Here is a 57,671-nt window from a genome sequence, read left to right as displayed (position 1 = left end):
TACCTTTTTATGGCGCCCAGCCTGCGCTTATTGATGTGCCTAAAATAAATGCGCCATTGATGTTGCATTATGCATCACTGGATACCAGGATCACGGCAGGCTGGCCAGCTTACGAAGCTGCTTTAAAAGCAAATGGCAAGAAATACGAGGGATTTATTTACGAAGGTGTGAATCATGGTTTTCACAACGACACTACGCCTAGATATGATAAAGCAGCAGCCGAACTGGCCTGGAAGCGGACAATTGATTTTTTTGCTCAGAAATTGGCATAAAAGATGTAAATTAGGGGCATTCTAAATAAAATTCATGATTAAGTTATTTGTAGTGGGATATCCACTGGACATTCAGGATTCTGACCTGATTGAAATGTTCGCCATTCAGGGCATGGTTCATAGTGTGCAATTGATAACCGATAAGTTCACGCGTAAGCATAAAGGATTTGGTTTTGTAGAAATGGTAGATCAACAAGGAGCAGAACGCGCAATTGAAGCATTAAACGGACGGGTAATAGGTGGAAGAAAAATTACGGTTAAATTTGCCGACGAGAAAAGAGAAGAGAAACCACGTTCATTTAAGGATAATCGTTTTCCCGCAGATGGTACCCGGTCTACTTCAGGTGCTACAGAACAGTTCAAAAGCAAACGGCCAAGGAAACTCTTGTCTGACCGTTAATTTATTGAGGATTAGTGGGTTTATGTTTTAATGTGGAAGTTTGTTTTTTAGAATTCCATATAAATAGGTGCCAACTACTGCACCAAGAACCACAACCAACATCGATAAATATCCGTAACCGATGTTTACAAACATTGGGCCCGGACAAGAGCCTGTTAATGCCCAGCCTAAGCCAAAAACTGATCCGCCGATGAGGTATTTCCGCCAGGACATCTCTTTGCTCTGGAGTGTAATTGCTTGTCCTGATACATCCTTTATCTTTAATTTCTTAATGAGATAAACGGCTATAACCCCCAATACCAGAGCGGTGCCGATGATGCCATACATGTGAAAAGACTGAAAACGGAACATTTCCTGGATTCTGTACCAGGAAATGGCTTCGGATTTAGCCATTACAATTCCAAAAAATATGCCTGTGAATATAAATTTTAATCCTTTCATGTTTTAGAAGATCAGGGGTAGTAAAAAATGGGTCATGATCAACCCGCCAATAAAGAAGCCAATGACAGCAATGAGCGAGGGCAGTTGTAAGTTTGATAAACCGCTAATGGCATGACCTGAAGTACAGCCACCTGCATAACGCGAGCCAAAACCAACCAGCAATCCCCCAACCAGCAAAATAAGCAAGCCTTTTGGAGAACTGAAAACTTCCAGACCAAAAAGCTGATCAGGATTCATTTTTCCGTCAAATTTAATGTTGAGTTTTGAGATGTCGTCTATAGTGGATTGCGATAGGACTAAAGGCACATCATTTTTAAGTAGGGTTGATGCAATAACCCCACCTATTACAGAACCGATGAGAAACAGTAAATTCCATTTTTGCGTTCTCCAGTCAAAATCAAAAAAGCTGATCCGTTTTCCAGCACCTGCAAGGGTACATAAAGTTCTTAAGTTGGAGGAGAATCCGAAGGATTTTCCGAAACTAAGTAATAAGACCATAATTAATGCAATGGCTGCACCTGAAGTATACCAGGGCCAGGGTTGTCGAAGTAAAGCTAACATGCTGTTTTAATCAGGTGCTTATGAGTTATGTTTGGTGGATATTTTCTTTCTGTTGCTTGCCTTTTTAACAGTAGGCTTGGCTGTTGTGGGGTTGAGTTTCCTGATGTAAATGTGTTTGCCGTTTCCTTTTCCACTTTCCCGCTCATCCACTTCAAATCGGTTAATGCTTTTAATTAATGGCAGTAATTTAGAAAAGCCATAGTTTCTGGAGTCAAAGTCCGGCTTTTTTTTCATCATCAAACTGCCCAGGTCGCCAAGATAAGCCCAGCCATCTTCATCAGCCAAATCACTGATACTGTCAGAGAATAACCTGATGATTGCTGGATCAACTTTATTCAAGGGTTGGTTTTCCTGAGTTTTGGTGCTGGTATTTGTCTGTATTGCGTTGTTATCTTCCATAGGCTGTGTTTTTGGCTTCAGGATTTCGATGTAAATGAATTTGTCGCAGGCTGTAATGAAGGGTGGAAGTGTTTTCTTTTCTCCAATACCGATTACTTTCATTCCGGCTTCCCGAAGTCGGGTGGCCAGCCGGGTAAAATCACTGTCGCTGGACACAATACAAAATCCATCTACTTTGCCAGTATATAAGATGTCCATTGCATCAATAATCAAAGCACTATCGCTCGCATTTTTACCACTGGTGTAACTATACTGTTGAATCGGGGTAATGGCATTTTCAAGTAGTACTTTTTTCCAGCCGGATACGGTTGGCTTTGTCCAGTCTGCATAAATTCTTTTGAACGTCGGCGTGCCATATTTGGCTATTTCTTCAAACATCTCTTTGACATTTGCATATGGAACATTGTCTGCGTCAATCAGTACAGCCAGTTTAAGGTCCTTTTCATTTTTCATCGGTATATAATTTATTCATGTGCCATGAGCAAATGATTTTGTTAAAGATAAGGAAACGTTTACCTTTAATTTCTAATCGTAACAAAACTATGCCACATATTGTCATCATATCATCCAGCATACGAAAAGGTAGAAATAGCCACAGAACCGCTTTGTATTTTAAAAATTTTATAGAAAATAAGGCGCTTGCTTCAGTTGAACTATTGGATTTGAAGGCGTATAACTTTCCTTTATTTGAAGAACGCCTGCGCTTTTTTGATCAACCAACAGCCTTAATGTTGGAATTTGCAGAAAAAATTAAAAATGCTGACGGGGTGCTTATCGTTACTCCAGAATATAATGGAGGTTATCCTTCCAGTTTAAAAAACGTTATTGATTTACTTTATGATGAATGGAAGAGAAAACCTGTTGCCATCTCGACCAATTCGGGCGGACCTTTCGGTGGCACACAAGTAATTACCTCATTGCAGTTCTCGTTGTGGAAAATTGGTGCCTGGACAGTTCCTGCCATGTTTCCGGTCCCAAAAGTTCAGGATGCGTTTGATGAAGAGGGCATACCTTCAGATCAGGCTGGGACAGATAAAAGGGCTAAAGCGTTTATTGACGAACTTTTGTGGTGCATCAATGCTAAAAGTAAGATGCCATAAAGGGCATCTTACTTTATATGAGTTATTACGCCGTTAAGTAATTTTACTTTTGTCAATTGCTTAAAACAAAATTCCGATTTGAGGGTTATGCTATAAACACTTAAAAAATGGAATATCAATTAATCATTATAGGTGCTGGTCTGTTGCTCATACAGCTTCGCATACCAATGACAAGTAAAAAGTAATTAGTCTACTATCTCGTCGGTAATGTCCAGTTTGAAATGGTAGAGTAATCCTGCCAGGTTGTATGCTGAGAATTTAGCTTGCTTTACTTTATTCAATGCGGGGTCGAAATTAAAGTTTCTGGAGGTTCTAAAATCAGTTTTTTCTAAGATGGTACGATTAAAAGTAGCTCCGGATAAGTCGCAGTTTTGAAACACACCAGCTGTCAAATCTGCTTCTTCAAAGTCTGTTTCTTTTAATGAACAAGCGATAAATTTTGTTTTTCTAAGTTTTGTGCCATAGAATGTGGAGTAGTCAAGTTGGCTGTTTTCAAAATGAAAGGAAAACATGAATTTGTTACACTTTGAAAAGTCAATACCCAATACTTTACAACCCGTAAAGCTGACGTCCCTGAAACCCGCGCCTGTTACTACTGTTAATGAAAGATTACATTGTTTAAAATGACAGTCTACAAAGTCGTTGTAGCTTAAATCACTTTTGGAAAAGTCGCAACTTACAAATTCACAATTGACAAATTCACGGTTTTTTAGTTGCTTTTCTGCGTAATTGATACTGGTGAAAGTTTTATTCTGGTGAACTATAGTTTCGTCTGAACTGCTCATAGTTGAATTTGAAGGATTTAGGAGGAAATCGGCTCAAGCTTAGTTTAAATTTGATGTGCGAGAGGGTAAAGCTTATGCTGGGCTATCTCTAGCAGTTCTGAATAAGTTTGTTTATGGTCGGCTTTAATCTCATGGATCAAGTTTACAGCCTGTTCTTTTTTAAGCTCTTTAGCAGTCAAGTAAAGGGATTCAAGACGGATTATTTTACTTTGCAGGATCTGTTGTGCACAGTGTAACAGCTGAATGTCCTTCAGTATGGATTTTTGTTTTGCAAAACCACAACAATCCATGGCTTCAGTATACAGCTGGTCATCCAGAACCTGGGTAATACGTGAGGTTTTAAGCCCTTGTAAATCGATTAGTAGGCTCAGTTTACTCATGTGGCTTTCCAGATTGGTTTGTTCCGGGGAAAGTGTATGGCTCAATTCAGCTGACATGGCCGTTTTTGCTATTGTCTCATAGCATTTAAGGTATTTTTTGTCTGCTGCATATAAACCCGCAACTGTACTGTTAAATAATTCAATGAGATTTAATGGCGGAGTTTTCATGAGTATTGTAAGGAGATTTGCTGCGAAATTAACATTTCAAATCCATTCTCCCTAATCAGAAGACAATTATCCCATGGGTGCTTGATTTTATTAAATTGATTTAGATCAATACTGAATTACCTAAAAATGAAGCATGAAGATCGAAGGCTGTGTATCTTTATCAAGACGATTACCAAATATCTGATTCTTATTTATGCCTGAGTTACCCGATTTAGAAATTTTTGCTGAAAACCTGGACAAACGATTTAGGAATAAAGTACTGGAGCAGGTTGAAATTAAATTAGCAAAATCTTTAAATGTTGCTTTGGCTGAACTGAAAGTGAATTTGGAAGGGCAGGAGTTAAAGAGTTTGACGCGAAATGGTTTAGCGATTTCACTTCAGTTTAAAAATCATGCAGTTTTAACGGTAGACCTCATGTCTTCTGGAAAAATAAATGTACTGAGAAGTAGCGATGTCACAGCGGTCAACCTGATCAATTTGTATTTTAAAGGTGGCGATGTGCTTGCTGTAACAGATCCTAAAGATCTGTCGGTATTTAAGTTGAATCCAATACAGGCGACTGTTCCGGACGCCTTGAGTAAAGAAATGACTTTTGAATATTTAAGCAGTATGCTTCTGGATAACAAAAAACAGATTAAAAAGGTATTGCTGGATCAAAAAATAATCCGTGGCATTGGTCATGCTTATGCAGATGAAATTCTTTGGTATGCCGAGATTTCACCTTTTTCAATTGCCGGTAAAATCCCGGCAAACCAAATCAAGAAATTACAAAAAACAATTAAATATGTGTTATTAGACGCCATCAAGCAAATTAAAAAGCTGAGTACTGAGCAAGTTGCTGCTGAAATGCATGATTTTCTTCTGATTCATAATCCGGGAAAGGAGAAGAGTCCAACTGGCCGCGTCATCAAAACCAGATCCAAAGCCGGGATGATGACCTATTATACCGACGAACAAGTTTTATGGAGCTAAAAAAGCACCGCAAAATGGTGAAAGCTTAAAATTATATGCGACATTGGCTAAGTTTGTAATACTCAATGTGCATTCATGGATGGTAAAATATTAAGATTTATTTTTTTTGGAAATTACTTTGTTGGCCTGCTTGCAGTAGCGCTTACTTTGGAATCGACCAAACAGTTGAGATTGCCTTATAATTCAATTGACTACTATTTGTTGTTGTTTCTCGCTCCGATCATTTATTATACTTACGCTTACCATCAAATTTTGGGAAAGCCGCTGGCAAATAATCCCAGAAGTACCTGGTATTATCAGCATAGGCATTTTATAAAGGTAAGCCAGATTGTACTCCTAGTATTGTGTATTGGACTAGCATTGAAACTGCTCTATCATAATTTCGAACGGATTTTACAGCTTTCTATCACAGAATGGCTTGCAATTTTCATTTTTGTAGTGGCGGGAGCCTTATATTATGGTTTGTTGCCTAAGTCGTTAAAAGGACTCAATTTAAGAAATATTGGTTGGTTAAAGCCGATCCTTATTGGTTTTGTATGGGCTTGTTGTGCCAACATTTTGCCCTTGATTATGCTTAAGATAGAGGGTGTTGTTGTGCATTATGATGAATTGATGTGGTCCTGGCTGTTTGTCAAGAACTGGATGTTTTGTACCGTTAACGCCATTATTTTTGATATTAAAGATTATCCTACCGATGCAAATAAACACTTAAAAACATTTGTTGTGAGATTGGGCTTAAGAAAAACAATCTTTTACTTGCTGATTCCATTATTGCTGGTTGGCATGGTATCACTATATATATTTGTGAGTTATAAAGGCTTCGGTACGATTCCTTTTTTAATAAACCTGTTGCCATTCATACTGACCATTTACTTGGCTTATTCCATGCGACGGCGTAAAAAAATTCTTTATTATCTGGTGGTTATTGACGGTTTAATTTTGTTTAAAGCCATTTGTGGCATCACCGCCATGCAATTCATAGCCTGATCTCAAATGCTGAATAACTACGATAACATAGCGAAATATTACGATTTTTTAAGTCGTGCGGTGTTTTTTAAGTCGCAGGTAAACGCACAAACCTACGCGCTAAAGCGCATTGCTAAACATAGTCATATACTCATTGTTGGTGGTGGAACGGGCTGGATATTGGAAGAGATCACAAAAATACATTCCAGTGGTTTAAGTATTGTTTATTTGGAGATCTCATTAAAAATGATTGAATTATCCATGGCGAGGGATTGTGGTGCCAATGAGGTTGTGTTCGTAAACGAAGGTATTGAAGATTTCAGCGCATTGGAGCGATTTGATATCATTTGCACACCCTTCCTTTTTGATAACTTTTCGCAACAACGTGCAGATTTGATTTGGGTTAAACTAAATGGAATGTTAAGAACATCGGGCTTATGGTTGTTTACAGATTTTAACCTGGAGCGGCAGGGTGGGAAATGGTGGAAACAGTTCCTTCTCAAGTCCATGTATGCTTTCTTTAAATTACTTAAAATTGTGGAAGCTTCTGCGCTACCAGATACCAAATCTAATTTTGAGCAATTTAATTATTTGAAGCTGGAAGAACGACATTTTTACGGAAGTTTTATCCAAAGCGCGATATATCAAAAGTACCTGTAAATAGACGTGATTAAAGTTCAGTAACTCATTATGCAAGGATTTTGTTAGCTTTACCGCAGAATTATTTTTTTAGATCGTAAGTAATGAAGGCAGGCAATTTTAAGATGAATTACGAAGGCGAAAGTTTGTCGGCAGGGATAACGGTACGCGCCTCATTGGCTTCAAAAATTCTATTGTATGCATTAAATATTTTGTTAGTGGCTATCATCGTTTTGTTTACCTTAGGTGGCATCGGTGTAATTGTATTGTTTATTGTAGCTTTTGAATTTCTGTTTTTAAGGTATACTTTATGGAACCTTCATGGTTCTGAGACTTTTACACTTAGAAAAAAGACTTTAAGTTATCAATTGTCATATGGCCTTATTAAATTGCCCGTAAGAACACTTCCCATTTATCGATCCATCCGCGTAATTCCCTTTCATGAAAATTTTCAGAAAGGAAGCAATGCTATGAAACTGATTTTCGAATCATTTGACGAACGCGGTGAAGCAGTAAATCTTTATCAAACTGCATTGCTTATTACTCAGGAAGACTATGAAGTGTTTATGCAATCCTTTATCCGCTTTAATGAAGGTGTGAATGTATAAAAAAGGCAGCAACAGAATTCCTACATAATTTAGCCTTAGATTCGTCATAAATTTACTACGATGAAGCTATCATTCACATTTATGGCGATCTGTTGGTCACTATGTAATCCTTTTTTTTGTCTTGCACAGCAGCAAGACAGCCTAAGTAATACAAGTCAGGAACTATTCAAGAAAAATATGGTTCTCAATAGCGATACGGATTATCATCCGAAGTTTAAAGCTTTTATTGTTCCTGCTGTATTTGTCGGTTATGGTATAGTCTCTCTAGGCGACAATTTAGTTCGAAACCTGGATTTTACGACACGCAATGAATTACAGGAAGATCATCCTGCATTTGCTGCCCATTTGGATAACTATACTCAATTTGCACCCGCAGCGGCGGTATATGCCCTCCATTTGGCTGGTTTAAAAGGCAAACACTCGCTCGCAGATGCTACTGGTTTGTTGGTGCTATCCGAAGTGATCATGAGCGGAACAGTATTTTCGATTAAGCATGCTGTAGGACGGGAACGTCCAGATCAGGCTGACTTCAAGTCTTTCCCGTCCGGACATACGGCCAATGCTTTTGCTACAGCCGAGTTTCTAAATCAGGAGTATAAGGATGTTTCTCCGTGGATCGGTTATGCAGGTTATACTGTTGCCACTGCAACGGGTGTTTTGAGAATGTATAACAATAAGCACTGGGTAAGTGATGTTGTCGCTGGTGCTGGTTTTGGGATACTCTCCACGAAATTGGCTTATGTGCTTTACCCTAAACTAAAACGCTTGCTGTCAGGTAAAGGAGGACAAAATTATAGCCTATTGCCTTCTTATCAGCAACACGCCATCGGATTGTCTTTTAGCGGGAGTTTTTAGTGGTATAAATTGAATAAACAGATTCAAAAAGGAAAGGATAAGTTATTTTTAAACGAGACTGATATCCTGAACACCTTAAGAATCAAGAAAGAAATCGACGGCAATAGGTTTCTTCCAAACAGTATAAATTTAAAACGGCTGTTCTTATCTACCGTGTTTCGTAGAAGTCCTGATGGATGTCGAATTGTGCTTTATAAGTAAATTGGGCCTTCTCCAAGACTTTTTTTGCAGCAGTATTATGCCGGTTCACTATTGCCCCGATACTGGATATGCCCTGTGCCAGGATCCGGTCTACAATAGGCGGTAAAATCTCGGTCATGATGTAGCAACCCGTAGCCCGACCACTTAAATAGAATTCAATAAAGAAAGGATAATGATCCATATGATAATGTTCGCGCGCTACTTCCGGAGAAATCAGGTCGATGATGCCAACTACTTTGTTTAATTGCTTATCACTTATAAAATGAATATAATTGCGGCCAGAATGATAATTTACGATCATGGTCTGTAAAAATAATTCGGCTTCTTCGAGGTTGTGTAATCTTTTTCCTGGAATGAATCTTAATGTGCGGTTGTCGGATAGAATGGCATAAATATCATTAGTTAGCTGTTCAAATCTTTGCAGGTCATCTGGACGGAAGGGGTGAATCAGTAATTGTTCGTTCTCAAAAAAAACAGGTTTCAGCATCTAATTTACTTGTGTTTGTTTCTTGGTAGGTGAATGCCAAACTTAGGAAAAAATAGTCATTTTACTGGTATGAAGACCTGTTTAAAGTCGATTTGAAAACCTGGTTTTTACCTGTGGATTACTAAAGTATCGATTGCTATTCGTCATTCAGCGGCTCCGTTCAATTTAATGAACAATTTGAACAGGCTTTGTTCAGCGATATTTTCTTTAGTTAGTATTCAAATATTTATTAAACCTAAGCGCTTCATCTTATGAACTTTTTAATTCTTGGTAATGAGAATCCGGATTACAACCATCCGATCTTAGAAAAACACAATGTTCCTGAAATTTGCGGATCTCAACTAACGAAGGAGGAACGCTTGCTGAAAACTGTAGAAATTTTACAGTCAACTGCTTATGCTGCTGATATCGAAAAACTACGCATATTTTATAAAGAGAAAGTGACCAATCTTAAACTGATATTCGATAAGTACCTGAAAAAATATGGGGAGTTTCACATGCCTTCTGCCGGATTAGGGGCATGGATAAAGTTACACGAAGAAAAAGAATTGTCAAGGGCTTTACCAGAATTGGAAGCCCTGGGGATCTATGTGGCCCATGACAATCCGCAATTGAATCCCAAAGAAAGGATTGTAGGTATCAGAGTTGGTTTTGGTTTACCCGATCTTGAGGTTTACGAAAAGACCTTTGAATGTCTGGCTACTCATTTCAGTTAGATTGGCCAATAGAAGAAGGGAATAGGTTCAAGATCAACCTGGCTTATAAAAGAACACCCAGAAGTGCTAAAAGCATTCCTGGGTGTTAGTATGGAATCAATATGTAATGTATCGAAATTAATCAGCGTGTGTTCAATGATTTGAAGCTTAAACACATGCTTAACCAAACATTCTGCAAATGTACAAAAATTAAGTGGGTAAAGCTAGAAAATTCGGTAATTAAGTTTGGAATTTCGATGTGTTTGTTTTAAGTTCTTAGAGACCAGGTTGAAATGTTAAAAGCTAGCATAAAAAATGATTCTTTTAAAAGCGTAAAGGGCGGGCATTTTTTTAAATTTCAAAGCTATTCTGTGTTTAAATACCAGGGCTAATTGATTTTTGGTTTCAGTATCCAATCTTTCCAAATAGGGCACAAGTGCCGAACCTGATATGAATTCATAAAGTTCATCTGTTGTATTGGCTATAATGGGGTAGACTTTCATAAATATATTGATGTCCTGACCACCGTTTTCAAATAGAATCTGAGCATATTCATCCATACTAAGCAGGGGTGATACTCTCTTCCATCCATTTAATGCGCTATAGAAAGGCTCTTCTTGTACCAGATCCAATAAAATCTGGTTGAGGAGGTTATCGTCCTGTACAGGCATTTGCACCAGCAGCTGGCCACCCTTATTCAAATTAGTGATTATTTTTGGTAATAATGTCTGGTGATTATCTACCCATTGGATCGCTGCATTAGAAAAAATAAGATCCCAGCGTTCAGCGTTATCAACCTGCTCTTCAATGGTCTTATGCTCAAAAGTAATGTTTTTAAATGGCGCAGCTTTCTCTAACATTTCCTTTGAGGAATCTATACCTTTTACGGTGGGGGTTTGGAGTCTTTCTGCTAGCATATTGGTAAGCTCTCCCGTACCGCAGCCCAGATCAAGCGTTTTCATATTAGACTTGTCTCGGATTAGTTCAACCAGGTCAAAAAAAGGTTTAAACCGCACCAATTTGAATTCATCGTATTTTTCAGGATTCCATGCCATAATGTAATATCAGAGCAATTTTCAGGCCATGCATGTATTGAATAGAAACGGGGCCATCTCGCGATGAACCCCATTTAAACGCTCTCGGAAAGCAAAGTAATAAGATTTGCCGGTTTCAAAGATATTCAGTTTGTTCTTTTGATATTTTTCCGTTCATTTTTTATAGAAAGAACAGGCTTGTTTTTTTAAGTGCCATAAAAATGTTCAATGGCCAAACATTCATTTCAGATCTGGTGTTAATCTTATTAGAACTTAGCTAATATATTGCCTATGCCATCTCAATCCTTTGCCGGTCTTTATAAATTAATCACTTCAGTAATTCTGTATGTTTTTGGAATGGTTGTCCTGTTGTGGTTCCTGTACAAAATTATTAGTGTAGTGATGCTGTTGATTTTTGCGATTGTGCTTGGCTTAATCATCAATGCACCAGTAAGCAAACTTGAGAAAAAAGGAATGAAACGCTGGAAAGCATCTTTAATCGTTTTTCTATTGATATTTCTTGTTACTGGTGGACTTGGCTTTCTGGTAGTTCCTCACATCAGTCAACAGATAGATACTTTAGTAGGAAACCTACCTCAATACTATCATAGTTTATCCGAAAATGTTACTCAGCTTTTTAGAAAATATCCTGAGTTGAATAAGGAATTACAGGAGGGAGGACTTTCATTAACCGATGCTATGCCATCTTTGGGTAAGACCATGGTTGGACTAAGCAATTTCTCCATTTCGATTTTAGGGGGAATATTTGTTTTTATTGTTTTCATCTCTATTGTTGTATTCTTTGTCAGCAATCCTAGACCGATTGTTGAACTTTACTTGTCCATTTTTAAACCTGAAAGGAGAGATAAGGCCGAAAGGGCCTTAGAGCATACTTCAGTGATGCTGGTGGGCTGGATGAAATCTAATTTAATTGGAGGTTTGGTGCAAGCCGTACTGGTTTACGTCTTCTTAACCCTGATGAGTGTCCCTGGTGCTTTGGTATGGGCAGCGCTAGCATTTTTCTCAGAATTGATTCCTAAAATAGGATTTTACATTATGGCTATTCCACCTGTATTGGTTGCTTTATCCGTTAGTCCGGCTACTGCATTCTGGTGTTTGGTTTTCTTTTTACTCATGAATGAACTCGTAGCTGATTTCATGATGCCTAAACTTCGTTCTGCAACCATGAATATCCATCCGGTATCTTTATTGTTTTTGCTCCTTGCTATGGCAGCAGCTTTCGGATTAATGGGCGCTTTGCTGGCTACTCCTATGGCGGCTATTATTAAAGCTTATTATGAAGAATTTTATTTGAGCAGATTTAAAGATGATCCGAAAATGTCAGCGCGTATAGATCGGATTGTATATTCATAAGCCAATATTTGGAGAGCGATTATCATATTTATGTCAAACAGAAAATAAAATATTGACGATGGTAGGAGGTGATTGAAAAAGTTGTACATTTGTATCGAGAGCGTTAATTTAAACGGGAGTAGTCTTCGGATTATTCCCGTTTTCTTTTATTAGTACCTTTGCTTTTCTAACTCTACTTTCAATTCATCTTTCAAGTTTTTTGCCTTTTCCACCCATTCAGGTGCCTTTTCTTTGATGTCATCCACAACAGATTTTCCATTTGCATCTTTTTTCGTTACATATTTAACGATGCCGTACACTGCAGCACCAATCAAAGCCGTTCTTAATAATCCCATGTTCGTTTTTTTTATTTTAATGTCAACAAATAAAACCTGAAATGGTTTGAAATCAAAGTTTTAATTTGTTATAAAGGTATTTCGAATAGACTGAATGAGCCATCTTTGTAATGCGCAGGCAAATCTCCGATATCGCTTAAGGTAACAACGCCCAAATACGTGAAACCGCAGTTCTGATAATAATTGTTTAACTTTTCGTTTCCACTTCCGGTATCTAACCTGATAAATTTTTTATGATGCTTAGCGGCATATTGTTTCACCCATTTTACTATTTCCTTAACAAAGTGCTTACCCCTGAAATTGGGATTTGTAGCGATTCGATGGATATAAACTGAAGGATCTTTATCTTTTTCCTGCCAGATGAGCGGATCATGGTCTGTGATTAAAAATACACAGGCAATTTCATCCTCGATTATAATTTTGTATTGGCGCTGTTCTTCAATTTCCCTGACTACCATACTACGCTCAAAGCCTTGCCATGATTTTATGCCAACCTTTTTTTGATAGGCAGTTGCAGCATCATACAATTGAAATAAATGATCCAGATCTTCGGGTTTGCTAAGTACAATTTTCATATTTATATTTCTAATGAGCGAAGCTACCTGATTTTATAAATTTAGAACAGATACAGAATTTTTATATTTAAAGGGTACAGATTGTTATTTATTAATCCGGTTTTAAATAGATATTTGCCAGGTCGCTGACCTCAATTTCAACTTTACCTTTGAATAATTGCGGCGTACCTGATATAAATATTTTTTTGTCCTTCCAGTCAGCCGGATTGATCTGCAGATCTCGCACAGCTACTGTTAAAATCTGGTTGGGGTAGTGTCCACCAATATTGAGTAATGTCAGGTTTTTATTCACTACTTTGTAGTCATACATGACGCCAGTAAGGCTAACCGGTTTTCCCACATAATTTGCGACTTCAGTAGTGTTTTGCAATGCAATGGGTACCTCAACAAGGTTTATTGCCGGACTGCCGGAAGAAGGCTGATAATTTTTGAAAATCTGGTTTAACAATCCTGCTAATCTGATTCCTCCCTGTGCAATGCGTAGCTGTACTTCGCTAATGTGTTTATTATAGTAATCTTCGCCAATTTTATTTCCTTTTTCAATTTCTGCATAAAGATTATTACTCAGCAGATAACTTTCGTAGATCCATTTAATTGCGGGATCTTTTTGCCATTGTAAAATCTGTACAGGACTCGCGTTATCCCAAATTTTGCATAGTTCTTCGGAACTCTTCCCTGTACGGGAAATGAGTTTGCCATCCCAGAGTGCATGTAAATTTGTTCCCTGACCATCAAATTGCACTTGTATCGTATTGCCGCCTTTATCTTCGGCGCGACTGATGTGCATGGGCTGATGAGCATCTCCTACCAGATGTACTACGAATTTAAGAGCTTCAGCCCTTTTTTGTTTAGATACATCTGGATCCGCAAGGATATTTTCATATTTAATCAAGGCCTGATATAAATTGTCATTTTTAAGTGTTTTGATAGCACTTGAGAATTGATTGTAATCCAGGCCAGTGGGTAAATTCACAAAATGATATGGCCCTGTATGACTGTAATCTGGATCTGATTTAATCTGGTCAGCCCAGCTACTGATTCCTGCCAGGGTTTCATTCCCCAATAAATCCCTCACTGCCAGTTGAGCTTCTGTGCTCAAATGATTTTCAGCAATCCTGGCAACAGTCTGATGACCTACGGCACCCCAGGAAGCCAATAAAACTATTACTGGAAATAACAGGCAGATAATAATATTCTTTTTCATACGGAAGCAAAAATACGACCGTAATGTCAATAAATTAGTAGATCATTGTAAATATTGTGATTGTATGCAAAATATTGCTTTATAATACAGCGGCTAAAACTTACAATTTGAAGATGGCAAAATAGCTTCTTTATCTTTGGTCATCACAGCCCTTCCTTTTGAGTAAGTTACAATTCGAATGCTGTCAAAATCTGAGTCAGGCCATTCGGTATTCCCTGAAATCACCCCAAGTTTTTCAATGATGGACCGGATGTTGTTGTGTTCCCAGACAATAATCACTGTTCCCGACTCCTTCAGTAAAGCTTTGGCAAGATTTTTATCGTCATCCGCCTCATAGCTTGAGTTGATCTTTAAATTGTATTTGATTGCAAAAGGGCTAATCGTTTGAAACATGCGTGCGTGTTTGGTTCGCGCTGAAGATTTGACGCTGGGTACATATAGTAACCCAGGTTTACCAAACTTTCTGTAAAGCACGGCTGGAAGTGATAAAGATCGGTTTAGACCTTTGCAGCTTAAATTATCGCCATTTTCCGGCCGTTCTGCATGTCTGATGAATACAAGTTTCAGCTCGCTTTTTTGTGCATGGGCTGAAAGTGTAATTAGCGTAATTGCAAATAGACAAAGCAGATGTAAACAATAAGTTTTTTTCATGATGAAGCTAAAATACAAATAGATCAGATGCAGTTCATGTGCTTAAGAAAAATTTTATGTTTACATTGGTTGCTGATGCGTATTTTGTGTTTTCGCTGAATCGGACTGTTCATCTTTTACAGTTTCTTTCAATTTCGTGTCAAGGTCCATAGTATTTATATTTCTGTGAATCTCTCTTTTTACACCCTCGGAGGCATCTTTAAATTCTCTGATGCCTTTACCTAAGCCACGGGCCAGCTCCGGTAATTTTTTGCCGCCAAACATTAACAATACCACCGCAAGAATTAACATCATTTCCGCGCCACCAATATTCAGGAATTCCAATAACATAATTGTCTTTATTTATTTTAGGGTAAATGTATAGGCAAGAAATTAAACTGGGATTAAAAGCGGATTAAAATGTATCCATTTAGGTGTAGTTTACATTCTTATGATATCGTCAAAACTTCAAGCTGTTTTATTGGCTTAATTTATGCAGCAAACAAGCTTTACAACCTTTAATCAGCTATGAATATCACTACCTTCAATGCATTTAAAAGTCGCAATTACAGGCTGTATTTTAGCGGACAGTCTATTTCTTTAATTGGCACATGGATGCAGAAAACAGCGGTTAGCTGGGTAATTTATTCAGAGACACATTCTAAATTTATGCTGGGTCTGACGCTTTTTGCAAGCTTATTTCCATCATTTATATTTTCTTTTTTGGGTGGGGTAGTGTCCGATCGGTATAACAGGTATAAGGTGTTGCTGGTGACGCAGATTGCCGCTATGATTCAGGCTGTACTGATGACACTCCTGATCTTTTTCAGGCATTACTCTGTTTGGGAAATTATAGCATTAAGTGCTTTGTTAGGTTTAATTAATGCTTTTGACGTGCCTGCGAGGCAATCGCTAGTCTACGAAATGGTAGATGATAAAGCAGTATTGCCCAATGCTCTGGCCTTAAATTCTTCTATGGTTAATCTATCCAGATTGATTGGGCCTGGACTGGCCGGATTGGCATTAGAAAGGTTTGGAGAAGATATTTGTTTCGGATTAAATGCCATTAGCTTTATTGCCGTAATCGGTTCCTTATTGCTTATGCGTTTACCCGCATTTGTCGAGAAGAAGCATACTAAAAACGTAATGGGAGAGTTAAAAGAAGGATTTCAATACATCAAAAGAACACCATCTATTCTCTTCATCTTGATTATGCTTGCCTTAATTAGTTTATTGGTATTGCCCTATAGTACACTGATTCCAGTATATGCGAAAGACATTTTTAAAGGAACTGCTTCTACTTTTGGCGTCATTGACAGTGTGATCGGATTGGGTGCTTTTTGTGGAGCCATATTTTTGGCTTCTTTAAAACCCGGTAGAAATTTGAGGAAGATTTTAGCCATCAATACCATTATTTTTGGAATTGGCCTGGTCTTGTTTTCTCACAGCACTTACTATCCATTAGCCTTAATCTTTGCCACGCTTACTGGTTTCGGAATGATGTCCCAGATTACGATCAGCAATACACTGATTCAAACAACGGTTGATCCAAATATGCGAGGACGTGTGATTAGCTTTTATGCCATGGCCTTTTTTGGTATGCAGCCATTGGGCGGGTTATTAATCGGGAGTGTGTCACAATGGATTGGAACACCGGATACTGTACTGATACAAGGCTTTATCACTTTAATTATTGGTATTTTATTGCTTAGTTTTTTGTATAAAAACAAAACTGAACCAGTAACACAGGTAAATCCGGCCAGTTCTGAAATATAATTTTAAAGTCTTTATGGAAAGCTTGGGATAGCAGCATCAGTATATCAAACAAGAAACAATTAACTGATATTAACTATTAATCCTTAAAGCTATGTTAGGTTCAAAAATCGATTTATTTGGCAATGAATGGCTCGATGTCGTATTCGATGCCAAAAATAAAAATTACGGAGCTTATACGCTTCGAAGAGATAGTTCATCAAACACAGCTAAAGCCCTGTTGCTTGCAGGTACAGCTTTTATTTTGTTGTTCTTATCTCCAAAAATTATTCAATTGGTAAGGGGAAGTCAAGACATAGAAGATGCAGTGTCTACACAGAGCGTGGTAACCGTACAGTCGCCGCCAGCGGTTAATCCCGAAACGCCACCACCTGCTGCTGTAGAACCGCCACCATCTAAACAAAACATCACTAAGTTTTTACCACCGGTTGTTGTCGAAAATCCAAGAGATCCGGAACCTGTATCTATTAAAGAGTTGGAAAATTCAAATCCTGGAGCGAAAACTGTCGAAGGTACCGATGACGGGCAGATTGTGATTGAGGGGCCTACCGGTAAAGGACCAGTTGGTGCACGCGCAACTGAAGATTCGCATGTTTACGATGTATTCAGTGCATTGGAAGTGCAACCTACATTTCCGGGAGGAATGGATAAGTTTTATGCTTATCTTTCTAAATCCATCAGATACCCCGCTGCTGCCCAGGAAATTAATATACAAGGCAAAGTTTTCGTATCGTTCATTATCGAAAGAAATGGAAAGCTGAGTGACATCAAAGTTGAAAGAAAGCTTGGCTATGGTACAGATGAAGAAGCAATTAGGGTATTGAATGCCAGTCCACGCTGGATTCCAGGTATTCAAAACGGAATAGCGGTACGTGTGAAATATAACATCCCGATTAGTTTCTCTTTAGCACAATGATATCCTGAGACGCGATAACATCCTGATTTATAAAACGCAAGAAACTGCCTGCTATCGGCGGTTTCCTGCGTTTTTAAGACTTGTATCAGACTGTTAATTCCAACGGTGTTTCCTGTTTAATAAATATTTTATTCAAGTGCGCTTTATAACGTTTCAGGTCATTGACCACATCAGCATTTTTTTCTACGTCATGGAAATGGATTCCTTCCAAGGGTTTCATACCTGTAAAGGCATTCATCCGGTGAAAGCCAAACATCACACCTTCATCCACACTTTTTTGGTTGAAAAATTCTCCTGGTATAGTAAAGGCTTCTTTAGGAGCATTCCAGGAAGTCGTCAGCATGTATTTTTTTCCATGCAACATTCCGCCTGTACCATAATTAATGCCTGGATTATCTGAGGATCTGCCATCACTTTTGTATATTCCATTGTTATGTCCCGCGGTAAAAACAACATCTATGAATTTCTTAAAATCATGTGGCAATTGAAACCACCATACCGGTGTATGGTAAATGACAACGTCCGCCCAGTTGTAATTTGTTACCTGCTCTTGAATATCATATGGATTATTAATATCTGTTACCCGAACCTCGAATCCTGGTTGTTCACTGAAAAATTTATGCGTTTCTTCAGTTATACTTTGATTAAACTTACCTCCGGAATGGCCAAATACCTGTCCGCCATTAATTACAAATATGTTTTTCATTATCTTTATACTTAGTTTATACAGTATGTATTTCTTAATACACCACAAAATTAGCGTCTTATTTTTCATTAATAAAATAGTATAAATCATATCTTTGTATCATAATTATAATACATATGGTAAATCTGGAATGGTATAGAACATTTAAAGCGATTTATGAAACAGGCACGCTTACCGGGGCGGCAGAAGCACTATACATTTCGCAACCTGGGGTAAGTTTACATTTAAGCTCACTGGAATCTTATGTTGGCTATAAGTTATTTGACCGAACTTCCCGCAGAATGGTTTCCACCGAACGCGGTAAAACCCTTTACAACTTCATTCTTGAAGCGCTATTAAAACTGGAAGAAGCAGAACACCATTTCCATAGAAGTACGGAGAAAGATACTCCAACCATTAGCATTGGGATGTGTTTTGAAACCTTTCAAATTACACTAGAGCCATATTTACCTGAATTGCCGTTTAACGTAATCATTAAATTTGGTGAATATCCGCAAATGATAGCAGATCTGGACAATGGAATTCTTGATCTCATTATTACACCACAAAAGGATGGCAATAAAAATCTTGAATACCGTGCATTTTCTAAAGAAGTTATTGTTCTGGTAGCAGGCAAGGATACTGATATCAGTGGCTTTCAAGAATTTCACGGTGCAGATCCGAAACTGATGGAAACATGGTTGAAACAACAAAGATGGTATGGAACAACTGGTGACATGGAACATTTGATCCGTTTCTGGCATGCGAATTTTAACAAACGCCCTGATTTTAAGCCAAACTATATTGTTCCAAATCTTAGCTCTATTGTGCGTTGCCTAAGCTCTGGCGGAGGCTTGGCTATTGTTCCTGATTTTCTATGTAAAAGAGAAATGGAAAGGGGGGAGGTTAAAATGGTTTGGGAAGGAAATCCCAAAATAGAAAACACCCTCTATTTTGCTTGCCGTAAAGGCACCATTTATGGTAAGGAGATTGAGTTGATTAAAACGGTTTTTGAAAAGGAAATGGCTTAGCCGAAAAACAGGTAAGCAAGGCCAATCGCTGTACATACACCTACCAAATCAGCAAGTAGCATCGCACCTATGGCGTAGCGTGTATTTTTGATACTTACCGATCCGAAATAAACGGCTATCACATAGAAAGTCGTGTCTGAGGCACCCTGGAAAATTCCAGATAACCTGCTTGCGAAGGAATCCGGTCCGTAAGTCTCCATGGTACTTACCATCATTCCACGTGCGGCACCACCACTTAATGGTCGGATTAGTGCAGTTGGTAAGCCTTCTACAAATCTGGTGTCAGCGCCAAGATAAGCAAAGCAGTTTTTAATACCAGTAATTACCACGTCAAACGTGCCGCTGGTACGTAGTAATGATATTGCGACAAGCATACCAACGAGGTAAGGAATAATTTTAATGGCAGTCTCATATCCATTTTTTGCGCCAGATACAAAGGCATCGAAAACGTCTATTTTTTTATAAAGACCACCCAGAACGATCAAAAGGATAACCAGAAGGATCAAACCGTTGCTGAGTAAGCCGGAAAAAGATTTGATGCCATCCGCATTTAAAGATGTGATATATAATACCAGGAGTGCAATAATAAAGGAAATGCTCAATACCCAGATGACAATGACTGGTTGTAAAACATTGATTTTCTGTTTAAACGAAACAATAAGCATAGCCGTTATTGTACCTACAAAAGTAACAATCAGGCAAGGGATAAATATATCGGTTGGGTTAGACGCATTTTGTGAAGCACGGATAGCAATTACACTGACAGGTATCAGGTTTAATCCTGCTGCATGTAAACAGAGAAACATGATCTGAGCATTTGACGCTACATCTTTATTTGGATTAATCTCCTGAAGGCTTTCCATAGCTTTTAGTCCGAATGGTGTTGCTGCATTATCTAACCCAAGTAAATTGGCCGAAAAGTTCATGATCATATGACCCATTGATGGGTGCCCTTTTGGGATGTCCGGGAATAATTTTGAAAAGAAAGGTCCTACGATCCTGGAGAGCAGTCGGATACCACCAGCATTTTCGGCGATACTCATTAAGCCCATAAACAGGGCTAAAATACCAATGAGTTTTAAGCAGAGTTCTACTGATACCCAGCAGGTTTGTATAATCCCATCCAATTTTAACGGGTTAGCTGCATCGTCTGCTTTACCAATAACCATCCAGTTAAAGATGTCGGTTTGTCCAAAAAAGAAACATTTAACTCCAGCTACTACAATTGCCACGATGATAAATGCCGACCAGATTCTGCTTAATGCCATTAAAAGAAATTTAGTTTGTGTGTTAAATTTAAAGTTTTGATGCTAATATCCCATTTTTAAAAGATAAAATTGTCTTTTTCGAATCCAGTAAATCAAAATTAGCATTTTCGTTGAATTTGATGGTTCCAATGACGGTCCATTCATCGGATTGATAGACATCATAAGCGTAAAGCTTATCCAGATCACCTATGTCCTGAATGCTATATGTTTTGAGCGTAGCTGAACCATCCTGTGCAGGAGTTTCCTCATAATTTAAGCCGATGCTGACCGATATGCCCTCAAGTATGATCCCATGGATCAGGATGTGAAAGATTTTCTTGTCATTTTTGGGAATGTTAATATAGTCTTTTAAAGAAAACTCCTGGTACTCAGCCGTTGCGATGGCATCTAAACCGGCCAGGATAGATAAGAAGTAATATTTTCTGATTTCCTGTTTTTCTTCATCATTTCTAAAACCTCCAGCCTCGATGAGTATAGTTGATGTCCCCGCCATTTGAAAATTATCACCAAAGGCTCTTTCTTCATATTCATCGTCAAACAAACCGATTTGTCCGGGTAATAGCGGATTAAGCACTTTAAACATTTCGGCAATGACCAACATCGCATTTTTTCTTATGCTATTGGTAGACAATTGCTTGTCGTACGCAGGTGCCAGGTAGGAAAGCGTGGCTGGTTTATTTGTACCACAAACACTCCATAAAGTATTCTGATCGTGAAGGTTAAATCCAAAATCAGGTTTAATTGCAGCATGAATCTTCTTCAATGCTTGTGTTTCGGGAGCTACAACCTTTACAAAATCTCTGTTGATGTCAATTTGCTGTGCATTTCTTCTGGTAAAACGTTCTGCACCATCCGGGTTAACCATGGGCATGATATACAAAGAACAGCGTTTGCGCAGCAATTCAATTTGCTCAGTGTAGATATCTAGTGACAAGAAATTGATGAGGTCAAATAAAGCCATTGTTCCTGTAGCCTCATCACCGTGCATCTGACTCCATAAAAAAACCTTGACAGGTCCATCTCCCCATGTTATCAGGTTCAGGCTTCTGTGTTCAGCAGAATACCCTGCTATTGAAGTTTTAAAAGAAGCAGGCAAATGCGCTATTAATTTCTCAAGATCTGCATGTTTGTAGAACCGGTTTCTTATGGCCGGTTCTGCAAATGCTGCATAGTTTTCCAGTAAGCTAGTTGTATTAAGGTTTTTCATCTGTCAGTTCAAATCCCCATGTTTTACCTTTTTCTATGGCTGGAATACCTTTGGTCATCCAGGCCGGAGCTTTTGCCCCTTTTAAGTAATAGTCAAAAAACTGTTGTTCCCGTATTTGAATGTCTTTTCTGTTCTGACGCTGCATTAAATTATGTGCTTCGTTATTGTAATTTAACAACCAGGCTGGTTTGCCCAATCTTTTCAATCCACTAAACATTTCTATGCCCTGATACCATGGTACAGCACCATCGGCATCATTTGACATGATAACCACCGGTGTAGAAACGGCAGGTAGTTTGAATAAGGGTGAGTTTTCGATGTAGAGTTCAGGCTTTTCCCAAAGCGTTGCGCCAATACGGCTCTGGGTTTTTTCATATTGAAACTGCCTGTTCATACCGCTTTCCCAACGTATTCCGCCATAAGCAGAAGTCATGTTGACTACCGGGGCTCCAGCCCAGGCGGCGGCGTACATATTGGTCCGGGTAATTAAGTGGGCCACCTGATAACCACCCCAGCTTTGTCCCTGAATGCCAATTTTACTTCCATCAACCCAAGGGTTTTGCTTTAAAAATTCAACACCTGAATTGATAAACTCTTCTGCAGAACGACCTGGATATCCTGTTTCATAGGCGATATCTGGCGTAAACACCAGGTACCCATTGCTTACAAAAAACGGAATATTTAACCTGGAAGGCGTCGGCACCGGTGCATCATACCCGTATAGTCCATCAGCAAGCTTTTCATAAAAATAAACAATCATCGGATACTTTTTATTCGGATCAAAATCTTCAGGCTTATATATAATTCCCTCAGAATTAAAGCCTTTGGGTGTGGTCCAATGAATGAGTTCCGCTGTCATCCAGTTGTATTCGGCTTGCTGCGGGTTGGTGTTGCTTAATTTAACCTGGTTTTTCATATCTACCGCTACATACACATCAGGGGAGTTTTTGTAATCGCAACGGTCAAAAATAAAGCGATGCGCGTCTTTTGCCTTGGTCAATGCCGAGTATTTGGCTTTATCCATGATCACCAGCTGCGGATTCTTATTGTCACCAATATTTTTGGTATAAAAGCCATTTTCCTTAGTTTGATTATTGAAAGCACTTAACCAAATCGTTTCTTTTTTCAGAAATTTGCTTTCCGGATCTAATTTTTGATAACGGAAAGTGATTTTATTTTGCCTGCCAAAACCATTCGTCAGATTTTTAGGTAAACTATTTCCATCCGGAGCAAACTCCCAGATATCATAGCGGTCATAAATCAATACGGATTTGTCATCAGCAGTCCATGCTGCAAGTCCGTACATCGAAGGGTCATCAGGTACATCGTTATCTTCATCTGCAAATTTCTCCTTCAAACTGCTGTTCAATGCAGTGGTTTTTGACGTAGAAATGTTATACGTGAACCAGTTTGAAGTTTTCTTATCGTAGTATAAAATGTATTTTCCGGCAGGAGAGGAATAGGCTGCACCAGATAAGCCTTCAATGATTTTTTTTCTTGAACCAGTTTTAGTATCTACCAGGTAATAATCGCGAATCGAAGAGGCAGTCCATTGTGATTGTATCCTATTACCATAATCTGTAGATGCCAAAACAAAATCGGCATCTCCTTCTGTAACTGGCATGGCATCTGGAAGCCGCTCATCTGTGAGCGGAACAATCTTCACATCACTGTTGTAAATATCAATCGCCGTTAAATAAGACTTCTTTAAATCCCTGTCTAAATTTCTCAGTTGCATGGGTTGCAGGTAATCGTCTTTGTATCCCCATATGTCTAGCTTCGCATTTTCAAAATCAACAAGTGTCGTATCTTTAGGTTTTTTGATTGCGGCAATGCCGAAATAGAGCTTGCGGGTATTTTTGCTAAAAATTAGATTTCCATCACCACTTACGGACCAATTTGCCGGCATACCCCGAATTCCTTTATCTATCAGAATTTGTGCGGTGTCTAAAGCTGGTGAATTATAGTAAATGTTAAATTCCTTAACCTCTTGTTTTTCCGGGCTTCGTTCTCCTAAAAATACAACAGACTCACTATTTTGATCGAAAGTGAAATTCTTAAAATTACCTTTTCCTTTAACCAATGTTTTTACCGTGCCTTTCTCCGTATTTAACAAAAATACACCCATGATTGCCGATTTATCTTTTTTAGATCCGGTATTGTTGAAAATGAGCTGTTTACCATTCTTGCTGAAGGCGTAGTCTGTTACGTATTTAAAGCTACGTTCTGTACCAGTTGATAGATTTTTAAAGACGAGATCGGTTCCTTCCTGTTTGTTCGCGCCATCAGTAGGCTCGGGATCAGCCAGATCAAGGTCATCTGCTTTCTTTTCCGGATCAGGACTGACCTTGGCTTTTTTTGCGGTGTCAAGATGTTTATCTATAAGGTAAGCCATTAGGGAGGGGCCGGTTTCCGGTATTTTGAAAGATTTAACACGTGGAGTTTTGGCTATGCTAATCGCGCTAAGATTCAATATACCTAAGGAGTCCTTAGGCATATCGTCTGCTTTTTTCTTCTTGATTTTTGCAGACCTTACCTCTTTAAATAATGGCTTTATCAGGAAAATAGCATATTTCCCATCTGCGCTAAACTGAGAATTACTGCCTCTGGCAACCTGCGTTTTCGAGTTGCTGACCAGATTATTGAAATATAATATCGGATCACCTTCTTGTTTGACTACACTATAGGCCGCCCACTGACCTTGATTAGACAGTTGTTTGAGTCCGACAGATTCCCAGGAGTCGTATACAGTATGGTTTAAAGGTTTTTTTTGAGCAAAGCTGGCACTGGTTAACAACAGCAATGCTATCGAGGTATATTTCAACATGGTTAAGCTTGGTTTATCCGGGTAAAATTTCTTAAAGTTTAAAAATTGCAAATTTTAAATACATATCCGCATTGTATGTCAAATTTTACAAAGTTGTGTGCCTACACAGTTATATTGGTAATTGAATATAAATAAAAAAGCAGGGCTATCATGTTATGATATTCCCTGCCTTTCTTTTTTCATCATTCTGAATGACGAATCAATTTATCTATACAGACTGAATGTTTAGTCTTTGTTTTTCTTTTGTTGTATTTGTGCTTGTTGTTGTTGACGCATGTAGTCATCTAACTTTGCACTAAATCTTGATTTCTTTTTTTGCTCAGCCGGTTTTGCTTTATTTTCCTGCAACGTTCTGTGGATTTTTTCATCATCCACCATCGATTTGATCAAGAATTGTTGTGCAAAGGTTAGCATATTGGCCAGGAAATAATAATAGTTCAAACCAGAAGGATAACTATTCAACACGCCTAAGAAAATGATAGGCATGATGTAACCAATATATTTCATCTGACCTGTAGCACCGGAGATTTGGTTGTTAAAATAAGTATAGATCAAGGTAGAGATGGTCATCAATACACACATCAAACTCAAGTGATCTCCAATGAAAGGTATGGTAAATCCAAACTTGATGAAATCATCGTATGTAGACAAATCCTTCATCCATAAGAAAGATTCTCCCCTCAACTCAAATAAATTCGGGAAGAAAAAGAAGAAAGCCATAACAAATGGTAACTGGAGTAGCATAGGTAAACAACCACCCAGTGGATTTACACCAACTTGTTTGTAAAGCTTTAAGTATTCCTGTTGCAAAAGGGTAGGGTTATCTTCACCAACTTTTGCCTTGATCTCGTCCATCTCAGGTTTCAAAATTCTCATTTTGGCCATTGACAGGTAAGATTTATAAGTTAATGGCGACATGGCCACTTTCAGCATAATTGTCAATAAAAGAATGATCAGACCATAATTCCAGCCAAAGCTTTCCAGGAATTTAAACACAGGTAATACCACAAATCTGTTGATGTATTTTAATGGCCAATAGCCCATGTCTACTTGTTTCTCCAGTTCATGTCCTTGAGCCTGAAGCGTAGAAAATTTATTGGTCCCAAAATAGAAGGTCATGCCATAACTTTGTGCCGCCAATTGGTTAAAAGGCAATACCATATTGGCGCCATACCATTTAATCTGACCTGGCGTTGTACTTACTTTAACTTCCAGTTCTCCTCTTTCAAAACCTTGATCTGCGATCAGTGCTGCGGAGAAAAACTGTTGCTTAAATGAAATCCATTCTACTTTTCCTTCTTTAAGATCTTCTTTTCCATCTTTCGCAACACTTAAGTGATCTGGATTTTTACCCGCATATTTGTAATAAGGAGCAGCATGCTCCTGTTCTTTTTTAGCTGATTTTTCCTGCTCCAATAAGGTAGTTTCCCAGATTAAATTGATATTCCTACCCTGAACCACTTGGTTTAAGCCGTTTAAATTGATGCCAAAGCCTACCTGACTTGTGTTCGGTTTTAAATCATATACATATTCGATGAATTGATTTGCCGAGTAGCTTGCACGCATCCGGATGCTACCAGCGCTTTTAGTCGCTGTAAAATAAAGATCATTGGTACTTACCATTTTGCCGCCGATGTTTAAATCCAATCCAAATTTGTTTTGGTCGCCATCAAACAAGACAATAGGCTCACCTTTATAGGTTTGCTCACCTTTAACCTGAACCGAAAGGATTTTACCACCTTTATTGGTTAATGTTAATTTTAATTTTTCATTTTCCAGAACCGTAGTTTCCACTGTTCCAGTGATGTTGGCGCCAAATGGGCCTTTAAGTGCTGCAGAATCTGCAACCACTGCCGAAGCCAGGGCAGTAGTTTTAGTCGTGTCCAGGGGAGCTGCTACACCCGCTCTTTTTAAAGAGTCAATTCTTTGAACTTCCCGCTCTTTCTTCAATTCTGCCTCATTTGGCTTCATGAAAAATACCCAGGCGCCTATTACGACCATGATCAGGAACAAGCCTGTAAACGTATTTCTATCCATTACTGTTAATTAAACTCGTATTATTTTGTTTTTTTCTTCGCAAACTCCATCGCAGCGGCGACAAATTTAACAAAAAGTGGGTGAGGATTAGCAACTGTTGATTTTAATTCCGGGTGAAATTGTCCACCAACAAAAAACGGATGATTTTTTAGTTCTACAATCTCTACCAGATGGCTATCTGGATTCATGCCTGAAGCAACCATTCCAGCTTCTTCATACTGGGCTAAGTAGGCATTGTTAAATTCGTAACGATGTCTGTGACGTTCGGAGATATGTGCTTTACCATATGCTGCAAATGCCTTAGTTCCTTTTTTCAAATCACATGGATAAGACCCCAAACGCATCGTACCACCTTTAGCAGTTACGTTTTTTTGATCTTCCATCATATTAATTACTGGATACTCAGCTTCTTCATTAATTTCGGTTGTGTTGGCATCTTTTAAGCCAAGTACATTTCTTCCAAATTCAATAACCGCACATTGCATACCCAAACAAATCCCAAAGAATGGAACATTGTTTTCTCTGACATACTTAATGGTGTCAATTTTACCTTCAATACCACGGCTTCCAAAGCCAGGAGCAACCAGAACGCCGTCTAAATGGCTCAGTTTCTCTTTGGCATTATCAGGATAAATTCCTTCTGAATGGATGTACTCTACTTTCACTTTACATTCGTTTCTTGAACCTGCATGCACAAAAGATTCAATGATTGATTTATAGGCATCCGGTAGTTCAACATATTTTCCAACTAAACCAATTTTTACTTCGGATGTCGGATTTTTTAAACGGCCCAGGAATTCTTTCCATTTTTCCATATCAGGCTCGTTGCGTTGAGGCAATTTTAATTTGCTCAATACTGTTTTGTCCAATTGTTCTTTCATCATCAGCAAAGGAACATCATATATGGTAGAGGCATCTAAAGATTCAATAACCGCATTGACATTGACATTGCAGAACAAGGCTATTTTTTTACGGATATCTAATGATATGGAACGTTCTGAACGGCAAACCAAAATATCCGGCTGAATGCCATACTCCAATAAAGCTTTAACAGAGTGCTGAGTAGGTTTGGTTTTCAACTCACCGGCAGCAGCAAGGTATGGAATTAAAGTTAAGTGGATGACAATTGCATTGTGTGCACCTTCTTCCCATTTAAACTGACGTACAGCTTCAATAAAAGGTAAAGATTCGATGTCGCCGACAGTTCCGCCAAGTTCTGTGATTACAATGTCGTACTTACCGGTCTCACCCAGTAAACGCATGTTTCTTTTGATCTCATCTGTAATGTGCGGAACTACCTGTACAGTTTTACCAAGGTATTCGCCTTGTCTTTCCTTATTGATTACATTTTGATAGATGCGGCCTGTAGTTACGTTGTTAGCCTGGGAGGTAGGGACGTTTAAGAAACGCTCATAGTGACCAAGATCCAGATCTGTTTCTGCGCCATCTTCAGTAACATAGCATTCACCATGTTCATAGGGATTTAAAGTTCCCGGATCAATATTGATATACGGGTCAAATTTTTGGATGGTAACACTGTAGCCTCTTGCTTGTAATAATTTGGCTAATGAAGCGGAGATGATGCCCTTACCTAATGAGGAAGTAACACCGCCCGTAACAAAAATATACTTAGTCATGTTTGTGATTTTCTGATAATAAAGCAGTATTTATACTACTGTCTTATTGTTTTTGTACGGGATACAAAGTTAGCAAATAAAATGGAAGGGGTTGGATCTTTTTTATAAATATTAATGATTTTGGTAATCATGCTGTAAGCCTTTCAATGCTAAAATGTTACAGCGTTAGGCCATACAAATAGCGTTTGGCTTCTGCTTCTTTTCCTTTTTTATCTGGAAAAAAACGAGTCACGACTCCGATCAACTTTGCCTTTTCTTTCTCCGTTTGCAATTTTATTCCTTTGCTTGGCGCGATAATCTCTGTGTTTAAATTGAGAAATCCTTCAACTCCGGTTGCAAACCAGGTAGTGTTATAGCGGGGAATGGCCAGGCCCAAAATCATACCCGGTAAGCCATTAAAACCTTCTGGACCGCCACGTAATAAAATCTCATCGGTATAGAAAGCGATGACATAGACGGTGTCATTTATTCGGGTTATGGCTTTACGGCAATCATAACCGGCAATCGTCCGGATGTCGTGCGTAATTTTCCAGTCTGTATGTACAATTGTATCCGAGAGGAGATAGGTTTCATCGAAAACGTTTCTTTTGATCACACGTTTCCTATGTTCAAAATCAGTGTAAAACTGGCCTTTTGATTGATCTTCACCTGTTTTTTTACTCCTGTATAAGGCCGTTGTTGCGTTGAAAAGTAATTCCCAGTTACTGATGTTGTATTTTTCTATCTTTGCTTTTGCATCATCCGGGATATCCAATTCGGCCATACTCCGCTGGATATTTATTTTTTTTTCAAATGTGATTTTTCCATTAGATACAAAAGTCTGTTGCGCCTGAAGTTCATCAAAAACCAATAGCAAAAAGAAAATGGTGCAGCATCTAATCATTTATTTACTGTTGTTTTTATTCATAAAATTACCACTTAAATTCCAGTTTATACCCAAGAGTACGTACCTTGGAATAGAGCTGAATGTATTTTCACTTTTAATATTTCCCCCAACAAAACGATTATACCCAATTCTTTGATTTAAAATATCATTAACTGAAAGTCTGATCTCTAATGACTGGCTTTTTAGCAGCTTTGTGGATAAGTAACTGTTCCAGATAGCTGTGTTTACATCCTGCCCAAAAGATGAATTTGCGGGTTGAAAACTCAATGAAAACGTGGTGTTAAACTCCATGTGATAAGGCAGTTGGATGGTCCCTCCAATTTCATGGTTGTGGCTGATGCTTTTCCCATCATTCAATTCTCCAATAGACGACTTTCCTGTCATCAAATTAGCCGACGGCACATAGCTAAATTCCAGATTCGAGGTGTAATAATTAAAAGAACCCCTGAAATTGTATTGGGTACTTGATGATTTGTTTTCAGTGAAGTTGATGATTGCTACACTATTGGTTTTGTTGAACCCCATGTCAAAGCCAAAACGTATATTCCATTTTGAAAAACCTTTAGAGTAGCTGAAATTCCCACTAATGGAATTGTTGCCACTGGCATTGATAAAACTGGAGATACGTTTGTTGAATTCATCTACAAGCTCTGTTCCAACGATCGCATTGTTTGTGAAACCATAGTTGAAATCCAGTGATACGTATTGATCTGATGCAAATCTGAAACTGTTGTAGGAAATGTTGAAACTATTGGTAAATGAAGGCCTGAGTGCTGAATTTCCAATGACTTGATACAGTGGAGTATTGATTTGCCTCACCGGCTGTAATTGCTCTATGTTTGGCTGTTGCATATAGCCATTATACGTAAAATATAAACTGGTAGAAGGACTGATTTTGTATTGCAAATTGGTTCTTGGCGATAGGTTAAGATAGTCCCTCCTGAAATCGGTCGTTTTATCTAGATCATTCAATTCAAAAGCTGTCTGGGTAGCTTCCAATCCGGTCGATATCGAGAAATTATCGTAATTATATTGCACAATCAGTTTGCCAATATTTGAAAAATTAATAAACCTAAAATCATTACTCAATGAATCAATTTTCTGCTTCGGATGGCTTAAATTGTCTAAAACGATACGGTTGCTGCTGGAAGAGATGGTTTTAAAGCTATACCCCATTTCAATTCTCCATTGGTCAGATAAACGGTCTGTATAATTGATGCGTGTGCCGAGTGACTGCTGGGTTCCTGTATTTTCCTTTTTAAGATCAATAGAATCCCGGCGTTCGAATACACCATTGATGTCGTAATAATTGGTAATGTTAACGCTGTTTTCTGTGTTTTGAACGTGTTGGTTTTCCGGTTGTAAATCGATGGAAAGCGTACGGCCTTTTTTTGTGAATTTTTTAGACCAGTTGATGTTTCCATTGAAAGTCTCGGTACTACCTTTGCCTTGATTTCGTTGTTTATTGTCACTGATTTGAAGGCCATTGTCACTACGGGTTTTGTTGGTACTGCCAGAAATGTCGTTTGTTTTTCCCTGGCTTGCGCCAAATGAAACCCTGAGTGTAGACATGGGATCAATGTTATAGGTATAAGAACCTTTAATTGATTCCCTGCTTACATCAGATTTACTGTCTGTACTTCCTGAACTTAAAAACTGTTTGCCACTAGGCAGTAGTTCCTGGGCGTCAGCAGTGGTATGATTTACATTTCTATTATTAAAACCTTTTAAGTTTACTTTAAGCCCCATTTTATTGTCGTCAAACTTATCGGAAAAGTGAGCGCCCAGACTCGCATTTCTCGGCAAACCAGAACTGGAAAAAGGAGCGTCATCGTCGTCGTCCCCTCCAGAAACATACATAACTGAAGCCCCGTCGTCACCAACTTCTATGAGATCGTAATCTTCTCCTTTCAATTTGCGCATCGAATTGTTGATTTTAGATTCGCTATTTAAAGTCGAGTAGGTGCCGTAAATCGCGGTTTTCAATTTGCTTTTAAAAACACCAAACATACCGCCATAATCTCCAAGGTCGGATCCATTGGAATTCAGATCTATAGTAGACAAATATCCATTTTTAGCATTTTCTTTCAGTTTGATGTTAATAGTTTTATTTTTAATACCATCTTCTATACCTGTAAGCTCCGCATTTTTACTTTTTTTATCGTACACCTGAACTTCGTCAACTGCATTTGCTTTAAGGTATTTTGTTGCCAGTAGCGGATCATCGCCGAAAAACTCGTCGCCATCTACTAAAACTGTTTTAACTTCCTTACCCTGGGCTTTGATCCTGCCATTTTTATCCACTTCAATACCGGGTAAACGTTTCAGCAACTCCTGCAGGTTGGCATTGCTACGTACCGCAAAACTATCTGCCTGGAAAACCAAAGTATCTCCTTTCATACGTATCGCATTTTTTGTGGCCTGGATCACAACTTCGTTTAAGAGTTTAGATTTAAGCTCCATTCTGATTATACCCAGATTTATGTTACTGGTGTCAGTTAACCTGAGGTTCCTCAGGTAATCGGCCATTTTTGGATAAGTAGCTAATATTTTATAATCACCTTTTGGAATGCCGTTAAATTCAAAATACCCTATAGAGTCGGTTCTTGTAGATTTAACCAGGATAGAATCTGAAGCCCTGATGATAGAAACTGCACTATGCGCTAAACCGTTTTTGTCCAGACTATCTTTAACCACACCTTTAATATGAGACTTTTGGGCCGAGACAGCAAACAAATGAAAGTAGCAAAATATAAAGATGGAAAAAGTCTTCAGCATAGTTTACCGGTTCACAAGCAAGGAGATGTTTAAAGCTAATAAGTATTTAGTTGGTAAAAAAGTGCATTTCATAAAAAAGGCCCGAAAAATTCGGGCGCTTTTGCTAATTTATATTTGGTTAGAATATGCTGGGTTGATGATAATATTCTTTGTTGCTTACTGTTTGATTATATAAACATAATACAAAATTTATAACAATCATAATATTATTTCACTTTTTTTTTGAACAGCTAAATATAGTATGGGCATTTCAACTTAATAATGGCCTTCTGGACTGTTATTTCGAAGATTATATCCGAATAAAAAAATCAGTTGCAGCACTTATAATAAGGTTTTACTTTCTTCTCTTGCTCAGACCAGGCAATGTAAACACTGGTTTCCTTACCTGAGCGATATTTGAAACCGTTTAACCCGGATTTTTTCAATTCGTTGTAAAATAAGGTGTCAGGCGTGTATTGATCCGGACTTTCATTTTCTGTCACCGCGGGTTCTAAAAAGTTCTCCTCGTCAAAAAAAAGTTTAAATTCATCTTTTATGAATGACACCTGAGTTCGTTCCTTTTCCAAATCAACAGAAGCTTTGTAATTGTTGATCAGATCAGTCGCTTTAAAAATTTTGTTATAAATCTGTTGACCGTTATGTGCAGTTATACTAAAAACCATGCTCATTTCCTGCAGTTTTTCCCCATTTAAAACCAATTTAAATGTATCTGCTTTTAAGCTATCGCTAAATGGTTTTAAAACGATCTGGGGATCAGTTTTCTCTATTGATTTATTCGAATGACTACACGCTGTAGCAATTCCGATGACGATTAGGATGGGAAGGAGATAATGCTTCATATTAATAATACCCAATATAAGGAAATATTAAAAGGATTACCTAATGATTTTTTTCAAATCTTCGGGTGTATCAATGGCGATGGTCTCTATTTCGGTAACGCGGGTTTGGATTGCATAACCGTATTCCACCCAGCGCAGCTGTTCCAGACTTTCAGCAAGTTCCAGGTTAGAGGGGGGGAGTTTGGTGATATTTAGTAGCGTGTCACGTGAGTAGCCATAAATTCCAATATGTTTATAATATTGATGGGCAGTTAACCAGTCTTCTGATGGCAAGCTCCTTAAATAAGGTATGGTTTGCCTGCTGAAGTAAATGGCCTGCGCATTGTTATTGATTATGACTTTCGGTGTATTGAAATTGAATAATTCTTCTTGAGTTTTAATTTTTTTGATTAAAGTAGCCAGTTTCACCTTTGGGTTTTCAAAACATGAGATCAAAAGTTCTATTTGTTCCGGGTCAACAAAAGGTTCGTCACCCTGGATATTGATAATGGTATCGAAATCAGGGAAGTACTCCGACACTTCTGCACAACGATCTGTGCCACTTTGGTGCGTAGATCTGGTCATTACTACACTCCCTCCAAAAGCTTCAACGCTGCGGGCTATGCGTTCATCGTCTGTGGCTACCACCACTTTGTCCAGGCCTGAAGCCTTCAAAGCCTGTTCGTAAACCCTTTGAATCATGGTTTTGCCTTCAATGATCAACAACGGTTTCCCGGGAAAACGTGTTGAGGCATACCGTGCCGGGATCACACAAAGAACTTTCATTAAAAAAGGCCGTTTATTTCAGCGTCTATGGATTGAATGATACTGCCTAAATCCTCAGGATTGTTTGTGAAATCCAATTTATCTTTATCCAGAATCAATAACTTTCCAAGGCCGTAATCTTTAATCCATGTTTCGTATTTTTCGTTGAGTTTAGACAAATAGTCAATACGGATGCTGGCTTCATATTCACGGCCACGACGTTGTATGTTATTGACAAGCGTAGGCACTGAGGCACGCAGATAAACCAATAGATCGGGTGGTTTGATGAACGAAGTAATGTTTTCGAAAATGGCTTTATAGTTTTGATGATCTCTTGTTGTCATCAATCCCATCTCATGCAGATTATCCGCAAAAATATGGGCGTCTTCATAGATGGTTCTATCCTGAATTACATTTCTGTTAAAATTCTGGATGTCGACAATTTGCTGAAAACGGCTGTTTAGAAAATAGATCTGCAAGTTAAAGCTCCAGCGTTTCATATCGCTGTAAAAATCTTCCAGATAAGGGTTGTTATCTACCGCCTCATATAAGGATTCCCAACCATAGTGTTTAGCCAACAAGCCTGTAAGTGTAGTTTTTCCGGCGCCAATGTTACCAACGATTGCTATATGCATATGTTTTTTCTAGATCAGAAAGGTAGTTAATTTACCCTAAATGTTAAAATGATTTAAACCCGATTATTTCTCTAACGGCCTTAATGGTCTTATGTGCACTCTCCCTGGCTTTCAGGGCACCATGTTTAGCTACCTGACGTAAATAGACGGTGTCTTTCGAAAGGTCTTCGATCTTTTCGCGGATTGGGGTATTAAACACAATCATATCTTCAGCAAGTTGTTTTTTGAAATCACCGTAACGGATGCTCATTTTGCTGTACAATTCATCAAAATGTGTAAGTGTATCCGGAGTAGACACGATTTTCATTAAATCAAACAGGTTCTGGATGGCTTCTGGTTTTGCCTGGTTTTCTTCAGCCGGGCCTCCATCGGTTACTGCCCTGGATATTTTTTTACGAATAACTTCCGGACTGTCCGATAAATAAATGCAATTGCCATCGCCACTTGATTTACTCATTTTACCACTACCGTCCAGACCAGGTATCTTAACCAGGTTTTGGCTAAAATTGTACGCCTGTGCTTCCGGGAAGAAGTCGTTGTTGTAAAGCCTGTTAAACCGATTACTGAACGTACGTGTCATCTCAAGATGTTGTTCCTGATCTTTACCAACTGGCACCTTTGTTGCCCTATGGATCAAAATATCGGCAGCCATTAATGTTGGATAGGTCAGCAACCCTGCGTTTACATTATCTGGATGGGAACGTATTTTGTCTTTAAAAGAGGCGCTTCGTTCCAATTCTCCCAGATAGGCATTCATGTTCAGATATAAATAGAGCTCAGCAACTTCAGGGACATCAGATTGCACATAAATGGTCGTCTCTTCTGGATTAATTCCACAAGCAAGGTACTCTACCAGAATATGTTTTACATAGCCATGCAAATCAGATGGTGTTGGATGGGTGGTCAATGAGTGTAAATCGGCAATGAAAAAATAGCAGTTGTAATCATGTTGCATTTTTACAAAATTGGCCACTGCGCCGAAATAGTTTCCAAGGTGTAATTTACCTGTTGGACGGATCCCGCTAACTACTGTTTCTTTCATTGTATTATAAATTTGTTTTTTATCTGTATGAAGCTATTATAAGTTTGTATCAAAGCGCTTTGTGCGTATAAACCCATGATGTTTTCATCGGGATAAGCTATTTTTATTTTTTGTATTCTTGTTATTTGAGGGGCGATCTAAAGACCAATTTAAATTGCCGAGGCCGAAATTACTAAAAAACCGGAATTGACCCTGCTTAATATTTCATTTTTATCTTAAATACAGGCATAACCTTTATAAATTACATTAAGATGCATTTTTAATTTGCAGATTGCCTAATTTTTGTAGTTTTGGATTTGATGATTACTTTTTTTAAGCGCGCACACCGCATTTATTCAGTAGGCTTAATTTTGCTGCTCTCAGCGCTATTTTACCCTCTTTTTTACTGGGCTTCCAGGAAACCAGCTCGTTATGGTGTATTAAACAGGCTTCGCAAAATAAACGGATTGTTGTGGACAAGCCTGATTGGCGTGTTTTTTAAATTTAAGTTCGCAGCGCCACTGGATGATCATCAGACTTATATTTATTGTGCCAACCATGCATCTACGCTAGATATCATCGTTTTTTGCTGCCTGGCCAAAGGGCGTTTTCATTTTATGGGAAAGGATGAACTGCTGAAAAATCCGGTACTTAAACTTTTTTTTAAAACGATTGATATTCCTGTAAACCGCGATAGCAAGATGTCCTCTTTTAGGGCCTTCAAAAGAGCAAGTGAAAATCTTGAAAATGGAATGGGACTGATTATTTTTCCTGAGGGTAAGATCAGCGATGAATATCCGCCAAAATTGCAGGACTTTAAAAATGGGCCGTTCAGACTGGCTATAGAAAAACAGATTCCCATTATACCAGTCAGCATACAGGATGTTTGGAAACGAATGTGGGATGATGGAGCTGCTTATGGAACTAGTCCGGGGCTATGCCATATTTATGTACATGAACCAGTTTTAACAACAGATCTGACAATTGATGATACAGATCGATTAAAAGACCGTATTTTTGATCTAATAAATAGTAAACTTTGATTAAGCCATGATTATAGATAAGCAAACCATAGATAAAGTTGCCAATTTAGCCAGAATTGCCGTTCCTGACGAAGATGCGCCAGCACTGATAGGTGATATGAATAAAATTTTAACCTTTATGGAAAAGTTAAATGAGCTGGATACTACAGGTGTTGAACCATTGATTTATATGAATATTGATGAAAATGTATGGCGGGACGATGTGGTAAAGCAGGAAATTAGCACTGAGGAGGGGCTAAAAAATGCGGCAAAACACAATGAAGCATTTTTTGAGGTTCCAAAAATCATAGAAAAATAGTGCTGTCCTGTAACATAAGTAAGCGAAAGTTCATCTAAACTAAAAAAAACTAATGGAGAAAGCGCTAATTAACATTAAAGATATAGGCAGAAAATATGTCATAGGCTCGGAAGTGATCCATGCGCTCAAATCAGTTACACTTGACATTCATAAAGGTGAATTTGTCGCTTTGATGGGCCCCTCTGGTTCCGGAAAATCTACCTTAATGAATATATTGGGTTGTCTGGATACCCCAAGTAAAGGCAATTATATTTTGAATGGCACTGATGTAAGTCACATGTCTGAAAATGAGCTTGCGGAAGTGAGAAATACTGAGATTGGTTTTGTGTTTCAGACCTTTAATTTGTTGCCGCGTTCTACCTCCCTAGATAATGTAGCCCTGCCTTTAATTTATGCAGGAGCTACTAAAAAAGAAAGAGATGCCCGTGCCCAAAAGGCCTTGGAGAATGTGGGGCTTGGAAATCGCGTAGGGCATAAGCCCAATGAACTTTCAGGTGGACAGCGTCAACGTGTTGCCGTTGCACGTGCATTGATCAACAATCCTTCAATTATTTTGGCCGATGAGCCCACAGGAAATCTGGATACCAAAACCTCTATTGAAATTATGGGCTTGCTTGAAGAAATCCATAGCCGGGGAAATACCATTATCCTGGTCACGCATGAGGAAGACATTGCCCAACATGCTCATCGCATTGTCCGGATGCGTGACGGCTTGATTGAAAAGGACTATCAAAATACTGATATCAAAATGGTTTCTCCGCGATTAAAAGGATTGAAAGATAAAGGTGACGATTTTGAAAAGATTGTATAAACATGAAGATATATACTAAAACAGGAGATAAAGGATTAACCTCTTTGATCGGCGGTACACGCGTACCAAAGTTTCATCTCCGTATAGAGTGTTACGGGACTGTAGACGAGCTCAACTCTTATGTCGGTCTGATCATGTGTCAGGACATAGATGCGCATCACCAGCGATTGCTTAAAGAGATTCAGGACAGGTTATTTACCATCGGAGCATCGCTTGCCGCAGATCCGGAAAAATCCCGGATGAAGATTCCGGATTTGCACGATACTGACATAGCGCTACTTGAAGCTGAGATGGATGGCATGAATCTGGTCTTGCCTGAATTGAAACATTTCGTGCTTCCAGGTGGAAACACCGTAGTTTCCTATTGTCATATCGCCAGGTGTATCTGTCGCAGAGCCGAGCGTTTGACTGTTCATTTGGCTTCAGAAAGCTTTGTTGACGAAAAAATGACTATTTATTTGAATAGATTAAGTGATTATTTATTTGTTTTGGCACGAAAACTGAATTCAGATGCTAAAACACCGGAAAACATATGGATTCCGAGGCTTTGAAAAAAGTGGAAAAAAAGTTTGTTTTGCTCAGGTTTTTTAATATACTTTTGCGGAATAAATTAGAGTAACTTAATTGTATAAGAAATATGTATTGGACACTAGAACTCGCATCGCACCTGGAAGACGCTCCATGGCCTGCAACAAAAGATGAACTGATTGATTACGGCATTAGATCAGGCGCACCTGTAGAAGTAATTGAAAATCTACAAGCTTTGGAAGATGATGGTGAGCCGTATGAAACCATCGAAGAAATCTGGCCAGATTATCCTACAAAGGATGACTTCTTTTTTAATGAAGACGAGTATTAAACTCAAGGTATAGCAAAAGGCTTCGTGAAAACGAAGCCTTTTTAGTTTTTGGAACGATGATTGTTTATGAAATGTCATAGATTGTTTAACACAATCTCACATCATTACTTATCAAAAATCTAAAAAATAAACGTTATGGGAAATTTACTGTATTTAGTAGCTGTAGTGCTCGTGATCTTGTGGATCATTGGTTTCTTTTTCAATGGATTCGGTCCAAATGTAGGTGGACTAATTCATATTTTGTTGGTTATTGCAGTGATTGCGATCATTCTTAAAGTAATTAATAGGGCAGCTTAACACTTATAAAGGTCTATTTGCAGGCTCAGGCTTGTTAAATAGACCTCTTTTTTTTATCAATAAAGCAGCAATATCCATGTCTTCAGGATACGTTAATTTCAAGTTATCTCGGTCCCCCTCAATCATATGAATGTCCATTCCTGCATACTGTACTACCGAGGCATCATCTGTAAAATCGTTCCTAAAGGGCTCCTGATAGGCTTTTCTCAATTGATCTATATGGAAAGTTTGGGGCGTTTGTATTAACGCAAGCTCATTTCTATTTAATGCCACGGTTTTACCGTCCGCCAAAATGCTCCTGATGGAATCGGTTGGCTTTACGCCCGGGATACAATTTCCTTTTTCTTCAGCAACATGAAATGACCTCATGATTAGTTCCGGCGAAACAAGTGGCCTTACTGCGTCATGAATGGCTACGATCCCTTTTCCTTTGATGGCCTTTAAGCCATTTTTTACTGAATGAAAACGTTCTGTTCCTCCTTTAATCAGCTGGTGTGGAATGTGAAAATGGTGGAGGCCACATAATTCTTCCCAGTAACCATGTTGGTGGATATTCAATACGACTAATAACTCTGGATTTAGCGGGCAAGCGTAGAATGCCTCCAATGTATGCATGAGTACGGGTTTACCACTCAGTCGCAAAAACTGTTTGGCGACTTCACTTTGCATCCGGTTGCCTGAGCCCCCTGCAACTATCAAGGCGTAATATTTCATAAAACAAAAATAGGAGATTTCGGCGCACGTTGGCCAAAATCTCCTATCAAATAATTAAAAGATGTGATTAGATGATCAGCATGGCATCACCATAGCTATAGAAACGATATTTTTCTTTTAAAGCCACATCATAAGCATGTCTTACATATTCATAACCACCAAAAGCGCTTACCATCATCAATAAAGTAGATTCTGGAGTATGAAAATTGGTAATCATTGAGTTGGCTATGCTAAACTCATATGGAGGGAAGATAAACTTACTGGTCCAATCGTTTGCTGCCTTCAGTGTTTTAGCCGAGGAAACCGCAGATTCAATCGCACGCATGGAAGTGGTACCAACTGCACAGATTTTCCTTTTGTTTTCTAAGGCTTTATTTACAATGTCAGCATCTTTTTGTTCAATGATGAATTGTTCTGAATCCATTTTGTGTTTGGTTAAATCTTCTACTTCTACAGATCTGAAAGTACCCAATCCAACGTGTAATGTCACTTCTGCGAAATCTATGCCTTTCAGTTCCAGTCTTTTCATCAACTCCCGGCTAAAGTGCAAACCAGCTGTAGGAGCAGCTACTGCGCCTTCATGTTTGGCAAAAATAGTCTGGTAACGCTCTTTATCCTGAGCAGTAGCTTTACGTTTGATGTATTTAGGAAGAGGTGTTTCCCCTAATATTTCTATATTCTTTCTAAATTCTTCGTCTGTTCCGTCGAAAAGGAAACGGATGGTACGTCCGCGTGATGTCGTATTGTCTACAACTTCAGCAACCAATAAATCGTCATCGCCGAAATATAATTTGTTTCCAACGCGGATTTTACGGGCTGGATCTACAAGAACATCCCATAAACGTAATTCTTTATTCAGCTCTCTTAATAGAAATACTTCAATCGTTGCACCAGTCTTCTCTTTATTTCCATATAAACGGGCAGGGAAAACTTTAGTGTTGTTTAAGATCATAACATCCTTGTCATCGAAATAATCTAAAACATCTTTAAATATTTTATGTTCAATTTTACCGCTATCCTTATGTAAAACCATTAAACGGGCTTCGTCTCTTTGATCTGAAGGAGTATTGGCAACCAGCGATTCCGGTAAATTAAACTTAAATTGAGATAACTTCATATGTTTTGATGTGATAATTAAGGGCGCAAATTTACAAAATATAATCTTTATATAGTATATATTTCTTTTTTAGGAAGATAAAGACTTTAATTTCATTTATATGAATTCCAACTGTAACGTTTTTAGCTATTTTTGATCTAAAGTTCAATTATGATTATTTTCAGACTAATAGGCGAAAGTTTTCGGTTTGCATCAGATGCACTGCGCCAAAATAAACTGCGAACGTTGCTTTCCCTGCTGGGAATTACTATCGGAATTTTTGCCATTATTTTTGTATTCACAGCCACAGATACTTTTAGAAGCAAGCTGCAGGAAAGTATAGATAAGCTAGGCTCTAAAACTATTTTTGTACAAAAATGGCCTTGGGGGGGCTTCGGTGATTATCCCTGGTGGAAGTATATGAACCGTCCGCAGCCAAGTCTGAGGGATTATAATGCACTAAAAGAGCGTCTGGAATACGTTGAGGGAATCTCTTATGAAATCTTTGCCAGTGAAAGAACAGTGAAATATCGGAGTAACTCTGTAGAAGGTGCTGGTTTAAAAGCTGCATCGCAGGATTTTAACAAAACCTGGATGATCGATTTCCAGGAAGGACGCTACTTTACTGAAAATGAAGGTAAATCTGGCGCCCCTGTCATTATACTGGGGGCGGAAATTGCAGACGGTCTCTTTAATGGTGAATCAGCGATCGGTAAAAAGATCATTGTGATGGGGCGTCGTTTAACAGTAGTGGGTGTGTTTAAGAAAGAAGGAGAGGATATGCTGGGCATGTCACAGGATAAAAACATACTTATTCCGCTGAATTTCGCTAAAAGTTTATTCGACATTGAAAACGAAATGTACGATCCAACTATTACCGTAAGGGGACGTGAAAACGTGGCATTGGACGAGATCGAAAGTGAAATCAGGGGAGCCATGCGCTCCATCAGAAAACTCAGGCCAGGAGTGGAGGATGATTTTGCTTTAAATAAAAGTACGATCGCTTCCAATCAGCTGGATGTTATGTTTGGTGTAGTAAACATTGCCGGTTGGGTTATTGGTGGTTTTTCTATTCTAGTTGGGGGCTTTGGAATAGCTAATATTATGTTTGTTTCGGTAAAGGAACGAACGAATATCATTGGAATCCAAAAATCGTTAGGCGCCAAAAATTATTTCATTTTGCTTCAGTTCTTATTTGAGGCTGTGGCACTTTGTTTACTTGGGGGCGGTTTTGGGATATTACTCGTCTACCTCATCACCCTGATTGTAGGGGCAATGGGTTTTACAATGGTGCTTTTCTTGAATAACATCATACTTGGCGTTGGGGTTTCATTTGCCATTGGAACGATATCCGGTTTCTGGCCGGCATATTCAGCATCGAGACTGGATCCTGTCGAAGCGATTCGCTCGTAATAACTCGACAGCTGAACATTAGGCTTCCAGAATGGGGCAGCAAATCATCTGAGGCTTTCTCCTTGCATACCCTATTTTTAGAATTAAGGATCGGTATAAACTCGCTATAAAATGTTAGATATATAAAAAGGAGCGCCTTTATCAAGTTAAATGATAAAAGCGCTCCTTTTTATGTTCCTTTTAGTTTATTTTAATTTAGCCAAAGCTTCTTTAATTCTGCTTACAGCTTTTCTTAGTTGTTCCTCAGACGCAGCATAAGAAATACGTATACAGTCTTCGTTACCGAAGGCTTCACCAGTTACTGTTGATACATGAGCTTCGTTTAAGAGGTATAAGCTCAGGTCTTCTGCAGTATTGATCGTCGTATCGCCATCTTTTTTGCCGAAATAAGCTTTGATTTCAGGGAAGAAATAAAAGGCACCATCTGGTAGATTTACATTCACACCCGGAATCTCTTTCAGTAAAGCATAAACAATGTCTCTACGTTTTCTGAATTCATCAACCATAGCGTTCACAGATTCCAGACCACCCAAATAAGCGCCTAAAGCAGCCCTTTGCGAAATAGAAGAAGTACCAGAGGTAATCTGACCTTGTAATTTATCGCAAGCATTGGCAATTTCTTTATTGGCCGCCATATAGCCTACGCGCCATCCGGTCATGGCATAAGATTTAGAAAATCCATTGATTACAATTACGCGATCTTTAACAGTATCAAATTCGGCAATGGAGGCATGTTTCCCCACAAAATTGATATGCTCATAAATCTCATCAGAAATGATATAGATGTTCGGATGTTTTTCGAAAACAGCAACAAGGTCTGCAAGTTCGTCCTTACTATATACTGAACCAGTTGGGTTACAAGGAGAAGAGAACATGAACAATTTGGTTTTAGGCGTTATCGCGGCTTCTAATTGTGCTCCGGTAATTTTAAAGTTGTTTTCGACAGTAGCATTGATAAAAACCGTCTCACCTTCAGCAAGTTTAATCATTTCTGAATAAGATACCCAGTATGGTGTTGGTACGATCACTTCTTCTCCAGGATCAACCAGGCACATGACAGCATTGGCCAGGGATTGCTTTGCGCCTGTTGAAACTACGATCTGGTCAAAACCATAGCTCAGTCCATTTTCTCTCAAAAGCTTGTCAGCAACTGCTTTACGCAGGTCCGGGTAACCCGAAACAGGGGTGTAGTAAGAGTAATTCTCGTCAATTGCCTTCTTTGCAGCTTCCTTTACATCATCTGGTGTGAAAAAGTCTGGCTCTCCAAAGCTCAAATTGATAACGTCTATCCCTTTTGCAGATAGTTCTCTTCCTAACTTCGCCATTTTAATGGTTTGCGACTCAGATAGGTTGTTGATTCTTTTTGATAAAAATGTCATAGTTATTGTTGCGCAAGCAAATATTATTTTGTGAACTAGCAAATATAAAAACCTAACCGAATTATAAACTAAAAAAAATACTTTTTAATAGAATTTGAAGGTTAAAATGTATTTTTGGATGCTAAACTCAGCAATTTGCAACCTCAAAGAAAAGCCATCGTACTCGCATTGTGCATAAGCATTGTGTTGATGCTGGCCAAATTTATTGCTTACTTGATCACACATTCCAATGCGATCCTGACCGATGCTGCAGAGAGTATCGTTAATGTACTGGCCAGTAGCTTTGCATTTTACAGTATTTATCTCACCACTTTACCCAAGGATGAAAATCATCCGTACGGACATGGCAAAGTCGAATTTTTTTCTGCTTTTTTCGAAGGTACGTTAATCGCAATTGCGGGAGTAATGATCATTTTCAAATCAGGTTATGACCTGATTTATCCGAAAGCAATAACCCAGCTGTTTGAGGGCGCAACCATTATTGGCGTTACGGGTCTGGTAAACTTATGGGTAGGATATCACCTGATCAATACGGGTAAAAAGTACAGGTCAATTACTTTGGAAGCGGATGGAAAGCACTTGCTAACCGATGCAGTGACCAGCGCGGGACTTGTTGTGGGCGTAGTACTGATTAAATTAACTGGGATTTTCTGGTTGGATAGTGTCATTTCAATCTTGCTTGGGTTATATATTCTATACAATGGATATAAATTAACCCGTAAGTCGGTTGGTGGACTGATGGACGAAAGTAATGTTGGATTGGTTAAAGACATCATTGCCATTTTACAGGAGAACCGACAAGAACCATGGATTGACGTGCATAACCTACGTGCGCAACAGTATGGTGCAGATTTACACATCGATTGCCACATTACCCTGCCTTATTATTTTGACTTAAGCCGTGTACACAAAGAAATTTCCGCCATTGATCATTTAATCAATGGTAATGCACATCATAAAACAGAATTATTTGTCCACGCTGATCCTTGCTTACCTGCATGTTGTAACTATTGCAGGGTGGATGACTGTCCGGTGCGGCAGGAGCCATTTCGAGCAGAAATTGAATGGACTGTTGAAAATGCAACTAAAAACCAAAAACACTTTGACCAATAATGAGCTATTTTAATGTAAGAGTATATGGCATCCTGATCAATGCGGATAACCAGGTCCTGGTCAGCGATGAACAATCTGGTGGAAGAATCTTCAGTAAATTTCCAGGAGGTGGATTGGAATTGGGCGAAGGCCTTGCCGATGCACTGAAACGTGAATTTATGGAAGAATGTGCTGCAGAAATAGAGGTGCTGGAGCATTTTTATACAACTGATTTCTATGAAAAATCTTCATTTAACGACAGCCAGATCCTGAGCATCTATTACTTTGTACGTGAAAGACATCCGCTCTTATTGAGCTTCAAAACAAAAGCCTTCGATTTCGACGCTGATAGCCTGCAGTCTTTCAGGTGGATCAACTTGAAAGATTTAAAGACCGAAGATGTTACCTTTAAAACCGACCAGACTGTAGTGGAACTGTTGTTGAAACAAATTGACTTATGAATTTAGCTGAACGCGATGCAAAAGTGATCTGGCATCCCTTTACCCAAATGAAAAACCCGTTGCCACATATCCCTATAGTTAGGGGAGAAGGGGTGTATCTGTTTGATGAAAACGAAAAAAGATACATAGACGCTGTATCAAGCTGGTGGGTAAATATTCACGGCCATGCACATCCGTATATAGCAGCCAAAGTTTCTGAGCAATTGAATACGCTGGAGCATGTGATTTTTGCTGGCTTTACACATGAACCTGCTGTGCAATTGGCTGAACGCTTACTGCCATTACTTCCAGGTGATCAGAAGCGGGTTTTTTATTCCGATAACGGTTCGACTGCAGTAGAAGTTGCCTTAAAAATGTGTCTCCAGTATTGGGTCAACACCAGTAAACAGCCACGTACTAAAATCATTGCTTTTAAAGAAGCTTATCATGGTGACACCTTTGGAGCCATGTCTGTGAGTGGTCGCAGTATATTCACCAACGCGTTTAGCAGTTTACTATTTGACGTAGAGTTTATTGATCTGCCAACAGCACAGAATATTTCACAGCTCAAATCTAAAATCAATTACCTTTCAAACGAAGTCGCATGTTTCATTTTTGAGCCCTTGGTATTGGGTACTGCAGGTATGCTCATGTACGAAGCGCAATACCTCGATGAGCTGATTGCCACTTGCCAGCAGCACGGTATCCTGACCATTGCTGATGAGGTCATGACTGGTTTTGGTCGGACTGGTAATTATTTTTCCTGTGAAGCGCTAAACACAAAGCCCGATATCTTTTGCTTGTCTAAGGGGTTAACTGGAGGTACTATGCCTATGGGCATCACCACCTGCAACAGCAAAGTATTTGATGCCTTTTTAAGTGAGGACAAACTTAAAACCCTTTATCATGGCCATTCTTATACTGCCAATCCAATTGCCTGTGCTGCATCTTTAGCCAGTCTGGATTTACTGCTTGCCCCGGAAACGATGGCTAATATCAAAAGGGTAAGTGCGAGCCACGCTCAATTTGCAATGAAGATCACTGGCCATCCTAAGGTGAAAGCAATTCGTCAGACAGGTACCATATTGGCGCTGGAATGGGAAACAGGTAATGACACCTCTTATTTTAGCGGTCTGCGTAACCAATTGTATCAATACTTTATTGACCGTGGTATTCTACTGCGACCATTGGGTAATGTTCTCTATATCCTTGCACCATATGTGATCAGTAATGAAGACCTGGAATATACTTATCAAACAATCGAGCGAGCGTTAAAAGACATCTAATTCTGGAATTAATGAAATTAAATCTGTACTACCCGATCGGGGGTGATTGCATAAAATTGGCCGCCATCGCCAGGCTGTAGTATTTTTAATCCGGTAAATACACTAAAAGCAGGCATAATGGCGCAGTCTGAACCGAAATAAAAACATGGAAATTTGAGCCGCTGCCTGGCCTTGCCGTAAAGCACAACCCCAGGGTGTATGTGTCCGCATATGTTATAATAAGCATCAGTGTTTTTTGGCTTGTCGTGGATAAACCTGAAAGGAGCAATTAAGAGTTCTTTGGTGTACACTTCGATGCCCAATGCTTCATAATCTTCTTTTTTCAGATCATCATGATTTCCTTTAACTAAAATTACTCCAAGATCAGGGTATACAGATCGCCATTCCAGAAAAGCATTTGCATCACTGTTGATGTTGTTGTGAAACATATCTCCGGTAACAAGGAGCGTTTTCGGCTTAAATTCCTGCATTAACGCAGTTAAACGCTGTAAATCGGTTAAGCCCACATTAGCGGGAACTGGAATACCGTTTTTTCTAAAATGAGCAGATTTCCCAATATGCATGTCGCTGATCATTAATAATGCTTTACTTTTCCAATATATTGCCCGCTCTTTACTTAAGATGAGCTCCTCTGCCCTGCAATTCACTATCATTTCTTGTTATTTTTTTTCTCTGCTTCTGCAGTCATTCTTTCAATCCTCTGGCTGAGTTCTTCAGAGCTCATATTTTCCCTTAAGCTGTCCACTTTAATTGGAAAGCAAAGGGGGGTATAGCGGTCTGATTTCACCATGACAATTTTGCTTGACTGAATCCGATGCAATGCTGCTGCCAGTCTGGGTTCTTCAATTTGCTGGTAAAAAGCTTCGTCATAAGCTTGCCGCAATAATAGGTTGTATTTATCGTAGTCACTAAATACATTGAAAAATAAGGCGGCAGAAGATTGCAAATGTTTATTGGCAATATATTTTCCAGGGAAACCCTGAAATACCAATCCCGAAATACAGGCGATATCCCTGAATTTACGCCTGGCCATTTCCGTAGCATTGATGCTCGCTACAATGTCTTCGCTTAAAGCAGCTGGATTAAACAATGTTTTTACCTCATTTTCATCCAAGGGGATGACCTGTTCGCTCAATAGCTCAAATCCGTAATCGTTCATAGCAATGGAAAAACTCATGGGTTTTATTTTTCCAAGGCGATAAGCAATTAATGCGGCCATAATTTCATGTACCTGTCGCCCTTCAAAGGGGTAGGCAAACAAATGGTAGCCGTCTTTAGTATCGATCATTTCAATCAGAAATTCGTCGTCCTTAGGTACGTGCGAAATCTTGGCCTGCCTTTCAAAAAGCGGGTAAATGAAATCAAGTTCAATGTCCTGATGCGATTTATCTAGTGTTTCATTATATTTTTTCCGCAATATAGAACCCAAATTGGCTGTTAATGACATGCGTCCACCCATCCAGCTCGGTGTGATGGCCCGTTTTAACTTGCTTTTTCGCACCAGTACCGTCATTTCTTTAACCATCACAAAATCCAGCACCCTTCCGGCAAGTGTAAAGCTACTTCCAATCTTCATTCTCGATATAAATGATTCCTCAACCATTCCGATATAGCCACCAGTAATAAACTTTACCTTAAGCATCGGGTCGCTTACAATGGTTCCTATGTGGAGTCTGTGCCGCATAGCCATTTGTCTACTCTCCACTTTCCATAGCCCCTCAACCAGATTTACCTTGCTAAACTCGTCATAAGCAGTTAAACTGTCTCCACCTGTTGTGATAAATTGCATGATCCATTTCCATTCCTGGGGAAGTAGTTCTGTAAAGGCATGTGTCTGCTTAACTTCAAAAAATAACTTCGTGTCGTCAAATCCATCGCCCACGGCAAGTGTAACCAGGTATTGGATCAACACATCAAAAGCCATGACTACAGGCTCCCGGCTTTCAATATTCTGAGTTTTTGCAGCTTCTTTAATCGCAGCTGCTTCAACCAATTCCAGGGCATGGGTTGGCAAAAAGTAAATAACAGAAGTTTCGTAAGGGGAGTGGCCACTTCGGCCGGCTCTTTGCAGAAAACGGGCTACGCCTTTAGGCGATCCGATTTGCACAACCGTATCTACCGGCTTAAAATCTACCCCAAGATCGAGAGAAGAGGTGCTAATAACCGCCTTTAAGGTGCCGGAATGTAATGCATCTTCAATCCAGTTGCGAAGTTCATGGTCGATTGATCCGTGATGTATCGCCAGTAAGCCAGCCAGGTTCTCATCTAAAGCCAGTAAAGTCTGATACCAAAGTTCGGCCTGTCCTCGGGTATTGGTAAATATGAGTGTTGTTTTACTTTTATAAATGATCGGCAACAGTTTGTGCGCCAGTTTATGACCCAGATGTCCTGCCCATGGCAACATGTCGATATGATCTGGTAAGACAGATCTGATATCAATCTTCTTTTCAATGTCTGCCTTGATAATGGTTTTTAGCAAGTTGGGGTAGGGTACCAATACCTCCATCGCCTGCTCCATATTGCCAACGGTGGCTGATATCCCCCATATCCGGAGTAACCTTTCCGGATGCCTTTCGGCTAGCAGGCCTTTTATTCTTGAAATGCCGAGTTCGGTCATTACACCCCGTTTACTACCTAGCAGTTCGTGCCACTCATCTGCTACAATACATTGCAACGAAACAAAATAGGTATGGGTGTTTTTTTGGGCAAGCAAAAGATGTATACTTTCCGGCGTGATAATCAACACTTCCGGCATCTGTTTTTTCTGTTTTAGCTTTTCGCTTTGCGGTGTGTCTCCATTTCTTACCCCAATGTGCCAGTCTAGTTCCAGTTCCCGACAAACTTCCCGCATAGCGCGGGCTAAATCTTTTGCCAGTGAGCGTAAAGGCGTAATCCAGATCAACTTCAAGCCGGCGGGTTTTCTTTTTGATTGTTTTTTCTTTGATGTGCTTTTTGGTACTGCTTCAAGCCTATTGATTTCGTCAATTACTACAGCTAGAAACAAAGAGAATGTTTTTCCAAAACCCGTTGGCGCATTTACCAGACCGCTATAGCCTTCAGCATAATACTGCCAGGCGTCAGTTTGAAATTTAAATGGTTTCTTTTTACTCGTCTTAAGCCATTTAATTACCTTTTTATAGCCTTTGCTGTTTTCCAGTTTCATCTTCAAGTAAGCCTTAATCTTTAGGTGCCAGTGTGGTTTGTAAAAGCTGTTTTAAATCATCAAGTGTGTTGATTTCTGTAGCATTCTTATCTTTTCTCCAACGAGCAATTCTCGGAAACCTTAATGCCAAACCAGCTTTATGCCTTTTACTCTCCGCGATCCCTTCAAAGGCAATTTCAAATACCAGTTCTGGTTTCACCGTCCGAACGGGACCGAATTTTTCTACTGCATTTTTTAATACAAATGAATTTACGGCTTTAATTTCCTGATCGGTTAGGCCTGAGTAAGCTTTGGCTATGGTAATGAGTTGATCGCCATCTCTTACGGCAAAAGTATAATCCGTGTAGTAATTGGCACGACGGCCGCTACCTTTCTGAGCATAAATCATCACGGTATCCACTGTATAAGGATTAATCTTCCATTTCCACCAATCACCACGCTTTCTGCCAGTATGGTATAAAGAATCGAGCTTTTTTAACATCAAACCTTCGCTATTATTTTCCCGGGCGCCCTCACGTGCTTTCGCCAATTCATCCCAATCCGTAAATTCTACAATTTCTGAAAGCAGTACAATTTTTTGATCAGCCAGTTGATTTATGATTCCGGTTAATAGTTTGCGTCGCATTTGTAAGGGGGTCATTCGCAGATCTTCTCCATGGTGTTCCAAAAGATCGTAAACATAAAAGCCAACAGGTGCCTCATTTAATTGTGATTTGTTGATGGTTTTCCTGTTTAACCGTTGTTGTAAGATGCTAAATGCCTGCACCTTTCCATCTTTGATAGATAATATTTCTCCATCCAGTACTGTACCATCAGTTAATACATCAGCTAAGAAATGAAGTTCAGGAAATTGTTCGGTAACCAGTTCTTCGCCACGCGACCAGATGAACAGTTCTCCATTTCTTTTCACGATCTGACCACGAATACCATCCCATTTCCATTCTGCCTGCCAATTGTGCGGTTCACCAAGCGAATCTGGCTGGGTATCCAATGCATAAGCCAGACAGAAAGGATAAGGCCAGGAACTGTCTGTATTCACATGAACACCTTCAATCAGTTCCGTATAGCTAATTTGGTCGGGATTCCATTTACCCATGATGCTATGCATAATTTTACTGGCTTCCTGATTGCTTTGTTTGGCAAGGGCGTTGACTAACATTTTATTAGAAACGCCGATCCGGAAATTTCCGGAGATCAGTTTGTTGAAAATAAAACGCTCCTGGATATTTAAGCTGTCCCAGGCACTCAGGATAAAGTCTTTTTTACTGACCTCATCTGTTCCATTGATCGCTGCGAGATCCGTAATCCAATCGTGTAATTTGCGCTCCAAAGGATGTGTTGGCGGCGGCAATACCAATGCAATTGTTTCGCTTAAATCGCCAACACTATGGTAACTTTCAGCAAAAAGCCAATCAGGAATGCCACTTTGCTCAATTGCCCATGCTTTGATCAAGGCAGTGGCCACAGGCCTTTTAGGGCGTTTTCCAGTGAACATAGCAATCACATAAGGTTTATCCAGCTCATCGGCTTCATTAAAATAATCCACTAAAGCAGCGATTTTATCATTGGTTTTATTGCTCATTTCAAGCGATGCGATCAGTTCTGTAAAGCGCTTCATAGATTGATGATTTCTAGTACGTCCTCTTCATCTTCCGTGCCGTATTGTGTTTTCACCTCTTCGGCATCAATACCAATTTCGTTTAGGTATTTTGCAAAGGTTGCGGTATAACCATGCGTCACAAAAACTTTTTCTGCTTCGGTGGCTTCAATGGCAGTTAACAAACCGGGCCAATCGGCATGGTCACTTAACGCAAAACCTGCATCGGCACTGCGCCAGCGCCTGCTGGCCCTAACCTGCATCCAGCCAGAGCAAACACCTGTGGCTGCATTTACCAGGTTTTTAATCCATCGGCCGTCGGCGAGGGCAGGGGGTACAATTACGATACCCTGCTGCAATTCCTCTTTCCTGACGTCTGTAGTTATCCTAATGGTTTCAGGTAAGTCTACTCCCGCCTTTATGAAAGCTTCGTTAAGGTTGGCAATAGACTGATGTACATATACAGGTACCATGCCATGCAGATTTTTAATCAGCCTTTGCGCCTTTCCGAGACTGTAAGCAACAAGGACTGTAGTTTTATTTTTGATGAGGTTATCTGAAGCCCAACCCCTGATCTCCTCGAAAATTTTTTCCTGTGCCTGCCATTTGTAAACCGGCAATCCAAAAGTGCTTTCTGTAACAAATGTATGGCATTTTATCGGTTCAAAAGCAGTACTGATGCCATCGTATTCTGTTTTATAATCTCCGGATACCACGCAAATCTCGCCTTTGTATTCCAGCCTGATTTGAGCTGAGCCAATAACGTGACCTGCAGGGAAAAGACTCAGCTTTACTCCATTGACATCGATTTCCTTGTTATAAGGCAAAGTTTCAATGTTTAAATCACCCAATCTTTGATTTAAAATGGGTTTAGTCAACTCATGGCACAGGTAAGCCTTATTGCCCCATTTTACATGATCTGCATGTCCGTGTGTAGTTACAGCCAGATTAACTGGTTGCCAGGGATCGATGTAAAAATCACCCTGGGGGCAGTAAATTCCTTTGTTTGTAAATTTAATTAAATCCATTTGGTTATAAACAGTAGCAGAGGTAGAAAGTTTAATTATTATTTACTACATGGTAGTAGAAATATGGCGGCAGTTACAGGTAATTGTTAAAGGGGCTTCATTTAAGAAAATGAAATGATATGTTGTATAAAAAGGATTAATAAATTCTAAATTTGTCTCAGTCAGAACAAGTATTTAACAATACATAAGAGCCATGAGTAAAATATTAAAAAGTAATAACTTTCAAAAAAACGATGAAATTAAATGGGAATGTGCTTCTCCAGGTGTTGAGCGTCAGGTTTTTGGGTATGATGACCGCGTAATGCTGGTTAAGGTTAAGTTTGAAAAGGGAGCTATAGGTTCTATTCACGAGCATCCACACACCCAGGTTAGCTATGTTGAAAGTGGTGTATTTGAACTCACAATTGGTGGTGAAAAACAGTTGCTGAAAACAGGCGACGGATTTTATGTACCACCAAATACCTTACATGGCTCTGTTTGTCTTGAAGCAGGTGTATTAATTGATGTTTTTAGTCCACACCGCGAAGATTTCTTGTAAACGGGGCATTTTTGTTGCATCATTTGATGTCTTATTGGATTGCATCTTTCATATTTCTTTCTATTTTTACAATTCAAAAGTTCTTATGCCAAACAGAAATAGAATTGTACTGATACTTTTTTTTACAATCGCGATATCCCAAATTGTTTTTGCCCAAAATAAAAGAACCATTAATGGAAGCGTAACCGATTCCAGAACCGGAGAAACTCTGATCGGCGCAAGTGTCAAAGTTACCGGAGCTACAACCGCCGCAGCTGTAACCAATTCTTATGGTTTTTATTCCATCGGCCTGACTGAAGGCCAATACGAAATTGCCGTAAGTTTTATCGGTTATAAAACCAGCAGACAGAACATCTCTATAACAAAGGATGTCCGTTTTAATTTTGCGCTAGAAGAAGATAATCAGCTCAATGAGGTCGTAATATCTGCGATTAAGCGAAACGAAAATGTAAGTAGTCCGCAAATGGGCTTGCAAAAAATAGACATTAAAGAAATCAACAGTGTTCCTGTATTATTGGGTGAGCGCGATGTGCTCAAGACCCTGCAACTACTTCCGGGTATCAAATCCGCAGGTGAAGGCAACAGTGGTTTTTATGTTCGCGGCGGTTCTACAGATCAAAACCTAATTTTACTGGATGAAGCACCAGTTTACAATGCATCACATTTACTTGGTTTTTTCTCTACCTTTAATTCGGACGCCATCAAAGACGTTAGTGTTTACAAAGGTGGTATGCCGGCGCAGTATGGTGGCCGGTTAGCTTCTGTATTAGATATCAAAATGAACGATGGAAACCGCAAAACATATACTGTAGAGGGAGGTGTTGGGCTGATTTCGTCACGATTGAAAGTTGAAGGTCCTATTGTGAAAGACAAAGGATCTTTTATGATCAGTGCCAGAAGAACCTATATGGATGCCTTTTTAAAACTTTCTCCAGATAGCTCGATCAATAGCAATACCCTATATTTTTATGATTTAAATGCAAAGGCCAATTACCAGATAGATGATAAAAATACCCTGTATTTAAGTGGTTATTTTGGGCGCGATAAGCTTGGCCTGTCAGATACTTTTGGCTTCAATTGGGGTAATGCCACTGTAACTTTGCGCTGGAATCATTTGTTTAATAACAAACTCTTCTCTAATACCTCTTTGATTTACAGTAACTACAACTATGTGCTGCAAAATTTTATGGAAGAGAACAACTTTGAAATCAACTCGGCAATCAAAGATTTTAATTTAAAACAGGATTTTGAATATAGTTTAAACAATAGTCATAATCTGAAGTTTGGTGTGAATGCCATTCAGCATACGATTGCTCCAGGTAAGCTGACCGCAACAGAAACCTCCAGTGTAAACGCAACCAATTATGAAAGCCGTAAAGGAATGGAGCTTGCGGCTTACCTGTCTGACGAGTGGAACGCAAGTGAACGTTTGAATGTGGTGTACGGGCTTCGCCTGAGTAGTTTTGCATTGTTTGGTCCGGGTACGATTAAAACATATGATACAGATGGAAATGTAATCGGAAACGACGTGTACAAATCAGGAGATGTAGTGAAAAGCTATCTCAACCTAGAACCTCGGTTTTCTGCCAGTTATCAGCTAAATGAACAGAGCTCGTTAAAAGCTGCGTATACACGAAATGTTCAGAATATTCACCTGATGTCAAACTCTACATCAACATCACCAACGGATTTGTACATTATGAACAGCAATAATGTGAAGCCGGAAATTGCCGACCAGGTTGCGACTGGGTATTTCAGGAATTTTAATGACAACAATTACGAATTTTCAGCAGAGGTGTATTACAAATGGATGCAAAACCAGATTGAATACCGAAGCGGGACTGATTTAAGGGGCAACAACAACGTTGAGGCTGATTTATTATATGGAGATGGCCGGGCTTATGGCATCGAACTTTTCTTTAAAAAGCGCTTTGGTAAATTTAACGGTTGGGTAGGCTATACCTTATCCAGAACAGAACGTCAGTTTGACGCGATCAATAATGGAAAATGGTTTTATGCTAAGCAAGATCGTACGCATGATTTATCTGTAGTAGGTATTTATAAGGGTGGCCCGCGCTGGACTTTTTCTTCTGTTTTTGTATACAATACTGGTAGTGCCGTTACTTTTCCAAGTGGTAAATACCAAATCAACGGACGAACCGTGTTTTATTATACCGAGAAGAATGGCTACCGTACGCCAGCATACCACCGTTTGGATGTATCCGCTACATTGGAGGGAAAACCAGGTAAAAAGGTGCAATCCAGTTGGTCTTTTGGTATCTATAACCTGTACAACCAACAAAATGCCTTTTCTATTGATTTTAAGGACGATCCGGATGATGCGAGCAGGACACAAGTGGTAAGAACCACACTATTTGGAATCATCCCTTCGGTAACCTGGAACTTTAAATTTTAGTGTCATGAGCTTTTTATACAGAATGATGAATTTTAGAATATATACACTGCTGGCCTTTATGGTACTGCTGGCGAGTGGTTGTGAAAAAGTGATCGACCTGAAACTGGACAATGCTGATGCCGCACTGGTTATTGAGGGAGGGGTGACGGATCAAAATGAAGCACAAATCGTTAAAATTTCGCGCACCTATAGCTTTACGGAGCCCAACAAATTCAATGGTGTCACAGGAGCTAAAATAACGCTTACACGCCCCAATGGGGTAGTGATGAATTATACAGAAGTTTCACCGGGAAAGTATCAAACGAGCAGATTTCGCGGCATTCCGGGAACAAAATATATATTGGATGTAAATGTAGATGGAAAAAGTTATTCTGCCACTTCCATAATGCCGCTTAAAGTTGCATTAGATTCAATTTCTTTCAAGCAATTTGACTTTTTTGGAAAATCAAACACCTACGCTGCAGTCAATTATATTGATCCTCCAGGCATCCAGAATCAATACCGCATGACCCTGACCTATAAAGGGAAAGTAGAGGCTGATATGGCTGAAGAAGACCGTTTTAACGATGGTAACAATGTGGCTAATGTGATTTTCTATAAACTTAACGATTTGATAACCGGGGATAGTGTACTGGTCGATTTTCAATGTATAGACAGAAATGTATTTAAATATTTTTATAGTTTAGGACAAAATTCTGGTGAGGGTGGGCCTCCTGTGGCACCTGCTAATCCGCCGTCAAATTTCAGCAATGGCGCTTTAGGTATTTTTAGCGCTTATACAACGGAGAAAAAAACAGCAGTGATCAGAAAATTGCCATAAAATTCTTTTTGGGTAATTGAATTGTTTTTATTGCTACCTTAGTGAGATCTCTATTACAATATTATAACAATCTCATGGTTACTCAAGCAGCCGATCAGCTACTGATTTTAAGTGAAGAGGAAAGAATTAAAGTTCTAAATGGATACGATATTCTTGATACTCCCCCAGATGGGTCATTTGACCGTTTAACACGTCTTGCGGCAAAGCTATTGCGCGTTCCTATTGCCATCGTTAGTCTGGTAGATACCGATCGTATTTGGTTCAAATCCAAATACGGCATAGATATTCAGCAAATTGAAAGGGCTGATGGTTTATGTACTTCTTCTATTTTAACAGATGGTTTTTATAGCATTGAAGATGCGAGTCTGGATCCACGGACGCTGGCTAATCCATTGGTTGCAGGAGAATTTGGTTTACGTTTTTATGCTGCTTTTCCGCTTAGAACAAGAGACGGCTTTAACCTAGGTACTTTTTGTGTCATCGATAAAGAACCGAGAAAACTGACGAAAGAAGAAGAAGGGATTTTGATGGATTTGAGAGACATTGTGATGGATCAGATGGAGCTTAGGCTGGCTTCCAGAAAATCTGTAGCGCAACACAATCAGATTTTAAATACAACTGCTCACGATCTGAAAAACCCACTAACTACTATACCGGTACGTGCAGATCTGATCAAATTGAAAAAACATGATCCGCAGGTAGTTGACAATATGTGTGACCAGATTAAAGTAGCCAGTCTGAATATGGTTCGTATCATAGATGAATTGCTGCAGTCTGGTAGCTTGGAAGCAGGAAAAATACACTTGTTAATGATGAAACTAAATCTTTCATTTTTGGTAAGCAATGTGGTTTCTATGAACCTTCCCCTGGCAGAACGTAAAAAGCAAACCATACACTTCAGTTCTGAGATGGATGTATTTGTTCGTGCCGATGAGGGTAAGCTTACCGAAATCGCCGATAACCTGATTAACAACGCTGTAAAATATGCACCTTCGGGAACCAACATTTATGCCCGGGTTCTGGTAAAGGACGATAAAGCCATCATCGAAATTGAGGACGAAGGTCCAGGCTTGACAGCAGATGATAAAATCCAGTTGTTTCAACGTTTCATGCGCTTAAGTGCTCAGCCGACAGGAGGGGAGCAGTCTACTGGCCTTGGACTTTCCATTGTTAAAGTATTGGTAGAGGCACACAATGGCCGTATATGGGCTGAAAGTGATGGCCAAGATCAGGGTGCTAAATTTATTGTCGAATTGCCGCTCAGCAGTTAATTAATAACAGGTAAGTGTCCATTTACGGCTCCATTGTTGATGACCTGATATTTTTACAATACCTTCTTTATCCTCCAGTTGCTGATTGTGGTCTATACCATCTGCAATGCCGCACCACGGTTCCAGACACACAAAGTTTGCGTTTTTAGCAGCCCAGATACCGAAGAATGGAAAGCCCGTAAAGCTAAAGTCTAGTCCGTGTTTGTTTTTGTGGTTTCTGACCGATATTTTGTCGCTTTCCAAAGATTTAAATACCAAAGCGTCGTCAAAAAATAATTCATGTGTTAAAGGCAACTGCTGGTTGGTCAATTTGAAGGTTTCCGTTTCGCTGGCAATCAGGTCGCCCGCGATCTTATGATAGTTTAATGTGTTGTCTTTATTAAATTGAATGTAGCAGTCGGTATATTCAATGCCACTTTGTAGCGGAGCTGCAAAAGCGGGGTGACCACCAATGGAAAAAAGCAATTCCAGGCTATCAGGATTGATGACCCGATACCTGCAGGTTAACGACTGACCGGATAATTGATAATGCAGCTGTAGTTTAAAGCTAAAAGGGTACATCTTTAACGTTTCTTCATTTTGTTCAAGGCTGAACTCAACTTCTGTCTGGCTGATTTGGTTCACTGAAAACTCACGGTCTCGTGCAAAGCCATGTCTGGGTAATTGATACTCCTGACCTTTATAAATATAACTACCTCCTTTTAAGGCCCCTACAATGGGAAACAGTATTGGACTAAATTTAGC

Annotated in this window: 59 protein-coding genes (2 of these 59 cut by a window edge); 27 read left to right on the top strand and 32 right to left on the bottom strand. The window is 39.2% G+C overall.

All coding sequences use genetic code 11. The features are described 5' to 3' along the window. Both IM797_RS02940 and IM797_RS02935 read left to right on the top strand, forming a co-directional pair. Nucleotides 1-272 carry the 3' end of a dienelactone hydrolase family protein gene (locus IM797_RS02940; RefSeq protein WP_194125587.1) on the top strand. It extends 616 nt beyond the left edge of the window, so only the last 272 of its 888 coding nucleotides appear in the window; the start codon falls outside the window, past its left edge; its stop codon occupies nt 270-272. 34 nt (nt 273-306) lie between these two features. Further along, nucleotides 307-672 carry an RNA-binding protein gene (locus tag IM797_RS02935; RefSeq protein WP_194125586.1) on the top strand — a complete coding sequence of 122 codons (366 nt, stop codon included), beginning with the start codon at nt 307-309 and terminating at the stop codon, nt 670-672. Between the two features lie 27 nt (nt 673-699). Here IM797_RS02935 and IM797_RS02930 read toward each other — a convergent pair whose 3' ends face one another. The 3 genes from IM797_RS02930 to IM797_RS02920 are packed head-to-tail and all read right to left on the bottom strand — an operon-like array spanning nt 700 to nt 2,526. Further along, on the bottom strand, nt 700-1,113 hold the full coding sequence (locus IM797_RS02930) for a DUF6691 family protein (RefSeq protein ID WP_194125585.1): 414 nt from the start codon (nt 1,111-1,113) through the stop codon (nt 700-702). 3 nt (nt 1,114-1,116) lie between these two features. Beyond that, on the bottom strand, nt 1,117-1,674 hold the full coding sequence (locus IM797_RS02925) for a YeeE/YedE family protein (protein ID WP_194125584.1): 558 nt from the start codon (nt 1,672-1,674) through the stop codon (nt 1,117-1,119). A gap of 18 nt (nt 1,675-1,692) precedes the next feature. Continuing rightward, nucleotides 1,693-2,526 (bottom strand): NYN domain-containing protein, encoded by an 834-nt coding sequence (locus IM797_RS02920; RefSeq protein ID WP_194125583.1) that lies wholly within the window; start codon nt 2,524-2,526, stop codon nt 1,693-1,695. An 89-nt stretch (nt 2,527-2,615) separates the two neighbouring features. Between IM797_RS02920 and IM797_RS02915 the strand changes: the two genes are divergently transcribed. Next, nucleotides 2,616-3,173 carry an NADPH-dependent FMN reductase gene (locus IM797_RS02915; RefSeq protein ID WP_194125582.1) on the top strand — a complete coding sequence of 186 codons (558 nt, stop codon included), beginning with the start codon at nt 2,616-2,618 and terminating at the stop codon, nt 3,171-3,173. A 185-nt stretch (nt 3,174-3,358) separates the two neighbouring features. On the opposite strand, the gene IM797_RS02910 is transcribed toward IM797_RS02915, so the two are convergent. Further along, the gene (locus tag IM797_RS02910) at nt 3,359-3,958 is read right to left on the bottom strand and encodes a pentapeptide repeat-containing protein (protein ID WP_194125581.1); all 600 of its coding nucleotides are present in this window, start codon (nt 3,956-3,958) and stop codon (nt 3,359-3,361) included. 44 nt (nt 3,959-4,002) lie between these two features. Continuing rightward, on the bottom strand, nt 4,003-4,506 hold the full coding sequence (locus IM797_RS02905) for a DUF892 family protein (protein WP_194125580.1): 504 nt from the start codon (nt 4,504-4,506) through the stop codon (nt 4,003-4,005). Nucleotides 4,507-4,699: 193 nt separating this feature from the next. Between IM797_RS02905 and IM797_RS02900 the strand changes: the two genes are divergently transcribed. The 5 genes from IM797_RS02900 (at nt 4,700) to IM797_RS02880 (ending at nt 8,547) form a co-directional block, all read left to right on the top strand. Continuing rightward, complete coding sequence (locus IM797_RS02900; RefSeq protein ID WP_194125579.1) at nt 4,700-5,479, top strand: DNA-formamidopyrimidine glycosylase family protein; 780 nt, start codon at nt 4,700-4,702, stop codon at nt 5,477-5,479. Between the two features lie 75 nt (nt 5,480-5,554). Beyond that, nucleotides 5,555-6,466, top strand: coding sequence for a UbiA family prenyltransferase (locus IM797_RS02895; RefSeq protein ID WP_194125578.1), 912 nt, complete (start codon nt 5,555-5,557; stop codon nt 6,464-6,466). Nucleotides 6,467-6,472: 6 nt separating this feature from the next. After that, nucleotides 6,473-7,105 carry a bifunctional 2-polyprenyl-6-hydroxyphenol methylase/3-demethylubiquinol 3-O-methyltransferase UbiG gene (locus IM797_RS02890; RefSeq protein WP_194125577.1) on the top strand — a complete coding sequence of 211 codons (633 nt, stop codon included), beginning with the start codon at nt 6,473-6,475 and terminating at the stop codon, nt 7,103-7,105. An 83-nt stretch (nt 7,106-7,188) separates the two neighbouring features. Further along, a complete protein-coding gene (locus tag IM797_RS02885; protein WP_194125576.1) occupies nt 7,189-7,692 on the top strand; it encodes a hypothetical protein in 504 nt (167 codons plus the stop codon). Nucleotides 7,693-7,752: 60 nt separating this feature from the next. Then, nucleotides 7,753-8,547: a phosphatase PAP2 family protein gene (locus tag IM797_RS02880; RefSeq protein ID WP_228098689.1), complete on the top strand. Its 795-nt coding sequence runs from the start codon at nt 7,753-7,755 to the stop codon at nt 8,545-8,547. Between the two features lie 148 nt (nt 8,548-8,695). On the opposite strand, the gene IM797_RS02875 is transcribed toward IM797_RS02880, so the two are convergent. Further along, the gene (locus IM797_RS02875) at nt 8,696-9,235 is read right to left on the bottom strand and encodes a GNAT family N-acetyltransferase (protein ID WP_194125575.1); all 540 of its coding nucleotides are present in this window, start codon (nt 9,233-9,235) and stop codon (nt 8,696-8,698) included. A 251-nt stretch (nt 9,236-9,486) separates the two neighbouring features. On the opposite strand from IM797_RS02875, the gene IM797_RS02870 reads away from it, so the two are divergent. After that, nucleotides 9,487-9,951, top strand: coding sequence for a hypothetical protein (locus IM797_RS02870; RefSeq protein WP_194125574.1), 465 nt, complete (start codon nt 9,487-9,489; stop codon nt 9,949-9,951). A 275-nt stretch (nt 9,952-10,226) separates the two neighbouring features. Here the strand turns inward: IM797_RS02870 and IM797_RS02865 are convergent, their stop codons facing one another. Next, nucleotides 10,227-10,985, bottom strand: a complete 759-nt coding sequence (locus IM797_RS02865; protein WP_194125573.1) for a methyltransferase domain-containing protein — start codon at nt 10,983-10,985, stop codon at nt 10,227-10,229. 270 nt (nt 10,986-11,255) lie between these two features. On the opposite strand from IM797_RS02865, the gene IM797_RS02860 reads away from it, so the two are divergent. Then, nucleotides 11,256-12,338, top strand: a complete 1,083-nt coding sequence (locus tag IM797_RS02860; RefSeq protein WP_194125572.1) for an AI-2E family transporter — start codon at nt 11,256-11,258, stop codon at nt 12,336-12,338. Nucleotides 12,339-12,487: 149 nt separating this feature from the next. Here IM797_RS02860 and IM797_RS02855 read toward each other — a convergent pair whose 3' ends face one another. The 5 genes from IM797_RS02855 to tatA form a co-directional block, all read right to left on the bottom strand. Next, nucleotides 12,488-12,673 carry a YtxH domain-containing protein gene (locus IM797_RS02855; protein WP_194125571.1) on the bottom strand — a complete coding sequence of 62 codons (186 nt, stop codon included), beginning with the start codon at nt 12,671-12,673 and terminating at the stop codon, nt 12,488-12,490. Between the two features lie 68 nt (nt 12,674-12,741). Further along, nucleotides 12,742-13,248 (bottom strand): N-acetyltransferase, encoded by a 507-nt coding sequence (locus IM797_RS02850; protein ID WP_194125570.1) that lies wholly within the window; start codon nt 13,246-13,248, stop codon nt 12,742-12,744. A gap of 91 nt (nt 13,249-13,339) precedes the next feature. Then, nucleotides 13,340-14,452, bottom strand: a complete 1,113-nt coding sequence (locus tag IM797_RS02845) for a S1/P1 nuclease (RefSeq protein ID WP_194125569.1) — start codon at nt 14,450-14,452, stop codon at nt 13,340-13,342. A 93-nt stretch (nt 14,453-14,545) separates the two neighbouring features. Further along, complete coding sequence (locus IM797_RS02840; protein WP_194125568.1) at nt 14,546-15,103, bottom strand: histidine phosphatase family protein; 558 nt, start codon at nt 15,101-15,103, stop codon at nt 14,546-14,548. Nucleotides 15,104-15,163: 60 nt separating this feature from the next. Beyond that, on the bottom strand, nt 15,164-15,433 hold the full coding sequence (gene tatA, locus IM797_RS02835; protein WP_228098688.1) for a twin-arginine translocase TatA/TatE family subunit: 270 nt from the start codon (nt 15,431-15,433) through the stop codon (nt 15,164-15,166). Nucleotides 15,434-15,610: 177 nt separating this feature from the next. On the opposite strand from tatA, the gene IM797_RS02830 reads away from it, so the two are divergent. After that, nucleotides 15,611-16,858 carry an MFS transporter gene (locus IM797_RS02830; RefSeq protein ID WP_194125567.1) on the top strand — a complete coding sequence of 416 codons (1,248 nt, stop codon included), beginning with the start codon at nt 15,611-15,613 and terminating at the stop codon, nt 16,856-16,858. A 91-nt stretch (nt 16,859-16,949) separates the two neighbouring features. After that, nucleotides 16,950-17,771 (top strand): energy transducer TonB, encoded by an 822-nt coding sequence (locus IM797_RS02825; protein ID WP_194125566.1) that lies wholly within the window; start codon nt 16,950-16,952, stop codon nt 17,769-17,771. A gap of 85 nt (nt 17,772-17,856) precedes the next feature. Here the strand turns inward: IM797_RS02825 and IM797_RS02820 are convergent, their stop codons facing one another. After that, complete coding sequence (locus IM797_RS02820) at nt 17,857-18,477, bottom strand: NAD(P)H-dependent oxidoreductase (RefSeq protein ID WP_194125565.1); 621 nt, start codon at nt 18,475-18,477, stop codon at nt 17,857-17,859. Nucleotides 18,478-18,593: 116 nt separating this feature from the next. Here IM797_RS02820 and IM797_RS02815 point away from each other — a divergent pair, with 116 nt between their 5' ends. Further along, nucleotides 18,594-19,487, top strand: coding sequence for a LysR family transcriptional regulator (locus IM797_RS02815; RefSeq protein ID WP_194125564.1), 894 nt, complete (start codon nt 18,594-18,596; stop codon nt 19,485-19,487). Here the strand turns inward: IM797_RS02815 and IM797_RS02810 are convergent. The 11 genes from IM797_RS02810 to trpS all read right to left on the bottom strand — a co-directional run bounded on the left by IM797_RS02810 (nt 19,484) and on the right by trpS (nt 35,387). Continuing rightward, nucleotides 19,484-20,755: a nucleoside recognition domain-containing protein gene (locus tag IM797_RS02810; protein WP_194125563.1), complete on the bottom strand. Its 1,272-nt coding sequence runs from the start codon at nt 20,753-20,755 to the stop codon at nt 19,484-19,486. The two genes, IM797_RS02815 and IM797_RS02810, sit on opposite strands and share 4 nt — an antisense overlap. Nucleotides 20,756-20,783: 28 nt before the next feature. Next, nucleotides 20,784-21,962, bottom strand: a complete 1,179-nt coding sequence (locus tag IM797_RS02805) for a M14 family zinc carboxypeptidase (RefSeq protein WP_194125562.1) — start codon at nt 21,960-21,962, stop codon at nt 20,784-20,786. Beyond that, nucleotides 21,949-24,789 carry a S9 family peptidase gene (locus tag IM797_RS02800; RefSeq protein WP_194125561.1) on the bottom strand — a complete coding sequence of 947 codons (2,841 nt, stop codon included), beginning with the start codon at nt 24,787-24,789 and terminating at the stop codon, nt 21,949-21,951. The genes IM797_RS02805 and IM797_RS02800 overlap by 14 nt, the downstream gene beginning before the upstream one ends. Nucleotides 24,790-25,014: 225 nt before the next feature. Then, complete coding sequence (gene yidC, locus IM797_RS02795) at nt 25,015-26,826, bottom strand: membrane protein insertase YidC (RefSeq protein WP_194125560.1); 1,812 nt, start codon at nt 26,824-26,826, stop codon at nt 25,015-25,017. A gap of 20 nt (nt 26,827-26,846) precedes the next feature. After that, nucleotides 26,847-28,463: a CTP synthase gene (locus tag IM797_RS02790; RefSeq protein WP_194125559.1), complete on the bottom strand. Its 1,617-nt coding sequence runs from the start codon at nt 28,461-28,463 to the stop codon at nt 26,847-26,849. A gap of 157 nt (nt 28,464-28,620) precedes the next feature. Then, the gene (locus tag IM797_RS02785; protein ID WP_194125558.1) at nt 28,621-29,346 is read right to left on the bottom strand and encodes a GLPGLI family protein; all 726 of its coding nucleotides are present in this window, start codon (nt 29,344-29,346) and stop codon (nt 28,621-28,623) included. Beyond that, on the bottom strand, nt 29,347-32,127 hold the full coding sequence (locus IM797_RS02780) for a TonB-dependent receptor domain-containing protein (protein WP_194125557.1): 2,781 nt from the start codon (nt 32,125-32,127) through the stop codon (nt 29,347-29,349). Nucleotides 32,128-32,435: 308 nt separating this feature from the next. Beyond that, nucleotides 32,436-32,966 carry a hypothetical protein gene (locus IM797_RS02775; RefSeq protein WP_228098687.1) on the bottom strand — a complete coding sequence of 177 codons (531 nt, stop codon included), beginning with the start codon at nt 32,964-32,966 and terminating at the stop codon, nt 32,436-32,438. Nucleotides 32,967-33,002: 36 nt separating this feature from the next. Continuing rightward, nucleotides 33,003-33,731 (bottom strand): 3-deoxy-manno-octulosonate cytidylyltransferase, encoded by a 729-nt coding sequence (kdsB, locus tag IM797_RS02770; RefSeq protein WP_194125556.1) that lies wholly within the window; start codon nt 33,729-33,731, stop codon nt 33,003-33,005. Further along, nucleotides 33,731-34,345 carry a deoxynucleoside kinase gene (locus IM797_RS02765; protein WP_194125555.1) on the bottom strand — a complete coding sequence of 205 codons (615 nt, stop codon included), beginning with the start codon at nt 34,343-34,345 and terminating at the stop codon, nt 33,731-33,733. Before IM797_RS02765 ends, kdsB begins: the two co-directional genes overlap by 1 nt. 43 nt (nt 34,346-34,388) lie before the next feature. Next, a complete protein-coding gene (gene trpS, locus IM797_RS02760; RefSeq protein ID WP_194125554.1) occupies nt 34,389-35,387 on the bottom strand; it encodes a tryptophan--tRNA ligase in 999 nt (332 codons plus the stop codon). A 299-nt stretch (nt 35,388-35,686) separates the two neighbouring features. Here trpS and IM797_RS02755 point away from each other — a divergent pair, with 299 nt between their 5' ends. The 6 genes from IM797_RS02755 to IM797_RS02730 all read left to right on the top strand — a co-directional run bounded on the left by IM797_RS02755 (nt 35,687) and on the right by IM797_RS02730 (nt 38,674). Further along, nucleotides 35,687-36,409 (top strand): 1-acyl-sn-glycerol-3-phosphate acyltransferase, encoded by a 723-nt coding sequence (locus IM797_RS02755; protein WP_194125553.1) that lies wholly within the window; start codon nt 35,687-35,689, stop codon nt 36,407-36,409. A gap of 7 nt (nt 36,410-36,416) precedes the next feature. Next, entirely contained in the window at nt 36,417-36,707 is a 291-nt protein-coding gene (gene gatC, locus IM797_RS02750; RefSeq protein WP_194125552.1) for an Asp-tRNA(Asn)/Glu-tRNA(Gln) amidotransferase subunit GatC, read from the top strand. 52 nt (nt 36,708-36,759) lie between these two features. Then, nucleotides 36,760-37,518, top strand: a complete 759-nt coding sequence (locus IM797_RS02745) for an ABC transporter ATP-binding protein (RefSeq protein ID WP_194125551.1) — start codon at nt 36,760-36,762, stop codon at nt 37,516-37,518. A 2-nt stretch (nt 37,519-37,520) separates the two neighbouring features. Next, nucleotides 37,521-38,069, top strand: a complete 549-nt coding sequence (locus IM797_RS02740; RefSeq protein ID WP_194125550.1) for a cob(I)yrinic acid a,c-diamide adenosyltransferase — start codon at nt 37,521-37,523, stop codon at nt 38,067-38,069. An 86-nt stretch (nt 38,070-38,155) separates the two neighbouring features. Continuing rightward, nucleotides 38,156-38,377: a DUF2795 domain-containing protein gene (locus IM797_RS02735; RefSeq protein ID WP_008240955.1), complete on the top strand. Its 222-nt coding sequence runs from the start codon at nt 38,156-38,158 to the stop codon at nt 38,375-38,377. 135 nt (nt 38,378-38,512) lie between these two features. Continuing rightward, nucleotides 38,513-38,674 (top strand): lmo0937 family membrane protein, encoded by a 162-nt coding sequence (locus IM797_RS02730; protein WP_152542334.1) that lies wholly within the window; start codon nt 38,513-38,515, stop codon nt 38,672-38,674. Between the two features lie 3 nt (nt 38,675-38,677). Here IM797_RS02730 and IM797_RS02725 read toward each other — a convergent pair whose 3' ends face one another. Together IM797_RS02725 and queA are read right to left on the bottom strand one after the other, a co-directional pair. After that, on the bottom strand, nt 38,678-39,388 hold the full coding sequence (locus IM797_RS02725; RefSeq protein WP_194125549.1) for a 2-C-methyl-D-erythritol 4-phosphate cytidylyltransferase: 711 nt from the start codon (nt 39,386-39,388) through the stop codon (nt 38,678-38,680). A gap of 67 nt (nt 39,389-39,455) precedes the next feature. Further along, entirely contained in the window at nt 39,456-40,505 is a 1,050-nt protein-coding gene (queA, locus tag IM797_RS02720) for a tRNA preQ1(34) S-adenosylmethionine ribosyltransferase-isomerase QueA (RefSeq protein WP_194125548.1), read from the bottom strand. Between the two features lie 150 nt (nt 40,506-40,655). Here queA and IM797_RS02715 point away from each other — a divergent pair, with 150 nt between their 5' ends. Beyond that, on the top strand, nt 40,656-41,897 hold the full coding sequence (locus IM797_RS02715; protein WP_194125547.1) for an ABC transporter permease: 1,242 nt from the start codon (nt 40,656-40,658) through the stop codon (nt 41,895-41,897). Nucleotides 41,898-42,082: 185 nt separating this feature from the next. On the opposite strand, the gene IM797_RS02710 is transcribed toward IM797_RS02715, so the two are convergent. Further along, nucleotides 42,083-43,276 (bottom strand): pyridoxal phosphate-dependent aminotransferase, encoded by a 1,194-nt coding sequence (locus tag IM797_RS02710; protein WP_194125546.1) that lies wholly within the window; start codon nt 43,274-43,276, stop codon nt 42,083-42,085. 135 nt (nt 43,277-43,411) lie between these two features. Here IM797_RS02710 and IM797_RS02705 point away from each other — a divergent pair, with 135 nt between their 5' ends. From IM797_RS02705 to bioA, 3 genes are read left to right on the top strand one after another with little or no spacing between them, the layout of a single operon-like run. Then, nucleotides 43,412-44,389, top strand: coding sequence for a cation diffusion facilitator family transporter (locus tag IM797_RS02705; RefSeq protein WP_194125545.1), 978 nt, complete (start codon nt 43,412-43,414; stop codon nt 44,387-44,389). Further along, nucleotides 44,389-44,829, top strand: coding sequence for an NUDIX domain-containing protein (locus IM797_RS02700; protein ID WP_194125544.1), 441 nt, complete (start codon nt 44,389-44,391; stop codon nt 44,827-44,829). The genes IM797_RS02705 and IM797_RS02700 overlap by 1 nt, the downstream gene beginning before the upstream one ends. After that, nucleotides 44,826-46,094: an adenosylmethionine--8-amino-7-oxononanoate transaminase gene (gene bioA, locus IM797_RS02695; RefSeq protein WP_194125543.1), complete on the top strand. Its 1,269-nt coding sequence runs from the start codon at nt 44,826-44,828 to the stop codon at nt 46,092-46,094. Before IM797_RS02700 ends, bioA begins: the two co-directional genes overlap by 4 nt. A 17-nt stretch (nt 46,095-46,111) precedes the next feature. Here the strand turns inward: bioA and pdeM are convergent, their stop codons facing one another. The 4 genes from pdeM to IM797_RS02675 are packed head-to-tail and all read right to left on the bottom strand — an operon-like array spanning nt 46,112 to nt 51,882. Next, entirely contained in the window at nt 46,112-46,747 is a 636-nt protein-coding gene (pdeM, locus tag IM797_RS02690; RefSeq protein ID WP_194125542.1) for a ligase-associated DNA damage response endonuclease PdeM, read from the bottom strand. Next, nucleotides 46,744-49,257: a ligase-associated DNA damage response DEXH box helicase gene (locus IM797_RS02685; RefSeq protein ID WP_194125541.1), complete on the bottom strand. Its 2,514-nt coding sequence runs from the start codon at nt 49,255-49,257 to the stop codon at nt 46,744-46,746. The genes pdeM and IM797_RS02685 overlap by 4 nt, the downstream gene beginning before the upstream one ends. Nucleotides 49,258-49,270: 13 nt before the next feature. Continuing rightward, nucleotides 49,271-50,875: an ATP-dependent DNA ligase gene (locus IM797_RS02680; protein ID WP_194125540.1), complete on the bottom strand. Its 1,605-nt coding sequence runs from the start codon at nt 50,873-50,875 to the stop codon at nt 49,271-49,273. Continuing rightward, nucleotides 50,872-51,882 carry a ligase-associated DNA damage response exonuclease gene (locus tag IM797_RS02675; protein WP_194125539.1) on the bottom strand — a complete coding sequence of 337 codons (1,011 nt, stop codon included), beginning with the start codon at nt 51,880-51,882 and terminating at the stop codon, nt 50,872-50,874. Before IM797_RS02675 ends, IM797_RS02680 begins: the two co-directional genes overlap by 4 nt. Nucleotides 51,883-52,075: 193 nt before the next feature. On the opposite strand from IM797_RS02675, the gene IM797_RS02670 reads away from it, so the two are divergent. The 4 genes from IM797_RS02670 to IM797_RS02655 all read left to right on the top strand — a co-directional run bounded on the left by IM797_RS02670 (nt 52,076) and on the right by IM797_RS02655 (nt 56,927). Further along, on the top strand, nt 52,076-52,420 hold the full coding sequence (locus tag IM797_RS02670) for a cupin domain-containing protein (RefSeq protein ID WP_194125538.1): 345 nt from the start codon (nt 52,076-52,078) through the stop codon (nt 52,418-52,420). Between the two features lie 85 nt (nt 52,421-52,505). Next, nucleotides 52,506-54,836 (top strand): TonB-dependent receptor domain-containing protein, encoded by a 2,331-nt coding sequence (locus tag IM797_RS02665; protein ID WP_194125537.1) that lies wholly within the window; start codon nt 52,506-52,508, stop codon nt 54,834-54,836. A 4-nt stretch (nt 54,837-54,840) separates the two neighbouring features. Beyond that, complete coding sequence (locus IM797_RS02660) at nt 54,841-55,656, top strand: DUF4249 domain-containing protein (RefSeq protein WP_228098686.1); 816 nt, start codon at nt 54,841-54,843, stop codon at nt 55,654-55,656. 74 nt (nt 55,657-55,730) lie between these two features. Further along, nucleotides 55,731-56,927, top strand: coding sequence for a GAF domain-containing sensor histidine kinase (locus tag IM797_RS02655; protein WP_194125536.1), 1,197 nt, complete (start codon nt 55,731-55,733; stop codon nt 56,925-56,927). On the opposite strand, the gene IM797_RS02650 is transcribed toward IM797_RS02655, so the two are convergent. After that, nucleotides 56,928-57,671, bottom strand: the 3' portion of a protein-coding gene (locus tag IM797_RS02650; RefSeq protein WP_194125535.1) for an aldose 1-epimerase family protein. The gene runs 123 nt beyond the window's last position; 744 of the gene's 867 nt are visible here — the last part of the coding sequence; the start codon falls outside the window, past its right edge; it ends in the stop codon at nt 56,928-56,930.

Origin of the sequence: Pedobacter sp. MC2016-24 (assembly GCF_015223055.1) — a bacterium.
GTDB lineage: Bacteria > Bacteroidota > Bacteroidia > Sphingobacteriales > Sphingobacteriaceae > Pedobacter.
This window is presented reverse-complemented; position numbering and strand designations above follow the sequence as displayed.

Coding starts and splice junctions, on each gene's coding strand:
- bioA (WP_194125543.1), top strand. CDS start 44,826: ATGAATTTAGCTGAACGCGATGCAAAAGTGATCTGGCATCCCTTTACC.
- IM797_RS02915 (WP_194125582.1), top strand. CDS start 2,616: ATGCCACATATTGTCATCATATCATCCAGCATACGAAAAGGTAGAAAT.
- IM797_RS02850 (WP_194125570.1), bottom strand. CDS start 13,248: ATGAAAATTGTACTTAGCAAACCCGAAGATCTGGATCATTTATTTCAA.
- IM797_RS02775 (WP_228098687.1), bottom strand. CDS start 32,966: ATGAAGCATTATCTCCTTCCCATCCTAATCGTCATCGGAATTGCTACA.
- IM797_RS02785 (WP_194125558.1), bottom strand. CDS start 29,346: ATGATTAGATGCTGCACCATTTTCTTTTTGCTATTGGTTTTTGATGAA.
- IM797_RS02845 (WP_194125569.1), bottom strand. CDS start 14,452: ATGAAAAAGAATATTATTATCTGCCTGTTATTTCCAGTAATAGTTTTA.
- IM797_RS02735 (WP_008240955.1), top strand. CDS start 38,156: ATGTATTGGACACTAGAACTCGCATCGCACCTGGAAGACGCTCCATGG.
- IM797_RS02875 (WP_194125575.1), bottom strand. CDS start 9,235: ATGCTGAAACCTGTTTTTTTTGAGAACGAACAATTACTGATTCACCCC.
- IM797_RS02920 (WP_194125583.1), bottom strand. CDS start 2,526: ATGAAAAATGAAAAGGACCTTAAACTGGCTGTACTGATTGACGCAGAC.
- IM797_RS02890 (WP_194125577.1), top strand. CDS start 6,473: ATGCTGAATAACTACGATAACATAGCGAAATATTACGATTTTTTAAGT.
- yidC (WP_194125560.1), bottom strand. CDS start 26,826: ATGGATAGAAATACGTTTACAGGCTTGTTCCTGATCATGGTCGTAATA.
- kdsB (WP_194125556.1), bottom strand. CDS start 33,731: ATGAAAGTTCTTTGTGTGATCCCGGCACGGTATGCCTCAACACGTTTT.
- IM797_RS02935 (WP_194125586.1), top strand. CDS start 307: ATGATTAAGTTATTTGTAGTGGGATATCCACTGGACATTCAGGATTCT.
- IM797_RS02725 (WP_194125549.1), bottom strand. CDS start 39,388: ATGAAATATTACGCCTTGATAGTTGCAGGGGGCTCAGGCAACCGGATG.
- IM797_RS02740 (WP_194125550.1), top strand. CDS start 37,521: ATGAAGATATATACTAAAACAGGAGATAAAGGATTAACCTCTTTGATC.
- queA (WP_194125548.1), bottom strand. CDS start 40,505: ATGAAGTTATCTCAATTTAAGTTTAATTTACCGGAATCGCTGGTTGCC.
- IM797_RS02820 (WP_194125565.1), bottom strand. CDS start 18,477: ATGAAAAACATATTTGTAATTAATGGCGGACAGGTATTTGGCCATTCC.
- IM797_RS02685 (WP_194125541.1), bottom strand. CDS start 49,257: ATGAAACTGGAAAACAGCAAAGGCTATAAAAAGGTAATTAAATGGCTT.
- IM797_RS02745 (WP_194125551.1), top strand. CDS start 36,760: ATGGAGAAAGCGCTAATTAACATTAAAGATATAGGCAGAAAATATGTC.
- IM797_RS02790 (WP_194125559.1), bottom strand. CDS start 28,463: ATGACTAAGTATATTTTTGTTACGGGCGGTGTTACTTCCTCATTAGGT.
- IM797_RS02805 (WP_194125562.1), bottom strand. CDS start 21,962: ATGAAAAACCTTAATACAACTAGCTTACTGGAAAACTATGCAGCATTT.
- trpS (WP_194125554.1), bottom strand. CDS start 35,387: ATGAAAGAAACAGTAGTTAGCGGGATCCGTCCAACAGGTAAATTACAC.
- tatA (WP_228098688.1), bottom strand. CDS start 15,433: ATGTTATTGGAATTCCTGAATATTGGTGGCGCGGAAATGATGTTAATT.
- IM797_RS02700 (WP_194125544.1), top strand. CDS start 44,389: ATGAGCTATTTTAATGTAAGAGTATATGGCATCCTGATCAATGCGGAT.
- IM797_RS02840 (WP_194125568.1), bottom strand. CDS start 15,103: ATGAAAAAAACTTATTGTTTACATCTGCTTTGTCTATTTGCAATTACG.
- IM797_RS02930 (WP_194125585.1), bottom strand. CDS start 1,113: ATGAAAGGATTAAAATTTATATTCACAGGCATATTTTTTGGAATTGTA.
- IM797_RS02910 (WP_194125581.1), bottom strand. CDS start 3,958: ATGAGCAGTTCAGACGAAACTATAGTTCACCAGAATAAAACTTTCACC.
- IM797_RS02905 (WP_194125580.1), bottom strand. CDS start 4,506: ATGAAAACTCCGCCATTAAATCTCATTGAATTATTTAACAGTACAGTT.
- IM797_RS02710 (WP_194125546.1), bottom strand. CDS start 43,276: ATGACATTTTTATCAAAAAGAATCAACAACCTATCTGAGTCGCAAACC.
- IM797_RS02755 (WP_194125553.1), top strand. CDS start 35,687: ATGATTACTTTTTTTAAGCGCGCACACCGCATTTATTCAGTAGGCTTA.
- IM797_RS02765 (WP_194125555.1), bottom strand. CDS start 34,345: ATGCATATAGCAATCGTTGGTAACATTGGCGCCGGAAAAACTACACTT.
- IM797_RS02900 (WP_194125579.1), top strand. CDS start 4,700: ATGCCTGAGTTACCCGATTTAGAAATTTTTGCTGAAAACCTGGACAAA.
- IM797_RS02780 (WP_194125557.1), bottom strand. CDS start 32,127: ATGCTGAAGACTTTTTCCATCTTTATATTTTGCTACTTTCATTTGTTT.
- IM797_RS02655 (WP_194125536.1), top strand. CDS start 55,731: ATGGTTACTCAAGCAGCCGATCAGCTACTGATTTTAAGTGAAGAGGAA.
- IM797_RS02810 (WP_194125563.1), bottom strand. CDS start 20,755: ATGGCATTAAGCAGAATCTGGTCGGCATTTATCATCGTGGCAATTGTA.
- IM797_RS02925 (WP_194125584.1), bottom strand. CDS start 1,674: ATGTTAGCTTTACTTCGACAACCCTGGCCCTGGTATACTTCAGGTGCA.
- IM797_RS02680 (WP_194125540.1), bottom strand. CDS start 50,875: ATGAAGCGCTTTACAGAACTGATCGCATCGCTTGAAATGAGCAATAAA.
- IM797_RS02715 (WP_194125547.1), top strand. CDS start 40,656: ATGATTATTTTCAGACTAATAGGCGAAAGTTTTCGGTTTGCATCAGAT.
- IM797_RS02830 (WP_194125567.1), top strand. CDS start 15,611: ATGAATATCACTACCTTCAATGCATTTAAAAGTCGCAATTACAGGCTG.
- IM797_RS02675 (WP_194125539.1), bottom strand. CDS start 51,882: ATGGATTTAATTAAATTTACAAACAAAGGAATTTACTGCCCCCAGGGT.
- IM797_RS02865 (WP_194125573.1), bottom strand. CDS start 10,985: ATGGCATGGAATCCTGAAAAATACGATGAATTCAAATTGGTGCGGTTT.
- IM797_RS02895 (WP_194125578.1), top strand. CDS start 5,555: ATGGATGGTAAAATATTAAGATTTATTTTTTTTGGAAATTACTTTGTT.
- pdeM (WP_194125542.1), bottom strand. CDS start 46,747: ATGATAGTGAATTGCAGGGCAGAGGAGCTCATCTTAAGTAAAGAGCGG.
- IM797_RS02660 (WP_228098686.1), top strand. CDS start 54,841: ATGAGCTTTTTATACAGAATGATGAATTTTAGAATATATACACTGCTG.
- IM797_RS02825 (WP_194125566.1), top strand. CDS start 16,950: ATGTTAGGTTCAAAAATCGATTTATTTGGCAATGAATGGCTCGATGTC.
- IM797_RS02860 (WP_194125572.1), top strand. CDS start 11,256: ATGCCATCTCAATCCTTTGCCGGTCTTTATAAATTAATCACTTCAGTA.
- IM797_RS02800 (WP_194125561.1), bottom strand. CDS start 24,789: ATGTTGAAATATACCTCGATAGCATTGCTGTTGTTAACCAGTGCCAGC.
- IM797_RS02730 (WP_152542334.1), top strand. CDS start 38,513: ATGGGAAATTTACTGTATTTAGTAGCTGTAGTGCTCGTGATCTTGTGG.
- IM797_RS02880 (WP_228098689.1), top strand. CDS start 7,753: ATGAAGCTATCATTCACATTTATGGCGATCTGTTGGTCACTATGTAAT.
- IM797_RS02665 (WP_194125537.1), top strand. CDS start 52,506: ATGCCAAACAGAAATAGAATTGTACTGATACTTTTTTTTACAATCGCG.
- IM797_RS02815 (WP_194125564.1), top strand. CDS start 18,594: ATGGTAAATCTGGAATGGTATAGAACATTTAAAGCGATTTATGAAACA.
- IM797_RS02885 (WP_194125576.1), top strand. CDS start 7,189: ATGAAGGCAGGCAATTTTAAGATGAATTACGAAGGCGAAAGTTTGTCG.
- gatC (WP_194125552.1), top strand. CDS start 36,417: ATGATTATAGATAAGCAAACCATAGATAAAGTTGCCAATTTAGCCAGA.
- IM797_RS02855 (WP_194125571.1), bottom strand. CDS start 12,673: ATGGGATTATTAAGAACGGCTTTGATTGGTGCTGCAGTGTACGGCATC.
- IM797_RS02670 (WP_194125538.1), top strand. CDS start 52,076: ATGAGTAAAATATTAAAAAGTAATAACTTTCAAAAAAACGATGAAATT.
- IM797_RS02870 (WP_194125574.1), top strand. CDS start 9,487: ATGAACTTTTTAATTCTTGGTAATGAGAATCCGGATTACAACCATCCG.